This is a genomic window from Paucidesulfovibrio longus DSM 6739 (genome assembly GCF_000420485.1).
In the GTDB taxonomy this organism is placed as follows: domain Bacteria; phylum Desulfobacterota; class Desulfovibrionia; order Desulfovibrionales; family Desulfovibrionaceae; genus Paucidesulfovibrio; species Paucidesulfovibrio longus.
On sequence record NZ_ATVA01000011.1, the window covers coordinates 510307 to 566282 of the forward strand.

Below are 55976 nucleotides of genomic sequence, written 5' to 3' on the forward strand. Positions count from 1 at the left end.
CAGGAGGCGATTGAATTCGCCCGCAAGGGGAGCTACCCCCTGCGGAAGCTGCAAGGGGTCAGCGAGGCGCACGCCAAGCGCTATTTCAAGCGTACCAGCAAGACGGCGAGCGTGCATCCGCGCCTGCGCGAACGCATCGTCTTCGTACACCACAATCTTCTGCAGGATCCTCCCTTTCTGCACATGGATCTCGTCTTGTGCCGGAACTTGTTGATTTACCTGAATCCGGCCCTTCAGCAAAAAGCGCTCGCGCTCCTCGTTTCCGCCTTGAATCCCGGTGGATTTTTGTTTCTGGGGTCGGCCGAGACTCTCGACCTCGGCAGCCTGCAACTGGAGGCCATCGACAAGAAGTGGCGGCTGTTCCGCAGCCGCTCCGGCGCAGAGCGTTCCAGCCTGCGCAAGGCCATGGCGCTTCGCCGGGCGATGTCGTTTCCCTCGATTCCCGAAGTCCCGACTCTTCAGCAGCCCAAGAAGCCGTCGTCCGTCGCGGCGGAAGCGTTGTTGCGGCATTTCTCCCCCTCCGCGGTGCTGGTCAGCCCGGAGCTGCTTGTGCTGCATCTCAGCGGCGACACCCAGCCGTATCTTTCGCTGAATGCCGGAGAGCCGAGCCTGCATCTGCTCAAGCTCGTTCGCAAGGAGCTGCGGCTGCATTTGCGCTCGGCCTTCAAGTCCGTGGAAAAATCGGGCAAGCCGAACGTGGTTCACGCCGTGCGGCTGTCTGGAGAGCCATCGCGCCTCACGGATATCTTCGTAGATCCGGTCTTTTCCGAGGACGGCACGCTGACGGCCTACCTCGTGATTTTCAAGGACAGCGCCTCCGTGAGCGGCGATGTCGCCGAGAGCGAGCCGGAGTGTTTCTCCGAGAGCGGCATCGTGATGCGTTACGAGGACGAGCTTCAGCTCGCGCACGGCCAGTTGCAGAAGGCCATTGAGGAATACGAGTACCTCAACGAGGAACTGCGCGCTTCCAACGAAGAACTGATCAGCATGAACGAGGAGCTGCAATCCTCCAACGAGGAGATGGACGCCTCGCGCGAGGAGCTGCAATCCCTGAACGAGGAATTGACGGGCAAGGTGGAGGAGCTGGCCCAGGCCCATGGACTCGTGGAGAACCTCCTGCGCAGCACCAACGTGCCCACGGTGTTTCTCGACCGCGATTATCGCGTCATGCGCTCCACCCCGCAGGCCGTGGAGATATTCCACATGGCCGTGTCGGACCAGGGGCGGCCATTGGCAGAGGTCAAGGTCCGGGTGCCGGACGATCACTTGCAGGCCGATGCGGAACGCGTCCTGCTCGAAAACGTCGAGGTCGAGCGGGAATTGCTGGACGAGGAGGGGCGCAGCTTCATCAAGCGCGTTTTCCCGTATCGCGGCGTGCGCGGGAGCGTTGAGGGCGTGGTGCTGACCTACACCGACGTTACCAAGCTCAAGGCAGCGGAGGCCGTGCTGCGGCGAAGCAACGAGGAGCTGGAATCCCTCGTGGCGGAGCGGACGGAGCAGCTTGAGCTGGCACGCAAGGATTCGGAATCGCGGGCCATGGAGCTGGAAGCCATCATGGAGCAGACGCCCGCGGCCGTATGGATCACCCGCGATTCCGAAGCGCGGAGCATCACCGCCAACCAGGCAGGCTATCGTATTCTGCGCATGGAGCCGGGCAGCAACGTCAGCAAGACGGCTCCGGAGTCTTCTTATCGGGCCATGCGCGGCGAGGTAGAACTGGCGCTGGATGATTTGCCTTTGCAGCGTTCGTCCCGCGGCGAGCTGGTGGTGGGCGAGGAACTGGACCTGCATTTCGGGGACGGCGAAGTTCGCACCATACTGGGCAACTCCGCGCCCCTGCAGGACGCCAAGGGAGAGATCACCGGCGCGGTGGGCGTTTTCCTGGACATCACGGATTTGAAGTGCGCCCAGGAACAGGCCGCACGATGGCAGCAGGTCTTTGAGCGGGCGGATTTCGGGCTGGCCATTTCCCACGTCGAGGACAATGTCCTGGTTTCCGTGAACCCTTCCTTTGCGCGGCAGCGCGGCTACACCCCGGAGGAACTCGAGGGACGCCCCGTATACGACGTTTATCCCGATACCGTCCTGGAGGGCCTGCGCGAGACGATCGAGGAACTGGACAAAAGCGGGCACGGGGTTTTCGAGTCCGTGCACAAGCGCAAGGACGGCGGGACGTTCCCCGTGCTGGTCGAGATCACCGTGCTCAGAAACGATGCGGGCCGTCCCATGATGCGCGTGGCGTACTGCCTCGACATCAGCGACCGGCGCGAGGCCGAGAGGGCCATGCGCGAAAGCGAGTTCAAGTTCCGCACCGTGGCGGACTATACATTCGACTGGGAATACTGGCGCACTCCGGACGGCAAGATGGCCTGGGTCTCGCCATCCTGCGAACGCGTCACGGGCTATTCGGTCGAGGATTTCAGTCAGGATCCTGACCTGATCCAGCGCATCATCCATCCGGATGATCTGGAAGCCTACAGGCGCCACCTTGCCGAGCCTGCGAGCGGGATGCGTCCGGCAGCGAGCCTCGACTTCCGCATTCGCCGCCGCGACGGCCAGGAGGTCTGGATCAGTCATCATTGCGTGGGACTGTCGGATTCGGACGGGAATTTCATGGGCAGGCGCGTCAGCAACCGCGACATCACGGGCCGCAAGCGCGCCGAGCTGGAGGTCCGAAACTGGGCCAAGTTCCCCGAAGAAAATCCCTCTCCGGTCATGCGCATCGGCGCGGACCTGCGCATCATCCATGCGAACCCCGCCAGCAGAGACTTCATGAACGCCTATTCCACCGGCGTCGGCCAGGCGTTCCCGGAGTCGCTGGCCGGAAACGTGGCCAAGGCGAGCGAGCTGGGGCATCCTCTCCACGTGGAGGTGCCGCTGGAGGAAAAGGTTCTGGACTTGGTCTTCGCGCCCGTGCGCGGGCAGGATTACGTCAACATCTACGGCGAGGACATCACCGAGCGCAAGAGGGCGGAGCTGGACATCCTGGCGGCGAGAGACGCGGCCCAGGCCGCGAACATGGCCAAGAGCGAATTTCTTGCGAACATGAGCCATGAAATCAGGACGCCTCTGAACGGGGTGCTGGGCATGCTGCACCTGCTCAAGGAGGGCGTCACGCCCGAGGAGCAGATATCCTATTCCAACATGGCCCATGACTCAGCATGCAGGCTGCTCTCGCTGCTCAACGACATCCTGGACTTCTCGCGCATGGAGGCGGGCCGCATCACGCTGGTCGCGGCCGCATTCCGGCTCTCCGATGTCTTCGATTCCGTGGTCAACGTCTTTCAACTGGCCAGCAGATCGAAGCGGCTGGAACTCAAGTGCCGTATCGACTCCTCCATGCCCTGCATGCTCATGGGCGACGAAGCCCGCCTCAGGCAGATTCTCTTCAACCTTGTCGGCAACGCCATCAAGTTTACCACTGCCGGGTCCATCAGCGTGGACGCCTGGTCCAATCCCGTGGGCGAGGGCGGCGGCCGCGTGCATCTCTATATCCGCGTCCGCGATACGGGCATCGGAATTCCCGACGACAAGGTGGACCACGTGTTTCAGCGTTTCACCCAGACAGACGCCTCCTATACCCGGCAATTCGAGGGAGCGGGACTGGGACTGGCCATCGTCAAGCGGCTCATGGAGGTCATGAACGGCGACATCGCCGTGGAGAGCAATATGGGGCAGGGCACGTCCATCTATCTGCATCTCCCCATGGAGACCGTGCCGAAGCCCGATGCAGCGAAATCGGGGCGGACCAGGGAGGGCGAAACCGATAACGAGTCCCTGCGGATTCTCGTGGCGGAAGATGAGCGGGTCAGCCGGGTGGCCATCCGCGCGCTGTTGACGCGTCTCGGCCATGAAGTGGTCTGCGTGGAAAACGGCCAGGAAGCGGTGGAGGAGTTGCTGCGCTCGCCCTTTGATTGCGTGTTCATGGATATCCAGATGCCGGAGTTGAACGGCGTGGAAGCCACGGAACGGATCAGGGCTTTGCCCGACGCGCCGGAACGCTCCAACGTCTGGATCGTCGCCCTGACCGCATATGCCCTGACAGGGGACCGGGAGAGATTCCTGTCCGTGGGCATGGACGACTACATCAGCAAACCCGTGCAGATGGATCGTCTCGTCGAGACGCTTCGCCGGGTCAGCCGACGCAAGGCCGCGTCCCGCCGGACGACGCAGTAGGCCTGCCGGAGCGCGCGGACCTTCGCCGCATTCGGTTTGTGAAGACCCATTCCAACAACGAGACGTCCGAATTCTCGACGAACTGCATCGGGGGAGACATGAGCGGTCTGCGCAGAGGCTGGAAGGTTTTTTCGGAGCGGGGAAGATTCGCTGCATTGCTTGCGCTGCTGCTTGCGGTCTGGGGCTTTTGCCTGACTGGGACCGCGCGGGCCGAAACGTTCCGGCTGACCATTCTGCACACCAACGACATTCATGCCCATCTGGCACCCTTCGACAAGTACGGCGCGCAGTGCTCGCCGGAAAAGGATGCCGCGGGCGAGTGTGCCGGCGGGGCCGCGCGGCTGGCCGCGGCCGTGGCCGCTGTTCGGGGCGAACGGCCCAACGTGGTCCTTTTCGACGCCGGCGACCAGTTTCAGGGGACGCTTTTCTATACGAAATACAAGGGCCTCGCCTGCGCCGCGTTGATGAATCTTCTGGGATATGACGCCATGACCCTCGGCAACCACGAGTTCGACGACGGTCCGGCCTCCCTTGCCGAGTTTCTCAAGCAAATCCGTTTTCCGGCCGTGTCCTCGAATCTGAGAATGGCCTCGGCCTCCCCGCTCGTCGGGTTGATCCGTCCCTGGGTCATGCTGGACGTCAACGGGCGCAAGGTCGGCGTGGTGGGGGTTTCGCATCCGCAAACGCCTATGATGTCCAGTCCGGGGCTGTCGCAGTTCTTTTTTGAGCCGAACGCGTCCGTTACGATGGGCGTGTACGAGCTGCGGCGCGCCGGAGCGAACATCATCATCGTCCTCAGCCACCTGGGCCTGGAGGGCGACAAGAAGCTGGCCACGAGGATGGGCGGCATGGACGTGATCGTGGGCGGCCACAGCCACGTGCTGCTGGCCAACGGCGATCCGGAGGCCGTCGGCCCCTGCCCCCTGGTCCAGGAAGGACCGGACGGCGAGCCGGTGCTCCTGGTGACGGCCGGATATTGGGGGCGTTATCTCGGCGTGCTTGAGGTTGAGTTCGACGAGCAGGGGAGGATATTGTCTTCGGCGGGCAACCCGTTGCCCATGGACGCGAAGGCTCCCAAGGATCCGGCTGCGGCCGCCGAGGTGGAGCGCCTGGAAGCCTCGCTGCGCACGTTGCAGACCCGCGTGCTCGGCCAGACGCTGAAGCCCATGAGCTCCGAGGACTGCCGCGCGCGTGAGTGCCTTCCCGGCGATCTCCGGGCGGATGCGATCCTTGCCGAATCCGCGCGGCATGGCGTGGTCGCGGCGCTGGTCAACGGCGGCAGCGTGCGAAGCGGTTTCGCCGCGGGGCCGATCACGTTCGGGGACGTGCTTTCAGCCTATCCCTTCACCGACAACGTGGTCGAGCTGACCCTCTCCGGAGCCGACCTGCGTGCGGTTCTGGAACACGGACTTTCCGCCCTGGGCGGGTACGAGGGGACCGGGCGGTTTCTTCAGGTCGCGGGGATTCGTTACCGCTTCGATTCCCGTCGTCCCGCTGGAAAACGCCTGCTGGAGGCAAGCGTCGTCGGTCCGGACGGAACAACGCTCCCGCTGGCGGACGCGGCGGAATACCGTGTCGCCCTGTCGCGTTTTCTCTATCGCGGGGGAGACAGCTACTCGATCTTTGCCGAACGCGGAAAGGACGTGTTTCTCGACGGCAAGACGATGACCACGGTCATGGAGGAGTACGTGTCCGCCCATTCGCCGCTGGCCCTGGAACCGGACGGGCGCGTCCTGGACCTTGCGCACGGAGTGCCGTCCCAGGCTCCCTGACGCGCGCGGCGCAGCGCGCCGGTTCATGCGGCCGTCGGGCGGCGCAGCAGGCCATGCAGCGTGCGGCCGCCTGAGCGTCGGCTCATGCTTTCGGCAATCCCTGAAATCGGACGGGGAGGCGCGGCACAGCCCCTGAACCGCGTCAGACCCTTGTGTCCGCAGTTCAGCGCCTTTCGCGCCCATGCCCTTATCTCTCCCATTCCGCTCTCCGAGCTGCGGATTCGGTCGGTGCGTCCCGTGCCGACGAGATCTTCTGCCGCCATGCGGAAAAACTTTCGTCTCTTTGGGAAAGAAGGCTTGCATATGAAAATGAATTTCATTATCAAGCAAGGCAGGTCAAGCAGCAAAGAACGAAAGGAGACAAAATGAAAACGCGTGTCGTATATGGATCGTCCACCGGAAACACCGAGACGGTGGCGCATTGGATCGCGGGAGTTCTGCGCAAAGGCGGAGCGGATACGGAAGTCCTGGACGCGGCGAAGACCCGCCCCGAAGGATTGGCAGAGGGAGTCGACCTGCTCCTGCTCGGTTCGTCCACCTGGGGAGAAGATGAAATCGAATTGCAGGACGACTTCGTTCCCTTGTTCGAGCGGCTGGAGCTGGCCGGACTGCGTGGGGCGCGTGTCGCTGTCTTTGGTTGCGGGAGCAGTGAATACGCCTTCTTTTGCGGAGCTGTGGATGCCATTGAATCGCGGGTGGGCGAGCTGGGAGCGAGGCTGGTCCATGAATCCCTGCGCGTTGACGGCGACCCGGTCCAGGGCGAAGTCGAGGCCTGGGCCGAGGCCCTGCTGGGCGCTTTCCAGGAGGATTGCTGAGATGGGATGCGAAGGGAAGTGCCCTGGAAAGGGGACGTGCTCCGGCAAGTGCCGCGCGCTCGGACGGGTAGGGGACCTCTGCCGCAGCGGCATGGCGCTGGTGCAGGTCGGCGACTCCGGCGTTGCCGAGCGTATTCTGCGCTTCGCCCTGGAAATGACGCGCGAACACGAACTTGGTCCCGTGCTTGAGGCCAAGGCAGCCAACGGTCTTGGCCTGGCGATGCGTGCGAGCGGCAAGCTGGACGAGGCATTGGGCGAATTCACCACGGCTTTGCACCTGATCGGGGGGCGGCTCGGTGTCGAAAACCGACTCTACGGCGTGATTCGCGGAAACTATTTGCAGGTGTTGGCTGAACAGGAGCGGAGCGCCGTGCGCCGGCTCCCGCAGGAAGAAGATGGGGCGTGCAGGGGCGTGCGCGTCCAGGGAGGTGCGACATGCCGGAATTGAAGGCAATCGCGGCGTACAATCGTCGCGCCATGCAGGCGGCTGAAGAGGGCAGGCTGGAGCAGGCCTTGTTGAATCTCGCCATGGCGCTGCGGCTCGCGCGTGAAATCAAGCGGGGGCAATTGGAATCGTATTCCAAAGGGAACATGGGCCTCGTCTACCTCATGGCCGGAAAGAAACGCGAAGCCGCCGCCTGCTTTCGGCTGGCCCTGCAACGGGCCAGTTCGGAATACGGCTCCCGGCACCTGATCTGCCATGTTTTGCGAAACAACATCAGAAGGATGAGACAAGCAACGAGCCGCGCGGCCTGACATGCAGGTTGCGAAAATGCGCGATCCGCATGAGCGCGCTTGACCCTCGCGGCCCGGAGACGTAGACAGGCTAAGGCTTGGTTACATGTCGGGCCGTCGGGGAGTTCATGAAGCAGAGCATTTGGAGAGTCATTTTCGCCTGCGTGTTGCTGGCGCTGCTGGGAGCGGTCGATGCGTTCGCCTTCGGTCCGGGGGACGAGTTTTTCCTCGCGGGCGTCGAGCTGGATGCCCGTGGACGACCAGCCGAGGCGGTGGAGGCCTATACGGAAGCGATCAAACGATGCCCGGCGGACTACGAGGCATTTCTCAACCGCGGCGCGGCGTACGTGCTCCTGGAGCAGTACGAGCTCGCCATCGGGGATTTCACGGAAGTCATCAGGCTGCATCCCGCGGATACGGACGCCTGGTACAACCGGGGCGCCTGCTGGACCGAGATGGGGCGCTACGCCGAGGCCGTGAAGGACTACGACGAAGCCTTGCGGCTCGATCCCATGGACGCGGACGCCTATTACAACCGGGGGTACGCCCTTTTGCGCCTGGGCAGGCGCGAGGAAGGCGTGCACGATTTCCGCTCGGTGGTGCGCCTGGAACCCACGGCCGGGGACGCGCGCGAGCAGCTCGGACTGGCTTTCTGGGAGCAGGGCGACCTCGACCGGGCCTGCCCGGAATTGCAGGAAGCCTGCGATCTGGGCGCTTGCGAGGGGCTGGAGCTGGCCCGCGAAAAACGCCACTGCCGCTGACGTTTCCCCGCCGTTCTCTGCGGCCCGCAGCAAGGATGAGCCCCGCCTTCCCTGGGAAGACGGGGCTTCAAAATGGCGTCCGGTCCCGCACCTATCCGTTTTTGTTCACGATGGATCCCAGCCCGGCGTGTGCGCCGAGCACCTGCTCCTGGAAGGAGTAGTTGGCATCCTTGGCCCCTGTGACGGGGTCGGAATTCATGGTGTTCAGGGTCTGGCTTACGACGGCCGCGCCGAAGGTCTGCTTGTCGGTCGGCGTACTGCCGCCGATCAGGTTCCGCACGTTGAATTCCATGCCTTGGTCAACCTTGGAGGCAAGTGTCGTCATGGCTTCACTGCCTGGAAGCATTCCTCCGGGCCTGCCCATTTCCTGGAGCGAGTTCCTGATGAGTTCCTGGCCGGACCCGGCCCAGTCCATCATTCCCCCGACTCCGCTGCCTTCGATTGCGGACATGGCGCTCCCCTCCTTTGCGGGACAAAGCGACGCCTATACGCCTTATCGGCCGCAAAGCGTGAATCTTTAGGGGCGGACAGACGGTTCGCAACCGATTTGTCAGTCCCGCTCCCCGGATTTGGCCTTGTCCCAGAGCGCGTTCATGGATTCGAGGTCCATGTCCGCCAGCTCTTTGCCCTCGGCCTTGGCGCTGCGCTCCATGTGTCCGAATCGGCTCAGGAACTTGCGGTTGGCGAAATCCAGGGCCGCGTTGGCCTTGATGCCCTTGCGGCGGCCCAGCTCCACGAGGGTGAAAAGATAGTCCCCGAATTCCCGTTCCATGGCTTCGGCGTCGCCGGAAGCCTCGGCCTCGCGCCATTCCGCCCATTCCGATTCGAGCTGGCGTTCCAGGTCCGCGTCGCTTTCCCAGGTGAAGCCCGCGCGGGCGGCCTTGGAGTGGATGCGGTAGGATTTCAGCAGCGGGGGAAGTCCCTTGGGCAGCGAGTCGAAGACGCCGGGCAGCGTGCCCTGCACGTCCGTTTTTTCCGAACGCTTGATCCGCTCCCAGGCGCGGAGCAGCTCGGCCTGGTCCTTGAATTCGGTGTCGGAAAAAACGTGCGGGTGGCGGCGGATCATCTTGGCCCGGTTCTCGTCCATGGCCTCCTCGATGCGGAATTCACCCTGCCGCTCGTAGAGATGGGCGATGAAGAGCAGGAGGAAGAGCACGTCGCCCAGTTCCTCGCGGGCTTCGTCCGCATTGCCGGAACGCACGGCCTCCACCAGCTCGAAGGCCTCCTCCACGACATAGTCGCAAAGGGAGAGCGGCGTCTGCTCGCGGTCCCAGGGGCAGCCGTCCGGCCCGGTCAGGGTTTCGATGATTTCGCGCAGTCGGGAAAAGGAATCGTTGTTGCTCATGATGGCCGTTCTGTAGGTTGTGGGTTGTGGGAAAAGCGCCGCGCAGCCGCGCGAAGGCGGAACGGGCGAGGGGCGCTGCCTTTCCCCGGAAGCGGGAGCGGAGCGCCGGACGTCGAGGTAGATCAGGCCCCGCCGCGCAGAAGCTGGCGGATCCCGTCCGGCAGGGCCAGGGCGAGCATGCGCATCCCCGGCAGCAGCAGGGGAGCCAGAGCCGACTCCTGGTGCAGCGCCGCGTTCGGGGCCACGGTGCGCACGAGGTAGAGCACGGCCAGGCAGGCCAGATAGCCCTCGGCAAGGCCGAAGGCGAAGCCCAGCCCCTTGTCCACGGGACCGATGGGACTGTAGGTCAGCATGTCCGAAAGCAGCTTGGCCGCGACCCAGACCAGCCCGACCGTCCCCAGAAAGGTCACCAGGGCCGCAGCGGCCTGCACGGTTTCCGGGTTCTGGATGTGTACGGCCAGATGCGGGGCCACGTATCCGCTCAGGTGGCGGACGGCGAGCATGCCCAGGATGATCGCGCCCAGGGAGAGCGCTTCCTTGACCAGTCCGCGGAAAAGGCCCCGGAATCCGAGCAAGGCCATGAGGGACAGGAAAATGACGTCGAGTGTGTTCATTGTATCTCCGGTGGCTCGTCCTGAAGCCTGGAATAGCATCGCCTTCCGCAAAAGGGAATATGCGGCAGTATTTTCCCGGCATGGCTTGTGCAGCGCCGGGAACTGGGCTACATCCTTGGCAATCGTCGCCGTATGCAGAGCACGGAGGAGAGCGATGCGCATCAGTCGGACCGAGTTTCCAGGCGTGCTGGTCCTGGAGCCGAAGGTGTTTCAGGACAAGCGGGGATTTTTCCTGGAAAGCTACAACCGTGCGGCTTTCGAGAGCTGCGGCCTGCCTGTGGACTTCGTCCAGGACAACCACGCCTATTCCCGCGGTGTGGGAGTTCTGCGCGGTTTTCATTTCCAGGGGCCGCCCGCTGCCCAGGGCAAGCTGGTCTGGGTCACGCGCGGCGCCGTGGTGGACGTGATCGTGGACATCCGCAAAGGCTCCCCCACCTACGGCAAATGGGGCCAGCTGCGGCTCACGGCCCACAACTTCATGCGGCTGTATATCCCGGCTGGCTTCGCCCACGCCTACATGACCCTCTCCGAGCACACGGAGTTCATGTACAAGGTGGACGCGCCGTACGCGCCGGAAACCGAGGGCGGCATCCGCTGGAACGATCCGGACCTGGCCGTGAATTGGCCCGCCGTTTGGGACCGTGACGAGCCCGTGCTTTCGGACAAGGACCGCAGCCTGCCGCTGTTCGGCGAACTGGAATCCCCCTTCGATTACCATCCCGCACCGGAGCAGGGCTTATAGATATGAATACGAGCACGGACAACGCATCTGTCGGCGGCGGCGCAGGAAACAGGTATTGCATCGTGCTGGCCGGAGGGTCGGGAACCCGGCTCTGGCCTCTCTCCCGCCATCTTTTCCCAAAGCAGCTCATCTCGCTCGACGGCGACAAGCCCCTGCTCCGCCAGACCATGGAACGGGCCGCCCGTCTCTTCGATCCCCGGCGGCTTCTGGTCGTGACCAACGAGGAGCACGTCTTCGAGGTGCGCCGGCAGGTCCGCGAAGTGGATCCGGACGTGGAGCGCAATGTGCTGGCCGAGCCGCTTTCCCGCAACACCCTGCCCGCGGTGCTTCTGGCCTTGGACCGCATCGTGCGCGAAGATCCGCAGGCCCTGGTGGCGGTGATGCCGTCGGATCAGATCATCCGGGACGAGGACGGGCTGGCGCGCGGCCTGGAGCGGGCCTTCGGGCTGGCCGCCCAGGACTGCTTCGTGACCTTCGGCGTGCCTCCGCGCAAGGCCGAGACGGGGTACGGGTACGTCGAGCGGGGACGTGCGCTGGGCAACGGCGCTTACGAAGTGGACGGCTTCGTGGAGAAGCCGAACCTCGAAATGGCGGAAAGGCTGGCCGCGAGCGGGCGGCACTTCTGGAACAGCGGCATGTTCGTGTTCCGGGCTTCGTTTTTTTTGCAGGCCGTGGCCGCGCACGCGCCGGACCTAGGCTCCTGGTGGCGGACCCGCGACGACGAAGGCGGGCTCGCCTCGGGCTATCGCCGCATCCGGGCCGTGTCCGTGGACTATGGCCTGGCGGAAAAGCTGGACGACATCGTCATGGTCGAGGCGGCCTTCGACTGGGAGGACCAGGGCAGCTGGGAGGCCATGTACCGTTTGGGCGAAAAGGACGAGCGCGGAAACGTGGTCCGGGGCGATGTCATGGTCGTGGACTGCGACGGCTGCCTTCTGGTTTCCGAAGGCGGCAAGCTCGCCGCCGTGGGCCTGCGGAACATGATCATGGTCCAAACCCGCGACGCGACGCTGGCCTGTCCCCTGGTGGACGTGCAGCGCGTCAAGGAAGTGGTGGCGGCGCTTCGCAGCCAGGGCAGTTCCCTGGCCATGAGCCACCCGTTGGTGCGCCGTCCCTGGGGGAGCTACCTGGTCCTGGAGGACGGGCCGCTTTACAAGATCAAGCGCATCGAGGTCTTGCCTGGCGCCCGGCTTTCCAGCCAGATGCACCACCACAGGTCGGAGCACTGGGTCGTGGTCCAGGGCACGGCGGACGTGGAGATCGACGGCAACGCCATGATCCTTGTGGAGAACCAGTCCGTGGACATTCCCAAGACGGCCATGCATCGGCTCTCCAACCCTGGGCGGGTGCCGCTCGAAATCATTGAAATTCAATCCGGAACGTATCTCGAGGAGGACGACATCGTCCGCTTCGACGACATTTATGGCCGCGCAAAATGAGCGCTGCCAGCTGTTTGGTCTACCTATCCCCCGGAATATCAGGAGCTTTTTTCCGTGTTTGCGCGGGCGAAACCTCGTGAAATTTTTCATATTCTCTTGACACGGAAAACTTCTCTGCCGTAAAGGAACGTAATTCATTTGGCCGTTTTTTGTGTTTTTTCAAAAAACTCTAGGAGTGATGGGGCAGGTTATGGAGGAAATGAGAGCATCGAAACAGTACGGTGGAGCCCTTCCGTTCCTGCTGGGTTTCCTGGTTGTTGCGGTGGCTGGGTGGGTGCTGTTTCCCGACATTCTTTTCGTCGACAAGGAACAGCCTTTCCGCTTCAGCCACGTGACACACGTGGAAGGTCAGGGAATGGCGTGTGAGGACTGTCACTACTTCCGCGAGGACGGCTCCTACGCCGGATTCCCGACCAACGAAGAGTGCGCCTCGTGTCACGACATCGGGGAACCCCAGGACATGGTTGACGCCCTTGCGGCCGTTACCGGAAGCCCGGATTCCATCGAGGACGTGCTCAAGCAGGAAAGCGGTCCGGAAGAGCTGGACGGCGTCATCATGAGCACCGAGCCCGAGGACATCAAGGCCGAACGTGAGTTCATCGTCAAGTACCTCGCGCAGGGCAAGGAAGTTCCCTGGTACAACTACCAGTTCCAGCCGGACAACGTTTATTTCTCGCACAAGGCGCACGCCCAGCTGACCATGGCTCCGGCCGGTCAGGAGGGCGAGCACGGCGAAGCCGAGGCTGCCGAGGCTGAAACCGAAGACGGGCCCAATTGCAATCTCTGCCATCCCAAGGACATTCATCTCAGCTCCAACCCGGCTCCTTTCCAGGAGAACATTTTCACCGGGTACAGCAAGATGACCATGAAGATGTGGCAGTGCGAGCGGTGCCATGCTCAGAGGCACCAGGACAACGCCTGCTACGTGTGCCACAAGTAAGGAAAGGGGTGCTGCAATGGGTTTGAATCGCAGAGCATTCATACAATTCTCCGTGGGTGGCACGCTTGGTCTGCTGGTCACCCCCGTGATCTGGAAAACGCTGGATGACGTTTCCATCTGGACCCAGAACTGGGGCTGGATTCCGAAACTGAAAAAAGGCGCCGTGGAAAACGTTCCCGCCATCAGCAAACTCTGCCCGTCCGGCTGCGCCGTGCAGGTGGAGACCGTCGGCGGCGAGCCCTACGGGACCAAGGGCGACATCGACAACCCCCTCAGCCAGGGCGGCATCTGTCCGGTCTGCGCCGACGCCGTTCCCATGCTCTACAGCCCGACCCGCGTGGCCGGACCGCTGGTCAAGACGGGCGAGGGCAAGTACGAGTCCATCTCCTGGGACGATGCCAAGAAGCTGCTCGCCGAAAAGCTCCAGGCCGCGGGTTCTTCCGTGGCGGTGATTTCCGGCGACGACACGGGCAGCGGCAACGAGGTCTTCTCCGGCCTGATCGCCGAGCTCGGCAGCTTCGATTATTACATGATGCCCAGCCCGCAGATGGCCGCCACCAAGGCCTGGAACGGCCTGATGGGCGGCGAGGGCCAGCTCGGATACGATCTCGAGAACGCCAACTTCGTGCTGTTCGCGGGCGTGGACGGACTGGACTCCTGGGGCCCGAACGTGAGCTACATGAAAGCCTTCTCCGCCAGCCACCCGGCAGGCGAGGAGGCCACCGCCGCATACGTCTATGCCGGCCCCGCCCGGAACCACACCGCCTCGGTCTGCGACCAGTGGGTGCCTGTGCGTCCCGAAGGCCTGACCGCCTTCCTGCTGGGCTTGGCCTACAATCTGATCACCGAGGGCAAGTCCCTTGAGAGCGAGGATTTCGGCGCGCTGCGCAGCCTGCTGGCCTCCAAGTTCTCTCCTGCCCAGGTCGAGAAGATCTCCGGCGTGAGCATGGAAACCCTGGCCGCCCTGGCCGGGAAGCTGATGCAGGCTTCCGCTCCGGTCGTGGTCGCCGACTACGCCAACAGCCCCGCTGTGGCCGCTGCCGGCGCCATCGTGAACATGCTCCTCGGCCGTCTCAACGCCGAAGGCGGCATGGCCGCGCTGCCCGAGGTGGATGTCGTGATCGGCTCCGCCCTGGGCCGGGTCGCCCGCTTCGAGAAGGATCTCATGGCCGATGTCGCCGGCGGCGCCTTCGCCCCCAAGGTCTGTCTCGTGTACGACGCCAACCCGGTGTACGGTCTGCCGCAATACGGCGGCAAGGTCTTCGAGAAGGCCGAATTCACCGTGGCCTTCAGCACCTTCAAGGATGAAACCGCCGCCGTTGCCGACCTCGTGCTGCCCGCGGCCCATCCCTTCGAGCGCTTCGACGACCTGGTCAGCCCCTTCGGCGTGGCGGGAACCACCTACGTGGCCTCCGCCCCGGTGTGCAAGCCGTCCCTGAACGTCAAGGGCGCGCCGGACTTCGTGCTGGAGCTGGCCGCCGAGCTGGGACTGGATCTCGGTTTCGAGACCTTCGAAGAAGTGCTTTCCGCCAAGGCCGACGCCGCGGACGCCGCCACCGGCACCGTGGGTTCCTACTCCGTGGGCCTGGCCGTGGACACCCTGGCCGCCATGGACAAGGGCGTGGGCGATCTCTCCCTGTTCGCCTACAGCCAGCTGAACTTCGGTTCCGCCAACGTGGCCACCAGCCCGCACAACCCGACCACTATTCGCGACAGCGAGATCAAGGGCAAGCAGATGTTTGTCCGCATCAACTCGGAAACCGCCAAGGCCAACGGCCTCAAGGACGGTTCCCAGGTCAAGCTGGCTGCCAACGGTGCGGAATGCGCCGCCTTGGTGCTCGTGGATGAGGGCGTCATGCCCGGAGTTGTCGCCGCGCCGCTCGGTTTCGGCCGCACGGCCTGGGACGAGTTCTCCAAGGGCAAGGGTGATAACGTCTACAAGATCCTCACCGTGAGCGCCGAGTCTGGCGGGTCCGCCTGGGCTGGCTCTGCCGTGACTCTTGCGAAAATGTAGGGGGGACCAAAGATGCAATTAAAAGAATTCAAGATCAAATGGGGCATGGTTGTCGATATCGACAAGTGCACGGGCTGCGGCGCGTGCATGGTTTCGTGCCAGGTTGAGAACAACATCGCCCCCATGACCGCTGAGGATCCGCACAACAATCTGCAGTCGATGACCACCAAGCGCGACGACCCCTCCAACAAGCTCCGGACGCTGACCTGGCTCAACGTCTACGAGCTGAACAACGGAGAGGCGTTCCCGAATCGCGATACGGCGTACCTGCCCCGTCCCTGCATGCAGTGCGGCCATCCCGCCTGCGTGCCCGTGTGCCCGGTCGTGGCCACGGAGAAGAACGAGGAAGGCGGCATCGTCAGCCAGATCTACCCGCGCTGCATCGGCTGCCGGTACTGCATGGCGGCTTGCCCCTACCACGCCCGCTACTTCAACTGGTGGGATCCGTTGTGGCCCGACGGCATGGACAAGACCCTCTCTCCCGACACCTCTGTCCGGCCCCGCGGCGTGGTCGAGAAGTGCAACTTCTGCCACACCCGCTACCTCAAGGCCAAGGACCGCGCGCGCGAGGAAGGCATCGATCCCATGGAACTGCCGGAAGGCTACTATGTGCCCGCCTGCGTCGAGGTCTGCCCGACCGGAGCCATCACCTTCGGCGACCTGAACAACCCGGAGCACAAGGTCCACGAGTTGTCCAAGAACCCGAACAGCTTCCGTCTGCTCGAGAAGCTCGGCCTGGCTCCCCAGGTCTACTACATGAGCAAGCGCGAGTGGGTTCGCAAGCAGGGTGACAACCACGCTGCCGGCGATCACAATTCCGCCGTCAAACAAGCCTCTCAAGGCCACGAATAAGGAGGAGGGAAAATGGATAGCAAACTCTTCCCCGAAGGCACCACGCGGTGCTCTTTCGGCCAGTACCTTCTCTGGCTCGGCGCTGTGGGCGCGGTGCTCCTCTGGGGCGTCTACGCCGCTTTCCTGATTCTCTACAACGGAATCGGCGTCACGGCCATGGACAACTACTTCGGGTTCGCCCTCTGGATCACCTTCGACCTGGCGGTCATCGCCTTGGGCGCCGGTGCCTTCTTCTCGGGCTTCCTGAAGTACATCCTTAAGATCAAACAGCTGGAGAAGATCATCAACCTGACCGTCATCGTCGGGTTCATCTGCTACTCCGGCGCCATGCTCGTCCTGACCATGGACATCGGGCAGCCCGGCCGGGCCTGGTTCGGCTACTGGCACCCGAACGTCCACTCCATGCTCACGGAAGTCATCTTCTGCATCACCTGCTACTGCACGGTCCTGATCATCGAGTTCGTCCCGCTGATCCTCGAGCAGAAGCAGCTCAACCGGAACAAGTTCATCCATGCGCTCGCGCACAACATGCACGTGCACATGGCGCTGTTCGCCGGTCTGGGCACCTTCCTGTCCACCTTCCACCAGGGTTCCCTGGGCGGCATGTACGGCGTGCTCATCGGCCGCCCGTACGCCTACCGCGACGGGTTCTTCATCTGGCCGTGGACGTTCTTCCTGTTCGTCCTCTCCGCCGTGGCTTCCGGCCCGGTCTTCACCGTGCTGGTCTGCACCGCCATGGAGAAGATCACCGGCAAGAAGCTGGTGGAGTTCAAGGTCAAGGCCCTGATGGGCAAAATCGCCGGTTCCATGCTCTGCCTGTACCTGTTCTTCAAGTACCTGGACACCTGGGCCTGGGCCACGGGCGTGCTGCCCCGCATGGGCTTCACCTTCGATCAGATGTTCCACGGCGTGATCTACGGCAAGTGGCTGTTCTGGTCCGAGCTGCTGGTCTGCGGCCTGCTGCCGGCCATCATGCTCATCGTGCCCGCGATCCGCAACCGCCCCTGGCTGCTGTACACGGCTGCCATCCTGGATTGCACCGGCATCGTCATCAACCGTTACGTCTTCACCGTCCAGACCATCGCGCTTCCGGTGATGCCGTTCGACAAGTGGTACACCTACGCTCCGAACTGGGCCGAGATCGCCACCAGCGCCATGATCGTGGCCTACGGCGTCATGGTCCTGATGCTCTCCTATCGCTACCTGCCGGTCTTCCCGCAGGAGCGCGAGCTGAACTCCTAGCAGCTCGGAAATGCTCTCATTCGGGCCCGGCCTTCTGGTCGGGCCCTTTTTTTTTGCCTGCGCGGCTAGTTGCCGCACCGGTTTCGTCGGCGCAGGCACGTCGGCTCCGTGGGCATCATGGGGCCGCAGAGGAATATGACAATCTGGCGGGGCAAGCGAACATGAACGCAGGAATCCCAATCCGCACGTGCCGGTCAGGATTCCGAAGCGGGTGTCCGGCTGGGGGCACGACCAGGACGCTTTCATGGTTGCCAATCCTCGCCGGAAAAGGAAAAATGACGCCATGCAAAGGAGCGGAAACATGGAAGAGAACACTTGCCGGGCCGCCTTTACCGTTCGTGTGGACGAGTGCGGCCCGGACGGCAAGGCGGGCATCGGCACCATCGGCAACTATCTTCAGGAAATCGCCTGGAGGCATGCAACGCTGCTGGGCTATGGCCGCGAGGATCTGTTGCGCAAAAACGTGGCCTGGGTCATGACGCGCATGCGCATCCTGATGGACCGGTACCCCCTGCCCGGACAGGGAGTCGCCATACTGACCTGGCCTTCCGCCAAGGACAAGCATCTCGCCTATCGGGATTTTTTCATCTACGACGAGCGCGGGGAAATCATTGGACGGTGCACCACGGCCTGGGCGCATATGGATATTGCGGAGCGCAAAATGGTCTCGTTTCAGGAAGAGGGCGCGCCTCTGCCGTACACGGAAGATCGGAGTCTTGAGTTTGAAAAGCGCGCCGTGCCCCGCCTGAAAACCCCGGAGTTCGAAGTCGGGCTTGTCTCCAGGCGAAGCGACATGGATATGAACGGCCACGTCAACAATGTCCATTTCATCGAGTGGGCTTTGGAGAGCGTACCGCTGGAGCTTTCGGCCACCTCTTTTTTGAGGGAAATGGACATCTCCTTCCGGCAGGAATGCCAAGCCCATGAATCTTTGACGTCTTCCTGCGGCAGAAACGGTTCGGAAAAGGAATGGCTGCATTCCGTGAAGCGCGCTGAGGACGGCGCGGAACTGGCGCGGGTAAGTACGGTTTGGCAGCGGGGATAGCTCGGCACACAGAGAAATCCGCTAAAGGGGACGGCGCCTTCATGGCTCCGTCCCTTTCTTTATTTGCCGCGGAAGAGTTTCCGAAGACGTTCGCGGACGCGAGCGGAAATGGCGGCCGGGCAAACGGACATGCCTGATGCGTGCAGAGGCAACAAGCGATGATGGTTGAGTTGGCGACATGAGCCAGCGTGTTTTTCAACGAAATTGGTTCAATAAATATTGAACACAGCCGCTGCTCGAGCGTCAAAATCGAGCTGAAATAGCTTCTTGTCTTGAGATTAAAATCAGATTCCCTGGAGAGTACCCGTCACAGTTGGAGTCGAACCGAAGCTTGGGGCAACGAGCATCCCTGTCGATAGCTCGGCGAGGCCGCAAGGGAGACGTTGATTCCGCGACGGATCCGAAAGGGAGATGATGAACGTTCTCCGGTCAGGCAATGCCGGAACGGCGTTTCCTCGATTTATGAGCCGTGATTTCGTTAATGCGCATGAAATTGCGCGAGGCTGTCGAGGGAGTGCAAAGGCTGTCCGGAGTGCCGTGTCGTGCTGAAATCAAGCGCGATGCTGATGTGTCGGGGCTCGGTTGTCTGCCAAAATGATCCGATCCGAAGGCCATGGAGTCGAAATGACGCGGCGCGTGCGACGCTGTCGCGCAGTGAAAACGGGCTTGCCGGCTTTGCAATCTTGCAGAAACCTTGTAGTCTTCTTTGATGTTAATTGATCTTGGTTTGACAAAAACAAGAATTCATTCAGGCGCAGAACGTCTCAAAAATACGCTGCCAGGTTCCGGATTTCTGGACGCTTTGAGTGAGAAATTGAGGAATAAATGCGTCGGTTCCCGTCCGGAAACCGCACTCGCGAAGCTCGATTTCCGAGCAGGCAAAAGCCGGATTATTCCAAGCCTGACGCGCTCTTCAGCTCCTCTTGTGCCTTGACTTTTCAATGGTTTTCGGTAAACTTTAAGCTTCAAATCAATCAATCACGTCGCAGCCGTCCCCGCGTTCGTGTCGGGAAAAGGCCGCCATCGGGCAAGACGAGAATTTCGCAGAGTGGAGTAAATTTGTATGGCAATGATTGAAGTCAAGGATTTGCACAAGTGGTACGGGGACTTTCATGTTCTGAAAGGCATCAACGAAAGTGTCGAGCAGGGCGAAGTCCTCGTCATCTGCGGTCCCAGCGGATCCGGGAAAAGCACGTTCATCCGCTGCATCAACCGTCTTGAGGAATATCAGAAAGGAACCATCCTTTTCGACGGCAAGGACATCCACGCGGACGACGTGAACATCAACAAGCTCCGCTCGGAAATCGGCATCGTTTTTCAGCAGTTCAACCTCTATCCCCACCTTACCGTCCTGAAAAACATCACGCTCGCGCCCATCAAGGTCAAGGGCATGGACAAGAAGCAGGCCGAGGAACTGGGCCTGCAACTGCTCAACCGCGTCGGCATCCACGAGCAGGCCTACAAATATCCCGCCGAACTCTCCGGCGGCCAGCAGCAGCGCGTGGCCATCGCCCGCGGCCTGGCCATGGAGCCCAAGGTCATGCTTTTCGACGAGCCGACTTCCGCGCTCGACCCCGAAATGATCAACGAGGTTCTCAACGTCATGAAGGATCTGGCCCGCGAGGGAAAGACCATGCTCTGCGTGACCCACGAAATGGGCTTCGCGCGGGAGGTGGCCGACCGCGTCATCTTCATGGACTACGGCGAGGTCGTCGAACAGAACACTCCGCAGGAATTCTTCAAGAATCCGCAGCATGAGCGCACGAAGCAGTTCCTCAAGGAGATCTTGTAGTCAATGACGTCGCGCTGCGGCGTTTGGTAACTTAACTCGTCAGGAGGGAATTTATGAAGCGACTGAGTGTTGTCCTTGCCCTGGTTTTGGCGCTGGTTTTCTGCGTTTCCGCCGCCAACGCCGGCAAACTGGAAGAGATCAAGGAAAGAGGCAAGATCGTTTGCGGCGTCAAGGACTCCGTGAACCTGTTCGGTTTTGTCGATCCCAATACCAATGAACTCGTCGGTTTCGACATCGACATCTGCAAGTACATCGCCTCCAAGCTCGGCGTCGGCGTTGAGTTCAAGGTCGTCACCTCCAAGAACCGCATCCCCATGCTGGCGCAGGGTTCCGTGGACATGCTCGCCGCGACCATGACCCACAAGTTCTCCCGCGACGACAACATCGACTTCTCCATCACCTACTTCATGGACGGCCAGAAGCTGCTCGTGGAAAAGGGTGCCGGCATCGCCAGCACCGCTGATCTGGCCGGCAAGAAGGTCGGCACCGTCAAGGGTTCCACCTCCGAGAAGAACATCATCGCCGCCCAGCCCGCCGCCCACGTCATCTCCTATGACGAGTACCCGCAGGCTTTCCAGGCCCTGAAGCAGGGCAAGGTCGTGGCCGTCACCACCGACTCCGGCATCCTGGCCGGCCTCAAGGCTGGCGACGACCATCCCGAAAAGTGGGAAATCGTCGGCGACTTCTTCTCCTCCGAGCCGTACGGCCTGGGCGTGCCCGAGAACGATTCCGACTTCCGCGATTTCGTCAACCTGTGCCTGAACGAGATGTGGCTTGACGGTACCTACAAGGAAACCTTCAAGAAGTGGATGGGTTACGATCTCCCCGCCGGCTGGGAAATCGAACTCTGGCCCATGTAGGCATCCGAGCGATTCTATCGAGCCGGGAGCGCCTCCGCGCTCCCGGCCCTTTTGAGAAAACCATCCAAAAAACGGATCGAGAGCTTTGCAGTACCAGTTCAATTGGATAGCGTCCGTTACAGGCGAGCCCGGTCGATGGTTGTGGGAAGGCTTTGTCACCACCATCGAGATTTCCTTCATCGGCATTTTCTTCGCCATGGTTCTGGGCATCATCGTCTGCGTGTTGCGCATGACCCGTTTCAAGCCCTTTGTCTGGATTTCGGCCGCCTATACCGAATTCTTCCGCAACACGCCGCTTCTCGTGCAAATTTTCTTCTGGTATTTCGGCGCGGGGGTCATTCTTCCGGAGTCGCTGAACAACTGGATCAACCAGCTTTATTACTGGTTTCCCGGGCCGTTCAGCCTCGGAGGTTCGCAATTCGAAGGGCAGTGGATGCTCTTTTCCTCAGAGTCCGCCAGCGTGATCATCGCGCTTTCCGTCTACACCTCGGCATTCATCGCCGAGGAAATCCGGGCGGGCATTTTCTCGATTCCCAAGAATCAGCTGGAAGCTTCGCGTGCGACCGGTCTCAACTTCCTTCAGGCGTATCGCTTCGTGATTCTGCCGCAGGCAATCCGCATCGTGATTCCGCCGCTGATCTCCCAGTTTTTGAACCTGATCAAGAACTCTTCCCTGGCCATGGCCATCGGCGTGACCGAACTCGCCTACCAGGCCACCCAGATCGAGTCCTACCACGGACTCGCCTTCGAGGGGTTCACGGTGGTGACGCTCATCTACCTGGCCATCTCGCTCGTGATCTCGTTCGCCATCAACATGTACAACAAGCATTTCATGCTTCAGGTGAAATACTAGGGGGAAGGGAACGTGTCGTATTGGGATGTAGCACCTGAACATTGGGGAATGATCTGGGACAACCTGGATTATTTCCTCTGGGGAGCCGCCAAGCTCACCAACACTTTTCCGTACGTGAAAAACATCGGCGGACTCGCCGCGAGCATCGTGCTGGCGGTCATCGGCATCTTCGGCGCGTTCTGGCTTGGCCTCCTGGCCGGGCTGATGCGCATTTCGAGGAATAAAATATCAAAATATTCAGCGATGGTGTATATCGAAGTGGTTCGAGGCACGCCGCTGCTGATGCTCATCTTCTGGTTCTTTTTCCTGGCCCCGATCCTGCTGGGCCGGACCTTGCCTTCGTTCGAAAGCTCGCTGATCGCCTTCATCGTCTTCACCTCGGCCTACATCGCCGAGATCGTACGCGCGGGCGTGAACGCCCTGCCCAGCGGACAGATGGAGGCCGCGCGCGGTTCCGGGCTTTCCCATGTCCAGGCCATGCGCTTCGTGATCCTGCCGCAGGCCCTGCGCAACATGATCCCCTCGTTCGTGAACCAGTTCGTGTCCCTGACCAAGGACACCTCCCTGGCCTACATCATCGGCGTGAACGAGCTGATGCGCACCGCCGTGCAGGTGGACAACCGGGAAACGCGCATCTCTTTCGAAATCTACATCACCATCGCCATCCTCTACTTCGTGGTCTGCTACATTCTGACGTCCTACAGCCGCAGTCTGGAGAAGAAGATTTCCCGCTATCAAGCCCGCGACCGCTAGGGCGAAGGAAGAGGAATGACGAATACGCCGTCCGGCACGCCGCTGCCCGTGGCGGCCCGCATCGATCACACTCTGCTGGCGGCCCGCGCCACTCCCGCCGATGTGGAACGCCTCTGCGCCGAGGCCGTCCGCTTCGGGTTCAAGGCGGTCTGCGTCCATGCCTGGCATGTGGCGCGGGCCGCCTCGCTGCTTTCCGGCCATGTCCCGCTGCCCATCACCGTCGTGGGGTTTCCCCTCGGCGCGACCTTGAGCCGCGTGAAGGCTTTTGAGGCCGAAGCCGCCGTTCGGGACGGCGCGCGCGAGATCGACATGGTGCTCTCCCTCGGCGCTCTGGCGGCGGGGGAGCACGACCTCGTGCGCGAGGACGTGGCCGGGGTCGTCCGGGCCGTGCCCGGCGTTCCGGTCAAGGTCATCATCGAAACCGGGCTGCTCTCGGACGAGGAAAAGAGGCTGGCCTGCGCGATCTGCGCCGAGGCCGGAGCCGCGTTCGTCAAAACCTGCACGGGGTTCGCTCCCGGCGGAGCCACCGCCGCCGACGTCCGCTTGATGCGCTCCGTGGTCGGTCCGGGGATGGGCGTCAAGGCCAGCGGCGGCATCCGCGATCTCGCCACGGCCAGGGCCATGCTCGCGGCGGGAGCGGACCGCGTCGGCACGTCTTCCTCCGTGGCCATTGCGCAGGCGGAACAAAACGAAGCAGAGGAGGGCGCATGAGCGAGAGCAATATTCGGCTGGATCCGGCCCGCATGCCGCAGGAGATCGAAAACCGATCCCTGGGCATCATCGATTCGGAAGTGCCGGAACCGCGCCCCTTTGCGGGCGTGGAGTGGGAAGTGGTCCGGCGCATGATCCATACCACCGCGGACTTCGAGCTGCTGGAGCTTGTCCGGTTCCACGCCGACGCCGTGCGCGCCGGAGTGGCGGCGCTCAAGGCAGGAGCACGCATCGTCACGGATACGGAGATGGCCCGGGCTGGAATCCCGCTCCGCAGGATGGAGCCGCTGGGCTGTTCCGTGACCTGCCTCATGAACGATCCGCGCGTGGCGGAACTGGCCCGGGAGAACGGAACCACGCGGGCGCTGGCAGCCGTGGATGTGGCCGTTGGCGCAGCGGGCGGGGCGCCTTTGCCGGACGCCCCGGACATCTGGGTCGTGGGCAACGCGCCCACTGCGTTGATCCGACTTCTGGAGCACGTCCGGGCCGGGCGGACTGCGCCCGCGCTGGTGGTGGGCATGCCCGTGGGCTTTGTGAACGCTGCCGAATCAAAAGAACTTCTTCTTTCCCAGGATGTTGCGCCTTTCGTGACCATTCGCGGGCGCAAAGGCGGCTCCGCCCTGGCCGCCAGCGTGATCAACGCGCTGGCCGACGTGGTTCTGCGCGGCTGATTCCTCTCGATCCGGTCGGAAAGTGATTTTCTGCAAACGGCGTTTCAGGTTTTTTCCGGAGCGGCCCGGCGCTTTTTTTCCTTTTGATACCCGCACTCTTACCCTGGATTTCCACGCCCGCTCTTTTCCGCTTCCTGAATAATCTATTTCCCGAAAGCGTTTGCAATGCCCCATCAATGGTGGTAGTGGCCGATTCGTGTAACGATCCGACGACGGGTCACAATTCAACCATTTCAGGTGGGGTCATGGCCAAGGAGAAGGGAAACAGCAAGGTCACCATCTATCCGGACTGGTGCAAGGGCTGCGGCATTTGCGTTGCATTCTGCCCGGCCAAGGTCATCGAGCTCGACGGTCAGGGCAAGGCCCGGGCGGTGCGCGAGGAGGACTGCATTCATTGCGGCTTCTGCGAATTGCACTGTCCGGATTTCGCCATCGTCGTTTCGGAAATTGAACGGTGTCCCAAGTGAGGCGGTGAGACATGGCGGTCGGTAGAAAGAAGAAACACAAGGAACTTTTCGCTCAGGGGAACGAGGCCGTTGTCGAAGGCGCCCTGCTCGCGGGGTGCAATTTTTACGGCGGCTATCCGATCACCCCCTCCAGCGAGGTCATGGAAATCATGGCCCAGCGTCTGCCCAAGACGCCGGACGGGGTTTTCCTTCAGATGGAGGACGAAATTGCCAGCCTCGGCGCGGTGATCGGCGCATCTCTCGCCGGCTGCAAGGCCATGACGGCCACGTCCGGTCCGGGCTTTTCGCTCATGCAGGAGCACCTCGGCTACGCATGCATGGTCGAGGCGCCGCTGGTCCTGGTCAACGTCATGCGCGGCGGCCCTTCCACGGGCCTGCCCACGAGCCCGGCCCAGGGCGACGTGCAGCAGGCGCGCTGGGGCACCCACGGCGACCATTCCGTGATCGTGCTTTCCGCGTCCAACGTGCAGGAATGCCTTGAGATGACCATCACGGCCTTCAACATGGCCGAAAAATTCAGAACCCCGGTGATTCTGCTTCTGGACGAGATCACCGCGCATACCCGCGAAAAAATCATCATTCCCAGGGAAGACGAGTACGAGGTCTTCAACCGCGTGGTGCCGACCATGCCGCCGGAGTGGTACAAACCCTTCGAGGAGACGGTGCGCGGCGTGCCGCCCATGCCCCCCATCGGTTCGGGCTACCGCTTCCACGTCACGGGCCTGACGCACGACGCCAACGGCTTCCCGACCTCGCGGCCCGAAGAGGTCGTCGATCTCATCGGGCGCATGTTCCGCAAGATCGACCAGTTCCTGCCGCAGGTTTCCCTGACCGAGGAATACCTCTGCGAGGACGCCGAGGTCTGCGTCGTGGCCTACGGTTCGGTGGCCCGCTCCGCGGCCTACGCCGTGGACCAGGCCAGGGAGCGCGGTGTCCGGGCGGGCCTGCTCAAGCTGAAGACCCTCTTCCCCTATCCCCGCGCGGCCACGGAAAAAGTCATGGGCCACGCCCGGGCGATCATCGTGCCTGAAATGAACATGGGCCAGATGTCGCGCGAGGTGAAGCGGGTGAACAACGGCAAGACCATGGTGCGGGCGCTGAACCGCGTGGACGGCCAGATCATCACCCCCTCGGAAATCCTCAAGGCGATCATGCAGGTGTAGCCATGTCAGAAGTTATCGGGAACCATATCATTCACAAGTATCTGCGGCACAACAAGAAATTCCCGCACGTGCTTTGCCCCGGCTGCGGCCACGGCATCGCTCTGGGCGCGCTCATCCGCGGGGTCCACTGCCTCGGCCTGGAAAAGGACGACGTGGTCATCGTGGCGGGAATCGGTTGTTCCGGACGCCTGGCGGTCTACGTGGACTTCAATACGGTCCACACCACCCACGGCCGTGCGCTGACCTTCGCCACGGGCATCAAGATGGCCAAGCCGAATCTGAACGTGATCTGCATCATGGGCGACGGCGATGCGCTCTCCATCGGCGGCAACCATCTGATCCACGCAGCGCGCCGCAACATCGGCATCACCGCGCTGGTGCTGAACAACAACATCTACGGCATGACCGGCGGCCAGTGCTCGCCGACCACGCCCCACGGCTCCTTTTCCATGACCTCGCCCTACGGCCAGCTGGAAAAAGGCTTCGACGTGGTGGATCTGGTCCGGGCGGCCGGGGCCAACTTCGTGGCCCGGGGCACCTCGTTCCACGCCCAGCAGCTCGACAAGCTGATCATCCAGGCGCTCCAGCATCCGGGCTTCAGCATGGTGGAGGTCGTTTCCCCCTGCCATACCCAGTTCGGGCGCAAGAACAAGTACAAGGGACCGGTGGACATGTACAAATGGCTCAAGAAGAGCGCCACCCCCCTGGAGCGGTACGAGGAGCTGGAACCGGACAAGCGCGAGGGACGTTTCCCCACGGGCGTGTTCGTGGACAACGACTTGCCCGGCCTGGAGGAGCAGTATCAGGCGCTGAAGCAGAAAATGCGGGGGCAGGCGAAATGAATCAGGATGTGACGCTGGAACGTTTTGAGGTTCGGCTTTCCGGCCTGGGCGGCCAAGGCATCATCACCCTGGGGCGCGTGCTCGGCACGGGCCTGGCCCTCGGCCACGGCTACCAGGTCACCCAGACCCAGAGCTACGGCCCGGAAGCGCGCGGCGGCTCCAGCCGCTGCGACCTCGTGGTCAGCTCCGGTCCGATCAGCTATCCGAAGGCGGAAAGCCTCGACCTGCTGGTGGCCCTTTCCCAGGAAGCCTGCAACTCGTACTACCGCTTTCTCAAGCCGGGCGGCATCCTGGTGCTGGAGACGGATCTGGTCAAGCAGCCGCCGACCAACATCTACCTCGGCCTGCCGTTTACGGAAATGGCCTCCAAGAAGGTCGGCATCGTCCAGGCCATGAACACCATCGTGCTGGGAGCGATCAGCTACCTGCTGCCGTTCGTGGACCAGAAGACCATGCGCAAGTCCCTTCAGGACGCGCTTCCCGCCAAGATCCGCGACGTGAACACCAAAGCCTTCAACCTCGGCTATCGCGAAGCCAAGAGGGAATTCGGCGATCAGCCCGAAATGTGGAAGGGCAAGCCCGAGGAACGGAAGGAATACGACATCTGACCTTTCCCGGCAGCACATTGCGTACAAAAAACCGCCCCCGTTGGGGCGGTTTTTTCGTGCGGGCCGTCCCGGCGCGGCTAAAACTGCCGCTGCACCGTGGGCGTCAGCCCGCCTTGCTGGTTGCGCAGCTGCGGCAGGAGCGTCATGGTGTTCTGGTTCACGGGCAGGGTCCATTGCCAGCCCGAAAAGACCTCGCCCGTAACGCTGTCCGCCACCTGTGCGGAAAGATAGATGACGTCCGCGCCGATAAGGTAGCTGCCCGTCATGTCCGCCTCGGTGGTGGGGTATGCGGACTTGGTCAGCAGGGCGAGCCCGCCCGGTTCCGTGGCGTTGGCGTCGGCGGGCAGGGGCGGAGCCGGAGCGGCCTTGCGCGTCTGCGCCTCGGCCATGACCACGTTCAGGTCGCGCTGAGCGAGCCTCGAGGCCACCTGCTCGGCGACGACGCGGCCGAAAGGCGACGGGTCCGCCTGCCTGGAAACGTTCACGAACGGGTGGACCCGGATCGGGGACTGCTTGTCGATGTCGTTGCCGAGGTCCGAGGCCAGTTCGTCGGCGGCTTCGTAATTCAGGTCGATGATCGGCGTCTCGTCTTCCGCGTTCAAGGGCGCGGCCGTGGGGCCGATGTCGAAGACGAAGTCGGCGGTCTTGTCGTAATTGCGCTTGACCTTGCTCCAGGAGCAGCCCGGCAGGCTTGCCAGGGCCAGGACCAGCAGCAGGTATGCACAGTTCCTCATGGTTGGATCTCGTGGTTGCGGGTTGCGGCGTTGACGTCTTATCGGCCGTTTCGCCTGTTGGTTTAGCGGCGAGGGGTCATCTCGCGGCGGAGCCGGATTCATTCGCGCGCAGCAGCTCCGCAAGCAGCCGGGCCAGTCGGCCGGCGGCCTTGCCCGCCACTTCGATGACCTCTTCGTGGCTGGTGCCGGCCATGCAGTCCGGGAGATTCTTGTTCGTCAGGCAGGAGATCGCCAGAACGCGCATGCCCATGTGCCTCGCGCAGACCGCTTCCAGCGCCGTGGACATGCCCACCGCGTCCGCGCCGAGAATGCGCAGCATGCGCGTTTCCGCCGGGGTTTCCAGCTGGGGACCGGGAACCTGGGCGTAGACTCCGCGTTCCAGGCGGATTCCCAGCCTTCGGGCCGTTTCCAGGGCGCGGGCCCGCCACTGCGCATCGTAGACCCGGCTCATGTCCGGAAAGCGCAGCCCCCAGGGATCGTGGTTCGGCCCGGTGAGCGGGCTGCGGCCCGTCAGATTGATATGGTCGCTGACGAGCATCAGCTCGCCCGTGTCGAATTGGGGATTGAGCGCCCCGGCGGCGTTGGTCAGGATCAGATCGCGCACGCCCAGTTCGCCGAGGGTGCGCACGCCGAAGCAGGTTTCCGTGGGGTCGAAGCCCTCATAGAGGTGGAAGCGGCCGGAGAGGGCCAGCACCTGGCGGGAGCCGCAGCGCCCCTTGAAGAGCCGGGAGGCGTGGCCTGCCACGCTGGAGCGCGGGAAGCCCGGAATTTCGGCATAATCCAGCTCCTCGGCGTCTTCCAGCAGGTCTTTGGCCTCGCCCAGCCCGGAGCCGAGAACCAGGGCCGCTGTTCCGGGTTGTGCAGTTCCCCATTTTTCCTGTATAAACTGTGCAGCGTGTTTTACTCTTTCAAAAAATAGCATATGGATACCTTGAGGTTGCTTGAAAAATGGCCGATATCCAATGTGCGGCCCCGTCGCAACCTTTCATAGCATGGCAACGGAAACAAGGATAGGCTTCGGTTTATGGACATCGCGACACTCCTCGGCCTGATCGTCGGCCTCTCCCTCGTGGTGGGCGCCATTTTCATCGGCGGCGCAGTCGATGTGTTCATCAACCTGCCGGGCATGATGATCGTCATCGGAGGAACGCTGGCCTCCATCACCGTGGCGTTTCCGCTTGAGGAGATCGTGCAGGCCTTCTATGCGGGCTTCAAGGTCTTCGGCGTGCGCAAGGTCAAGGCCAGGGACGTGATCAACATCATGGTCAAGGTCGCCGAGATCAGCCGCCGCGAGGGGCTCATGGCTCTTGAGAACGTCCAGACCGAGAACGTGGTGCTCAAGAAATCCTGCCAGCTCATCGCGGACAACGCGGACCCGCAACTGATCCACGACACGCTGCGCATCGAGATCAACGCCATGCGCCGCCGCCACCAGGTGGCCCAGGACGTGTTCAAGCGCCTGGGCGGGCTGGCGCCGTCCTTCGGCATGATGGGAACCCTCATCGGCCTCATCCAGATGCTCTCGCGGCTGGACGATCCCACTTCCATCGGCCCGGCCATGGCCGTGGCCATCCTCACGACCTTCTACGGCTCGCTCCTGGCGACCATGCTCTTCATCCCCATCCAGGCCAAGCTCAAGGCGCGCACGCTTCAGGAGCAGCTCAACCTGGAAATCATCTTCGAGGGCGCCAAGTCGATCCTGGAAAACAACAACCCCATGCTCGTCTACGAGAAGCTTTCGTCCTTCCTCGGTCCGAAGGAGCGGGGAGGTTGATGTGAACAAGAAGCCGCAGCGTCCGAGCTTCACCGACGATCTCGTCATCTTGGAAACCGACGACAACGAGGGCAACGAATGGTTGACCACGTTCGCGGACCTTTCCATGCTGCTCCTCGTCTTCTTCATTCTGCTGTATTCCATGTCCACGCTGGACACGGAGAAGTTTTCGGAAACCTTCACCTCCGTGACCAAGGCGCTCCAGGGGCAGATGGATCAGATCGCCACCAGCCGCATCACCAACGAGGAGGCCGGAGTCTTGCTCGATCAGGTGCTCATGCAGCGGCAGATCATCGAATCGCAGCGCAAGGTCTTTTCCGAGGTCAAGGCGCTCCAGACCGAAAAAGGCATCGAGGGAGTGGTTTCGGCCACCTTTGAGGACGGCGTGATTACCCTGCGGGCACCCGGCGACGTGTTTTTCGCGCCGGGACAGGTTTCGCTGACGCCGCTCGGCGAAAAGATCATCCTCACGCTCAAGGATTTTTTCACCCAGCATCCGGACCAGGTCATCAACATCCGGGGCTACACGGACGATTCCCTTCCTTCCGGCAGCCGCTACCAGGACAACTGGGAGATTTCCGCGCTGCGTGCCGTGAATGTGCTGCGCTTTCTGCTCAACCAGGGCATAGAACCGAATCGGCTGACAGCCACGGGGCTGGCTTCGCTGAATCCTCTTGTGCCCAACACCACGACCGAGAACCGGGCCAAGAATCGCAGGGTGGAGTTCATTCTTGAAAAACGGGTCACAGGCCAGTAGATTCCAGGCCGGGGGTAATATGGCATTCGACATTTCTTTTGGCGACAGCGAAGAGCGCGCCCGGCAGGCCTTCCGAACACGGGTTCCCGGACTGGAGGTCCGCTTCCACGATTCCGAGCGCGTCTACGAGATCAGGGATATCAGCGCTTCCGGCTTCGCCATCGAGGACAAGAGCGGCGGCTTCAAGTCCGGAGGGCGCTACGACGTTTCCCTGTATCTGAACCGCAAGCTGTTTCTGGGCCATGCCGGGGTCAGCGTTGTCCGCGCCCTGGAGAACGGCATCGTGGGGCTGGCTTTCGACGAGCTCAAGCGACAGCAGGCCCTGAAGCTGGACAAGCTCGTGCTCGAAGTCCAGAAGCGGCTCATTCAACTCCGCAAAGCCCGCCCCGAAGGCTAGCCCGCCGCCTGTTCGCTGTGCCGCCTTTTCCGCGGTCTTGACCCGGACGAGGCGAGCCACTATGAAACCTGCACCGCATGCAGGCAAGTGATCACTCCCAACAAGGAAGAGCAGTACGTTGCTGAACATCAAGGAACTCCTCGAAGGGATCAAGGCATCCCCGTACAAGACCATCGAGATAAAGGCCCCGCATACCGGCGTGGTCGCCTTTGCCGGCCTGAAGGCGGGCGACAAGGTTCTGGCCCCGCGTGGAACGTGGATGGAAAAGCCCGGAACCCTGCTGCTCGAGCTGAGCCGCGAACGGAACAAGAAGCCCTTGCATTCGCCGGAGAACGGCGAAGTCATGGAAGTCCGCGCCGAGCTGGAAGGCCGGTTCGTGGAGGCGGGCACCACGCTGATGACCCTTCGCCATTTCTTGTCGCGCAAGGAAGTCATCGACCTGATCCTGCAAAAATCCCTGTATCTCTTTACGGCCCCGGAACGCGCGAAATATTATTTCGTGCCCGAGCTGGACCAGAAACTCAAGGTTTCGGGAAAGCGTTCGGTCAAGGTGCGCGACGGAATGGAAATGTTCATTGTTTCGCGCATGAAACGGGAAACTCCGCTGGCCTACTCCGGTCCCGAAGGCTTGATCTACGCGGTCTACTTCCATCGCGGCGACAATGTGGACGCGGGGGAACCCCTGCTCGGCGTCTGCCGCGAGGACCAGTTGACCATGATCCAGGAAGTCGTGGCCCGCGTGCAGAGCGAGTGGGAGGAGGAAGTCTAGATGGGACGGCTGCTGCAAATCCGTGTTTCCGCGAACACCTATGACGAGGCCGAGGTCGCCCGCACCTGGCCGCGCCTGAGCAAGCTGGCCTGGAGCGAGGACCGGGTTTCCGACGCCTCGTACGGGGTGCTTGAGCTGTGCCGCACGCTTGCGGAAAAGCAGCGCCTGGGGATGCTCCCGAAGGAGGCGGACGAGGCTCTGGGCGAGGGGGCGAAACGCCTGGACGCGCTCGTGGAGCGCCTCGAGTCCGCCCTCGGCGACTGGAAGGCCACCGAAGCCAATCGCCTCAGCGACGATTTGGAAGACGCACTTTCGGAGCTGGAAAAAGAAGCCGAAAAGTTGTAAGCGTCTCCGATCAACGACAACAAATCTCAAGGAGACGATACATGGCCGGCAGCATGAACAAAGTCCTTCTCATCGGCCGACTGGGCCAGGATCCCAAGCTTTCCTACACCCAGGGCGGACAGGCCGTGGCCAACTTCACCATGGCCACGGACGAAGGCTACCGCGACCGCACTTCGGGCCAGAAGGTGGAGCGCACCGAGTGGCATCGCATCGTGGCCTGGAGGCAGACGGCCGAATTTTGCGGCAACTATCTGTCCAAGGGGCGGCTGGTGCTCGTGGAAGGCAAGCTCCAGACCCGCAAGTGGCAGGACCAGAACGGCCAGGATCGCTACACCACGGAAATCGTGGCCAGCAACGTCCAGGGGCTGGACAGCCGTCAGGACGGCGCTCCGGCCCAGGGCGCTCCGCAGGGCCAGGGACGCCCCCAGCAGCGCCAGCAGGGCGGCTACCAGCAGCCCCCCCAGGGGCAGCAGAACGGTCCCAGCTACGAGGACGAGGATCTCGGTCCCGCTTTCCCGTCCGAGGCCAGCGGCATGGACGACGTCCCGTTCTGATGCGCGGCGAACGATTCCGCGATTTGAAAAGACGGCCTTCGGGCCGTCTTTTTTTTGTGTGGGAGAACACGCGTTCCGAAATTCTTCGCATGTTGACGCAGGCTCCCCATGGCGCTAGCCTTTTCGATATATAAATCGAATGGCCGGATTTTTCCGGTCGTATCCAGGCAAAAGGAGCGCGGATGCGGGGACCGACAACGGATTGGAACGGCATATGGCGCACGGCCCAGGCGGCGCATCGCGAAGCCGAAGACCCCAAGACATGGGACAAGCGCGCCGGAGACTTCAAGCGGGTCGCGGAGAGCAGCGACTACTCGGATCAATTTCTGGAAATCATGCGTCCGGAAGCGGACTGGAGCGTCCTGGACATGGGCTGCGCCGTGGGAACGCTCGCTCTGCCCCTGGCGCGGGTGGTCCGCCGCGTGACCGCGGCCGATCCGTCGGTACGGATGCGGGAGCTGTTGCAGGAGCGCTGCGCCGACGAGGGCGTGAGCAACGTCCGCGTGGTGGACGGCGACTGGCTTTCCTCCTGGGATACCCCGGAACTCGGCCCGCACGACGTGGTCGTGGGCTCCCGCTCGCTGATCGTCGAGGATTTGCGCTCGGCTCTGCTGAAGGCGCACCGCTATGCCCGAAAGAAAGTCTTCGTTTCCACCATGGTGGGGGACGGTCCTCATGACCGCGCCTTGATCGAGGCCGCGGGCCGAAAGCTCAACCCCAGGGCGGATTATGTCGTTGTCGTCAACCTCCTGCGCGAGCTGGGGATTTATGCCAGCGTGCGCTTCATTCTCCTGGAACGCAAGAGCCGCTACCCGGACCTGGACGCCGCCGTGAAGGACGTGCGCTGGATGCTGCGCGACATGACTCCGGACGAGGAGGCCCGGCTGCGCGCCTATTTCGCCGATACGCTGGTGCCCTGCGACGGGGGCCTTTGCCGTCCGGTCCCGCCGCCCGTGCGCTGGGCCGTGATCTATTGGGACACGCGCACCGACTGCGACGCAGCCCTCAAGCGTTGATCATCCGCAGCGACGTCTCCTTCCTCGGCAAAGGCCGCAAGCCCTGCCGCGCCCATCCGGAAATCCGAAGCACCGTTCCGGATTTCCGATTTGACCGCTGCTCCGGGAGGAGCGTATTCCAGCCTTGAAAGGTCGGAATGCATCGGCGGGAGGTAGCATGAATCCAGAATACGATGCGGCGAAGGAACGCTCGGACTCGGTCGAGCAAGGCTGCGGCTGCATGACCGATATCGCCGGGACGCCGCAGGGCCTTTGCGGCCGCGATGTTCCCGCTGCCGATAATTCAGGTCGAAGCGAAGCCTGTTGAGGGCCGAAGACGGAGTCCGGGTTCGGACTCCACTCGCTGCCCGGATACGCCGTGCTTCCGTTCGTGCGGGAATTCGTCGAGACGCCTGCCGGTCCCGTGCCGCGCGTGCGCACCCGTCCCGACTGGCGCGACAGGTTCGGCACCCTGCGGGCGCGGCTCGGTTTTCGGAACGACTACAAGATCGTTCCGGGCCTGTATTGCGTGGGCCGTCCCGGTCCAGACTCCCCCGTGCTGGTGACGTGCAACTACAAGCTGACCTTTGACGCGCTGCGCCGCGAGCTGGGCGATACCGATGCCTGGCTGCTGGCCCTGGACACCCACGGCGTCAACGTCTGGTGCGCCGCGGCCAAGGGCGTTCTGTCCACGGAGGAGGTCGCGCGCCGGGTCCGGGCCGCGAACCTGGCCGCGATCGTGTCGCACCGCGTCCTGACCCTGCCGCAGTTGGCGGCTCCGGGCGTCTCGGCGCACAAGCTCAAGGGGCTGTGCGGATTCTCCGTCCGTTTCGGGCCGATCCGTGCGGGCGATCTGCGCGCGTATCTGGAGCGGGGCGAGGCGGACGAGGCCATGCGCCGGGTGGAGTTCCCTTTGGCGGAGCGTCTGGTGCTCGCCCCGGTGGAGCTGACGCAGCGTCTGCATTGGCTGGTCCTGTTGTGCCTGCTCTGCTTCGCGCTCTCCGGCCTGGGGCCGGAAGGCTATTCCTTGTCTCTTGCGTTGCGGCGGGGCCTGCTGGCCTGCGCGGCCACGCTGACGGGGCTGCTCGCGGGCGTGCTCCTGGTGCCCGCGCTGCTGCCGCTGCTGCCGGGCCGTGCTTTTTCAGCCAAGGGAGCCGTGGCCGGCGGAGCGGCTTTCCTGCCGCTGGCCCTGGCTGCCGCGGGCTTTGCCGATGTCTGGGAACTGGCGGCCCTGGGCTGCTGGACAGTGGGATTGGGTTCCTACCTGGGCATGAACTTCACCGGTTCCACCCCGTTCACTTCGCCGACAGGCGTGGAAAAGGAAATGCGCCGGGCCATGCCGCTTCAGGCCGCATGCCTTTTGGCGTCCTTGATCCTTTGGGTGGGAGCGCCGTTCTGGGGGAATGCGCTGTGAAGACGTTTCGTTATCTTGAGGGCGTGGTCACCTTGGCCCTGGATCCGGAGCGCTGCATCGGCTGCGGCGCGTGCGGGACGGTCTGCCCGCACGGCGTGTTGCGGCTGGAAGGCGAGCCGCGCCGGGCGCACATCGCGGATCGGGACGGCTGCATCGAATGCGGGGCCTGCGCCGTGAATTGCCCCACCTCCGCAGTGAGCGTCACGCCGGGCGTGGGCTGCGCCGCCCTCATTCTCGCTTCCTGGCTGGGGCGGCGCGCCAAGGGCTGCTGCTAGCCTTTGCCGTCCTCTTCCTGCGGCACGGGACGGCGATCAAGCGACCCGCGCAGCGAGAGCAGCACGCCTATGCCGCTGAAAACGGCGAATCCCGTGAGCAGGACGTGCATCACCTTGAGATATTGGCCGAAATTCTGTGCGCTTACCGCCTCATGCCCCATGAAATGCGCCAGGGCCAGGGACACGAGCACCATGCTCGTGGTCATGCCCGTGGTGCGCATTCCCGCGGTCATGGCCGAGGCCACGCCGAAGTTGCGGCTCTCCACGCTGCCCATGATCACCGTGGCGTTGGGCGAGGCGAAAAGCGCGATGCCCAGGCCCAAAATGGCGAGCATGGCGTAGAAGGCCGTATTGCTCGTTTCCGCGTCGAATCCGGCGGCCATGATCAGCGCGACGGTGACGACGGCCATGCCTGCGGTGGCGATGAGGTGGGGCGGGTGTTTGTCCGCCAGGCGGCCGCAGAGGGGCGAGAGCGCGGCCTGGACCAGCGGCTGGACCACGAGCACCGCCCCGGCTTCGTAGGGGCTGATGCCCCTGCCGCATTGCAGGTAGAGGCTCATCAGAAAGGTGACGCTGAACGAGGCCGCGTAGTTGATGTATTGCACGATGCAGCCCAGGGCGAAGGGGCGGTTGCGGCGCAGCAGGCGCATGTCCAGCAGGGGCGCGGGATGCCGCAGCTCCCAGAATACGAATGCCGCCAGGAAGACGATTCCCGCGGCCAGGGCGGCCTTGCCCGCCGCATGGGCGAATCCTGCGCTGCCCGCAACGATCAGTCCGATGCCCAGCGCGCTGAGCAGCGCGCCCACCCGGTCGAAAGGCTCGTCCACGACGTTGCGGCCCAGCCGCTTCAGGCGCAGCACGAAGAGGAGCGCCAGCAGGAGCAGGGGCAGGCTGGCGTAGAAGACCGAACGCCACCCCAGCGCCGAGGTCAGCATTCCTCCCAGGTACGGTCCTGCGGAAAGTCCCAGATAGACGCCCGCGGTGGCGATGCCCAGGGCGCGGCCCCGTTCCTCGCGCGGGTAGGCGTTCATGAGCATGGCCAGGCCCGTGGAGAGCGTCATGGCGCCGCCGATTCCCTGGACGAAGCGCAGAAGGATGAACACTGGCATGTTCGGAGCCAGGGCGAGCAGCAGGGTGGTGACGCAGAAGATGCAGAGTCCCTTGATGAACAGGGGGGCGTGACCGCGCAGGTCGGCGTAGCGGCCCATGGGCAGCAGAAACATGGCCGTGGTGGCGATGAAGGTCGATTCCACAAGGCTCAGGGCCACTGCTCCGGATTGGAACTCCGCCCCGATGGCGGGCAGGGCCACGGCCACGCCCGAGAGCATGAAGGGCAGGGCGAACTGGGTCGAGGTGATGGCGTAGAGGATCAGATGCCTGCGTTCGCGGTCGGTCATAGGGCCTCCTCCTCCAGCGCCAGCTCCACATTGCGGATGATCCGTTCGAGCAGCAGCAGGGCCGCGTCGCGCTCCTGCGCGGAAAACCCGGCGAGCAGCATCTCGTTGTGCCGGTTCAAAGCGTCCAGCAGGCGCGGAAGCAGGGCCTCGCCGGCCGCCGTGGGATGCACGCACTTGTCCCGGCGGCAATCCGGGTTCTCTTCCCGGCGGATCAGCCCCTTGTCTTCCAGAATGTGCAGCGCGCGGGCAATGGCCGCCGCATCGACGTGCAATTCCCGCGCGAGATCCTTCTGGCTTCTGCCGGGATCATGCAGAACTTCCATGATCACCGGAAGCTGACCGCGCGTAACGCCTGTGGGCTGGAAGAGGCGGTCGCCGAGCTTGGCGTTGGCCCGGAACAATCTTCCGATCCGGTATCCTGCTGATTGGGAACGATGTTTTGTGAGAAACTGCATGAAGCCCTCGTTTGGTGACTCGTCAATTGTTGACGCGTCAACTAACGCCGCGCAAGAAAAAGTTCAAGAGGCGGATGCCTCCTCAGGGTTGGTTGCGTTTGGGCGCGTAGAAGGAGTTGTAGATCAGCGTCAGGAGCAGGGCGTAGATCGCGGCGCAGACTCCGAGCACGGCATTGTAGTAGACGGGGGCCGTCAGCGCCAGCCGGATGAAGAGCGTGGCCAGGGCGAATCCGGAGTTGCGGAAAACGGCCCGGAAGTGGGGCAGGAAGCGCTGGGCGATGAGCACGAGCAGGATGTCGGAAAAGACGAGCACCGTATAGAAGGCCGGGAAGAACTCTGGGGTGGGCAGGCCCTGGAAGTACAGCACGATGTGGTGGAGGGCGAGTCCGACGAAGATGACGAGCAGGCCCAGGGCCACGAGTTTTTTGGAAGAGACGAAGTGGAAGATGGCTTCGCCCTTTTTGAACTCCTCGTCCGGGCGCTGGAGCGTACGGTAGATGCCGAGCAGGGTGAAGATCGCCAGTGCGCCCGCGCCGTCCGCGGCGATGCGCAGCACGAGATCCTCGTTGCCCACCACCTGGATGGGTTCGGGAAAGGAGGCCAGGAGCTTGAAGGCTCCCCGGAGCAGGATCAGGGCCAGGATTTCAAACTGTTTGCCCACGGCCTTGGAGATGGAGCAGGGCAGGGTGAAGATCAGGCTGATGACCTCGATGACCAGCACGAGTCCGAAGGCGATGTGCACCGCCTCGAAGTGGCTGGTGTAGGGAAACCAGCCCAGCCAGGTCGGGGCCAAGCCCATTCGGTTGAGTTCGATCAACAGCAGGCAGGACACGAAAACGGCCACGAGTCCGGCGGCGACGCGCTTCTGCGTGCGCTCCCTGTCCCAGAAGTGGTGCAGGGGGTCGAAGAGAAAAGTGGTCAGCGTGAAGATCCGATCCATGATGTATTCCTCGTGCCCGGTTCGTCGTTCTTTGCCGCGCAGGGCCGGAGGCGGGCGTCAGATTTCGAAGAGCATTTCCAAGTCGTCCCGTGTCAGGGACTTGAGCGCGGACTGGCCGGGAATGATGGCCTCGGCCACATCCTTCTTCTGCTCCTGGAGCTTGAGGATCTTTTCTTCCACGGTGTTCTGGCAGATCATCTTGTAGGCGAAGACCTGCCGCTTCTGTCCGATGCGGTGCGTGCGGTCCGTGGCCTGGTTTTCCACGGCGGGGTTCCACCACGGGTCGTAATGGATCACGTAGTCCGCGGAGGTCAGGTTCAGACCCGTGCCGCCCGCCTTGAGCGAGATCAGGAAGATCGGGATGTTCGGATCGTCGTTGAAGCGGTCCACCTGCTCGAAGCGGTCTTTGCTCGCGCCGTCGAGGTAGGTGAACGGAATCTCCTGGATTTGGAGCCAGGAGCGGATCACGTGGAGCATCTTCACGAACTGGGAGAAGACGAGCACCTTGTGTCCGCCGGCGATGATGTCCGTGACGAGATCCTTGAAGGCGTCGAACTTGCCGGAAGGCAGGTTCGTGGAGACGCCGGGCATGTCCAGCCGGAGCAGGCGCGGGTGGCAGCAGATCTGGCGCAGCTTGAGCAGGGCGTCCAGGATGGACATCTGGCTTTTGGCCATGCCCTTCTCGTCCACGTCGCGCAGCACCTGGTCCTTGAGCTTGCGCGCCAGGGCGTTGTAGAGTTCGCGCTGCTCGTCCACGAGTTCGCAGTAATGCGTGGTCTCGATCTTGGGCGGCAGATCCTTGGCCACCTCGCTCTTGGTCCGGCGCAGGATGAAGGGCTTGACCCGCGTGCGCAGGTAGTCGAGCGTCTCCTCGTCGCCGTCCTTGATGGGCTTGACGATGCCGCGCTGGAAGGAATGCTGCGAGCCGAGGAAGCCGGGCATGAGGAATTCGAACAGGCTCCAGAGCTCGAAGAGGTTGTTTTCGATGGGCGTTCCCGAAAGGCAAAGCTTCATGTCCGAATCCAGCTTGCGCACGCTGCGCGCGGTGATGGTGTTCGGGTTCTTGATGTTCTGGGCCTCGTCGAGAATCACGCAGGAATAGCGGTACTTGAGCAGCTCGTCCAGGTCGCGCCGGAGCAGCGCGTAGGTCGTGATGATCAGGTGCGCGTCCTTGATCTGGCCGAAGAGGTCGTCGCGCTTGGCGCCGTAGATGGTCAGCCGCGTCAGTTCCGGCACGAATTTCTGCGCTTCGCGTTCCCAGTTGGGCAGCACGGACGTGGGCACGATGATCAGGTTCGGGCCGTTGGCGCCCGTGTTGACCAGATGCTGGATGAACGAAAGGGTCTGGATGGTTTTTCCGAGGCCCATCTCGTCCGCGAGGATGCCGCCGAAGCCGTATTCGCGCAGGAAGTTCAGGTAGGAAAGGCCCTGCACCTGATACGGGCGCAGGGTGGCCGTCAGGCCGCGCGGCTGGTCGATGGCGCGGATTTCTTGAAAGTTGTTGATCTTTTCACGCAGCTTGACGAAGTGCTCGTCGGTCTGCACGCGTGGCAGGTCTTCCAGCAGCTTTTCGAGCACCGGGGCTTCGAACTGCTGAAAGGTCGTCTGGATGGGCTTGTCCGGGTCGAAGCCGAGCACCTTGAGGCGGTGGCCCAGCTTCTTGAGCCAGGATTCGGGCAGACTGGTGTAGGAACCGTCCTTGAGCTGCACGTAGCGCTTGCCCTCGGTCCAGGCCTTCCAGATCACGTCGATGGGTACCTTCTGGTCGCCGTATTCCACGGTCAGGTCCAGGTTGAACCACTTGTTCTCTTCGTCCGTCTCGATTTCGGCGGTGATTTCGGGCTTGGAGAGCCGGACCTTGTAGCGTGTCAGGTTCTTCTCGCCGAAGACGCGATAGGCCTGGACGAGCACGGGGTAGTGGTCGAGCAGGAACTTGATGGCCTCTTCCTGCTCCATGAACCAGGTGTGGTTGTTGCGCGCCTGGAAGCCCATGTCCGTAAGCTCGGCGATGAGCTGGGCCTCTTCGTTCTGTGCGCGGCGGATGAGGTAGGACTTGCCGTCCATGTGGTAGGAGCCGGTTTGCAGGTCCGGGTTCGGACCGGGCAGGGCCACCTCGCCGTCGTTGGTGTCGTAGATGTTCGTGACCTTGAGGGTCAGCAGGCTGCCTTCCTCGTCGAGGAAGAGCTTGGGGTTGTATTCGGCATCGGCGAAGATCGGCCCCATGCGTTCCAGGAAGTCTTCGTGCCCGTAGAGGTCGGAAACGGGGATGCGCGTCCAGACTCTGTCCAGGAATTCGGAAATGTCCGCGTGGGGAATGACCGGATCCTGCTCGACCATCTCCTGGACGAGTTCCGGGTCCAGTCCGGTCTGCACGGGATAGAAGGCATTCTTGCGGAAGAGCCAGAGCGGCATGCGTCCGTAGAAGAAGACCTCTTCCTCGTCCATGATCGAGAAGGGAACCTTGCCTTCGCGGGCCAGGAGGATGTCGAAGGAGAGCCCCGATTCCGACAGCTGCGGCGAGAGCTTCAGCTGCATGGTCTTGTTCTCGATGCGCACGGGCTGGTCCGTCTCGCGCAGATAGAGATAGTATTCGTTCTTGATGGCCCTGAAGAACCAGGAATGCAGTCCGGCGGGCAGTTCGACCCGGTGGCCCATGTAGTCGAGGTAATGGCCGATCAGCTCCGCCACCACGGGCAGGGAGGGCGACATTTCGCTCCAGTCCGGATTGTCCACGATCTGCTGGAGGTCGATGGGATTCTGGACCTGGGAGATGCCGGACTTGTTCTGGCGGGCGCGGAAAAAGGCCACCTGGAGGCGGCCCGGCTCCGGATAGAGCCGAAAAATGAGGTAATGCTTGCCCGCTTCGGGTTCCAGCTCCGTGGCGAAGAAGGAGCGGAAGCTCTGATGCCAGTCCGCCTTGGGCCGGGGAATGTCCTCCTCGGCTTCGGAATCGAAGGAGCGGATCAGCTTGAGGGCCACGGCGCCGATGTGGCGGCAATAGCCCGCGAAGGAGTCCGGGCAGTTGCAGAAGGCGTTGGCCGTACGGTCGTGCAGATTGATTCCGAGCTGCGGGCCGTAGTTCTGCAAGTCCTCGCCCTGGACCTGTCCCTCGCACTCCCAGTATTGGTCGCGACGATGCAGGTCGAGTTTGTTCACCCCACCCGTATCCACGATTTCCTGGGAACCTTCCAGGATGTATTCGGGGATGGTGTTGCGAACGAAACTCTGAAGGATTTCCTTGACTACTGCTTCGTCACCGGACATGAGAAGCGCATACTCCCTGGCTGCATTGCCTGTTCCATTCGGATTGGTTTCATTTGTCGCCTCGGCTCTTTTCCCGAAGGGGAAAAGGCAGTCGTCACCAATAGCTGATTCTTCCAGGCCGGGCAAGCTCGGCTGTGGCTTTTTCAAACCATTTGGTCCATAATGGAGGGCCGGTTCCGGCCGCATCCAGAATTATATGATGTATTACCCAGGGCTTTGCAAGGAAAAGATGCGCACTCTGTCAAGGCTTACCCGCCGGGCGACTCCGCTCGTCCTCCTGCTGGCGTTTTTGCTGGCCGCCTGTTCGGGTCAGGGAGGCGAACAGCCCCGGAACGACGGAGAACCGCCCGTGGTGGTCCGCCCCGATCCCGGCAAGCCCGTGCCCGGTGGCCGCATCGTTCAGGCCCTGCTCGGCGACGCCAGCAACCTGATTCCGATGCTCGCATCGGACACGGCTTCCAGCGAGATCACGGGCCAGATTTTCGTGGCTCCCCTGCGCTACAATAAAAATCTGGAGCTGGTGCCCTGGGCCGCCGAGTCCTATGAGATTCTCGACGGGGGCCGGCTCCTGCGCTTCAAGCTGCGCGAGGACATCCGCTGGACCGACGGCGTGCCGCTGACCGCCGAGGACGTCGAGTTCACCTACAAGCTGATGATCGATCCCAAGACGCCCACGCCGTATTCCGGCGACTACGACCGGGTCAAGGAATTCAAGGTCACGGGGCCGTACAGCTTCGAGGTCCGCTACGACGAGCCCTTTGCCCGCGCCCTGGTCACCTGGGCCCACGACATTCTCCCGAAGCACGCGCTCAAGGGCGAAGACCTGCTGAACACCAGGTACAGCCGCGAACCTCTCGGTGCCGGGCCGTACAGGCTCAAGGAGTGGATTCCCGGCCGCCGCATCGTGCTCACGGCCAACGAGGACTACTTTCTCGGCAGGCCCTACATCGACGAGATCGTCTACCGCATCATCCCGGACCAGGCCACCCAGTTTCTGGAACTCAAGGCGGGCAATCTGGACTTCATGGGGCTTTCGCCCATGGACTACGTCTATCAGACCAGCGGGCCGGACTGGACCGAGCGCTTCAACAAATATCGATACCTGAGCGCCGGGTACACCTACATGGCCTACAACCTGGAACATCCGATCTTTTCGGACCGCCGCGTGCGGCGCGCCCTGGCCCATGCCATCGACAAGCGGGAAATCGTCAAGGGCGTGCTCCTGGGGCTTGGGCAGCCCGCCGTGGGACCGTTTCAGCCCGGAACCTGGGCCTACCGCGACGACATCGAGCCGTTCCGCTACGATCCGGAACTGGCGCGCAGGATGCTGGCCGAGGCGGGCTGGGAGGACCACGACGGGGACGGCGTTCTGGACAAGGACGGCCGCGCCTTTTCCTTCACCCTGCTGACCAACCAGGGCAACGCGCAGCGCCAGCGCGCCGCCACCATCATCCAGTACCGGCTGGCGCAGATCGGCATCAAGGTGGACATCCGCGCGGTGGAGTGGGCCACCTTTCTGCATGAATTCGTGGACAAGGGCCGTTTCGACGCGCTCATTCTGGCCTGGACCACTCCTGCCGAGCCCGATCCCTACTCCGTCTGGCATTCGGACAACGCCAAGGACGGAGGGCTGAATTTCGTCCGCTACCGCAATCCCGAGCTGGACCGGCTCGTGGACGCGGCCCGGAGAACCCTTGACCGGGAGGCCCGTCGTAAGATGTACTGGCGCGTGCAGGAAATCCTGCATGAGGACCAGCCCTACTGTTTCCTGTACGTGCCCATGTCCCTGCCCATCGTGGCCGCGCGCGTGCAGGGCATCGCCCCCGCGCCGGCGGGCATCGGCTACAATTCCGACCGCTGGTGGATACCCGAACCCCTGCAGGGCTCGCAGCCCCGCTTGATCCAATAGAAGACGAGCCCGCATGATCCGCATCAACGAGATTACCGACAAGGTCGCTTCCTACATCGACAAGCCCGATCTGGCCTTGATCCAGAAGGCGTACGTCTTTTCCGCCCAGGCCCACGAGGGCGTGGTGCGCCGTTCGGGCGAACCCTACATTTCCCACCCCCTGTCCGTCGCCTACATCCTGGCCGAAATGCAGATGGACGAGCCTACCGTGGCGGCCGGACTGCTTCACGACACCGTGGAGGACACCGAGACTTCGCTGGACGAGATCGACGAGCTTTTCGGCGAGGAAGTGGCCGACATCGTCAACGGCGTGACCAAAATTTCAAAGATGGAATTCGAGTCCAAGGCCATGGCCCAGGGCGAGAACATCCGCAAGATGATCCTGGCCATGGCCGAGGACATCCGCGTGCTCATGGTCAAGCTGGCGGACCGGCTGCACAACATGCGCACGCTGCAATACATGAAGTCCATGAAGCAGCGGCTCATCGCCCAGGAAACCAAGGAAATCTACGCTCCCCTGGCCAACAGGCTCGGCCTGCACCGGCTCAAGATCGAGCTGGAGGATCTCTGCCTCCAGTATCTGCACCCCGACATCTTCGAGCAGCTCAGCGAAGGGGTGCGCCAGCACCACACCTCCGGCCAGGAGTACATCGAGAAGGTCATCGACCTGGTCAGCGAGATGCTCCGCAAGAACAAGATCCGGGGCCGGGTCTTCGGCAGGACCAAGCATCTCAACTCGACCTACAACAAGATGCTCCAGCAGAAGCTGACCCTGGACGAAGTCTACGACCTCATCGCCTTTCGCGTGGTCGTGGATTCCATCAAGGACTGCTACGCCGTGCTCGGCCTGGTCCACTCCATCTGGAAACCCGTGCCGGGGCGCTTCAAGGACTATATCTCCACGCCCAAGGCGAACATGTACCAGTCCCTGCACACCACCGTGGTGGGGCCGGACGGCGAGCGCATCGAGATCCAGATCCGTACGGAAGAGATGCACCGCGTGGCCGAATACGGCGTGGCCGCGCACTGGCAATACAAGGAAGGCGTCAAGGGGCAGCGCAAGCGCGGCCCGTCCGAGCGCGACGCCGAGCGCTTCACCTGGCTGCGGCAGATCATGGACTGGCAGCGCGAGCTGTCCGACCCGCGCGAGTTCATGGCCTCGCTGCGTTTCGACCTCTTTCAGGACGAGGTCTACGTGTTCACTCCGGCGGGCGACATCAAGGAGCTTCCCGAAGGGGCCACTCCCGTGGACTTCGCCTACGCCATCCATACCGAGGTCGGCGACCATTGCACCGGCGGCAAGGTCAACGGCAGAATCGTGCCGCTCTCCACCCCCCTGAAGAACGGCGACCAGGTCGAGGTGCTCACGGACAAGAAGCGCATGCCCAGCCGGGACTGGCTCAAGTTCGTCAAGACCGCCAAGGCCCGCACGCGCATCAAGCACTACATCCGTACGGAGGAGCGCGCCCGGAGCATTGCCCTGGCCAAGGAACTGCTGGAAAAGGAAGGCCGCAAGCACGGCATCAACGTGGTCAAGGCCATGAAGGACGGCTGGTTCGCCAAGCTGGCCGACGCCATGTCCGTGCCGTCCACGGACGAACTGCTTTCCCAGATCGGCTACGCGCACATCACGCCGAACAAGGCGCTCAAGCGGCTCTACGCGCTCATGGAAGGCAAGCCGGAGGCCAAGGAGCTGCCGGAAGCCCCGGAAGAGGCGGGCGGCCGCAAGCCCAAGTCCAAGAGCGAGGGCATCAAGATCAGCGGCGTGGACAACGTGCTGGTGCGCTTCGCCTCCTGCTGCAACCCGCTGCCCGGCGAGCCCATCATCGGCTACATCACGCGCGGCCGCGGCGTCACCGTGCATCGCAACGACTGTCCGCATCTGAAGAACTTCGAGCCGGAACGCCTGCTCACGGTGACCTGGGAGGGCCAGGAGGATCATCCCTATCCCGCGCGCATCCGCATCCGCTGCACCAACCAGAAGGGCATGCTCGCGCGGATCACCAAGATCTTCTTCGACGAGGACATCAATATCGATTCCGGAACGTTCGAGTCCAACGTGGACGGCAACTCCGTACTGGAGATGACCGTGGAGGTCCGCAGCCTGGACCAGCTCTACGGAGCGCTGTCCAAGGTCAAGTCGGCAGGATCGGTCAAGGAGGCGCTGCGCATTTCCTGATGCGCGCCGCGCCGAAAGGGCATGAGGGGCGAAGCCCCCAAATTCATGGTCAGGCGGAAGAGCAGGCCGGAGGTCGCAGCTGGGCGGCTTTCCGGCCTGTTTTCGTGGGTGGCGCGGGCAGGGTCAGCGGGCGTCGGGAGCTTCGGGCGCGACCTCGATGAGCAGCACGTGTCCGTCCGTGCCCGGCCACTTGGCCTGCTGGGCGAGGAAGCGCGCTATGCCTCCGGGCGCGGCAAGGTCCATGCGCTGCACGCCGCCCTTGCGGAGCGCCTGTTCGAACCAGGCGCGGCCTTCGGCGTCCGCCAGCAGCAGGCCGACGTGGTGGTGCAGGAGCCTGCCCTTGCGCAGGCGGCTGAAGCTGAGCAGGCAGGGGCGGTCCGGCCGCAGCTGGGCCAGGATTTTTACCCAGGCGGCCGCGTCGTCCAGGGGGAACCCGCGCAGATTCCTGCCGTTGGCGTCTTCCGGCAGGTCCATGCGCCCTTCGGGCAGAAGCACCTTCCGTTCAAGCCCTTCGCTGACGTTGAGCACGAGATCGAACCCGAAATCCCAGTCCTCGCCTCCGGGCGCCCCCGGGCCGCTGTCGTGGTTGCGGTCGCGCAGCATGGCGGCCAGAGGCAGAGGCCGTTGCAGCGCCTTGCGCGCCGCCGCGACAACGAGTCCGCTGCAATTCAGGCCCGGCGAGTCCAGGACGATTTTTGGCCGGGCGAAATACGTCCAGCGCCCCTGTTCGTCCAGCGCGCCGTCGGTTCGGTAGGGCAGGCCGAGAAACGCGGCGGCCGCATCCGCGGGGGAGACTTCGTCCGCGGTGCCATTCCGGGCGGCTTGCGCCTGGGCCTGAACCGGGGACGCGGGCAGAACGGAAAGAGCCGCAGCGCAGATGCAGACCGCGCACAGCAAAAGGCTGGGGGGCGCATGTCTCATGGGTGGATGTTCAGCTTGATGGTGGTGATGGGTTGCGGATTGGTCTGGCGGTAAAAGCCCCAGACCTCGACGGTGCAGGGACCGGGCCGCAGCGCCCGGAACACGGCGGTCCGTCCCCTTGCGTCCTCCGGCTCGAAACGTCCGGCGTCCCTCGGCGTCACCAGCCAATATTCGTCGTGGATGCCGTCCAGCTCCTCCGGAACCTTCAGGGAAAGCCGCACGGTCTGCCCCGCAGCCAGGAAAGGGCCGTGGGCGGGGACGATCTCGCCGCGCAGGACCGTATGGTCGCAGGATCCGGCGAAGGTTGCCAGAAACAGGGCGATCGCGCCGAGGAAGGGGCGGTAGCTTCGCAGCATGCATTGTCTCCTGGGTCTTGATGCTACCACGAACCCAGGCGGGCCGCCATCCCGAGGGGGGCGTAATTTGAGTTTGAATTTTTGCGGCAGTGGGGTATATTGAAAACGATGATCCCTGAAAGCAACGCGCCAAGGCGTATCGCAAGCAAGGAGGAATGAATGGCCATCATCATTGATGAGAACGAATGCATCGGTTGCGAAACTTGCGTTGAATTGTGCCCGGATGTTTTTGAAATGAATGAAGAAACAGAAAAAGCAGTCGTCAAGGTTCCCAACTCCGACCTGGACTGCGTGGACGAGGCCATTGACAGCTGCCCCAGCGAGGCTATCTCTAGAGAGTAGACCGGCGGAAGCCCGGAGCGACGTTCGGCTGGTGCCGCCGGAAAGGAGGAATCATGAGAGAAAGACGATCGGGACTGGAGAGGCGTTCCCGCAGCGGGAGACGGTCCGGAAAGGATCGCCGCACCTGCATGAGGACCAATCCGGACCGCCGGGAGCGGGAAGACCGCCGGGCCGGCGAGGATCGCCGCATGACCTATTGACGGCGACAAAAGCGCGAACACAATCGAGGCGTACGCAAGTGCGCCTTTTTTCTTGCTGCCGCCAAGCTGAGCCCAAGACGCAAGGAGACCGTTCATGATTCGTAACGTCGCGGCCCTTCTGATTCTTCTTTTGCTGCTTCCCGCTGCGGGGTGGGCTCTCTCCCCTCGCAGCGACGGCGTCGCGGACCTGGAGGGGACTCGGCTGGCCTACCGGATTTACGGCCAGGGCAAGCCCCTGCTGTTGATCACCGGCTACGGGGCGAGCATGGAAACCTGGCCGGAACTCTTGCTGAAGGCGCTGGCCAGGGAGCGGCGGGTCGTTCTCTTCGACAATCGGGGCATCGCCCGTTCCACGGCGGACGATTCGCCCCTCAGCATCGCGCTTATGGCCGAGGACGCCGCCAGCCTGCTGCGCGCTCTGGACGTGGAGTCCGCCGAAGTCCTGGGCTGGTCCATGGGCGGCAGCATCGCCCAGGAACTGGCCCTGGCCCATCCGCAGATGGTCGAAAAACTGGTGCTCTATGCCACGGATTTCGAGAATGCCGGCGTCCTGGCCGCTCTGGCGCGCATCGAGGCCCGGAGAAAGGCTCCGGGAGCCCGGCCCGCCGACCATCTTTTCCCTGCGGCCTGGATGGACGCCCATCCGGACTATCTTTCGGTTTTCCCCGCCGTGACCGTCCCCCCGGATCCGGCGGCGGTGGCCCGCCAGAAGCAGGCCCTGGTCCGATGGCCGGGAACCCTGGCGCGGCTTGGGGAGATTCGCTCGCCCGTGCTTTTCGTGGTGGGGGAAGAGGATGAAGTGACGCCTGCGGACCGCAGCCGCATGGCTGTATCGCGCATGGGCGGCCCCGCGTGGCTGGCGGTGTTCGAAAACGCGGGGCATGGCCTGATGTTTCAGGCCCCGGAAGATTTCGCCCGGCTGGTGCTGGATTTTCTCGACCTGCGGCAAAGGGTGGAGTGAGCCTCCTTGCGGAGGCTTGGGAACGATACCCTTGCCATGCCTTGCAAGGAAGCTTTCTTCTTCCTTCGCCGGGGCAATGAAAAAGGGCTTGCGAATCGCTTCGCAAGCCCTTTGACATTCTGGTCGGGATGGCGCGATTTGAACGCGCGATCTCTGCGTCCCGAACGCAGCGCTCTACCAGGCTGAGCCACATCCCGTGTGAAGAACAGCCTTCTAGCCAAACCGTGGGGAAAAGGCAAGCGCGAATCGCGGAAAATATGGAATTGTCCGGGACGGATTCGCTATTGTCCCGAAATAAGCAGGAAAAAAACATTTCGCCGGAGCGGTCGGAAAAGATGACGAGGAAGCATTTTGATTTCTTGCCGAAATCAAATAAGGTGGGGTATCATGCGACCATGCAGGGGATTCGGCATTTTGGCCGCATGAACGCAACGCAATGATTACGAACTGAGGAGCGAGAGTTGATCAAGGTTCTCGTGGTTGACGACTCCGCCTTTATGCGCAAGGCCATCAGCACCATGCTGGAAAAAGACTCGGAAATCCGGGTTGTTGGCACAGCGCGCGATGGCGAGGAGGGGCTTGAGCAGGTTCGCAGGCTCGAACCCGACGTGATTACCATGGACATTGAGATGCCGCGCATGGACGGGCTCACCGCCCTGCGGCACATCATGATGGAGATGCCGCGTCCGGTGCTGATGGTCAGCTCGCTGACCACCGAGGGGGCGCAGGACACCCTCAAGGCCATGGAACTCGGTGCGGTGGACTATATTCCGAAGCAGCTTTCCAAGGTCTCCCTGGACATCATCAAGATCGAGGACGATCTGATCGCCAAGGTCAAGAGCGTGGCGCGGCGCAAGGTCTTCCGGCCCGCGGCGAGGCCCAGGACCGCTCCGGCCCCGCGCCCGGCGGCCGCGCCCCTGGCTGCGGGCTCGCGTCTTGCGGTCCGGCGCGACGTGGTCGCCATCGGGGTCTCCACGGGCGGACCTCCGGCCGTTCAATCCATCCTCACCGCGCTTCCAGCGGACTTTCCTGCGGGGATTCTCATCGCGCAGCACATGCCCAAGGCGTTTACGGGCCCCTTTGCCCAGCGTCTGGACGGCGTTTGCAAGATCCGCGTGAAGGAAGCCGAGGACGGAGAAGTGTTCAGCCCCGGAACCGCCTACGTGGCGCCCGGCGGCAGACACATGATCCTGGAGCAGCGCATCTCGCGCATCGACGTGCGCATCGTGGACGAGCCAGCCGACGCGCTCTACAAGCCGTCGGCCAACGTGCTCATGAACTCCGTTGCCAAGGCGGTCGGACGTCGCGGACTGGGCATCATCCTCACGGGCATGGGCAACGACGGCAAGGAGGGAATTGCCGAGCTCAAGACCAAGGGGGGCCGGGCTCTGGCCCAGAGCGACGAGACCTGCGTGGTCTACGGAATGCCCAAGGCCATCGTGGACGCGGGGCTATCGGACGAGATCATCGACCTCGACGACATGCCGCGGGCAATCATGGAGAATATTTACAGATAGGCGCGGAGGCGGCGCTCGACGAGGGGGGCGACGATTGATGAGCGAATGCGGCAGTCTTCTTGAACAATTGAAAAGCTCGGACACGGTGGACGTGCGCGAGGCGGCCTTTCTCGCCGGAGAGGGGCGCTGCGTCGAAGCCGTGGCGGCTCTGGCCGCGCTGCTCGAGGACGAGAACATAGGCGTGCAGGAGGCCGCGGACGTGGCCCTGCGCAAGATCGGCGGTCCGGCCACGGTGGAGGCCCTCGTGCCCCTGCTGCGCTCGGAGCGGGCCCCCGTGCGCAACCTGGCCATGGACATCCTCCGTCAGATCGGGGTCCAGCATCTCGGCGTGCTCGTGGAGCTCGTGCCCGACGCGGATGCCGATGTGCGCATCTTCGCGGCGGACATTCTCGGCGCCACGGGAAGCGTCCGGGCGGTGGAGCCGCTGGTGCGGGCTCTGCTCCACGATCCCGAAGTGAATGTCCGCTACCAGGCTGCGGTCAGTCTCGGCGAGCTCGGCAGCGTGGACGCGGCCGCGGCCCTTGGCCGGGCCATGAAGGACGAGGAGTGGGTGCAGTACGCCGCGGTGGAGGCCCTGGCCAAGATCGGGCACAGCCCGGCGGTGGACGCGTTGCTGGCGGCCATGAATGATTGTTCGGATCTGGTGCTTTCCATGGTCGTGGACGCCCTCGGCAGCATCGGCACCCCCAAGGCGGCCTCGCTGCTCCTGAAGCGCCTGCCCGTATTTCCGGCCGTGCTGGCGCATAAGGCGGCCAAAGCCATCGTCGGCATTCTCGGCGCGCGATCCTTGAGCCTGCTTTCCGCCCAGGAGCGCGAAACGCTCCGAAGCAGCCTGCTCGGCGCCTTGGACGACGAAGACCCGGACGTGCAGGACGCGGCCATGCTCGGACTGACCTCGCTGGGCGGCGAGGAGGCCTCCTGGGCCGTTCTGAACATCGCCGCGGGGCTCGACCCGGACGTGCACTCCGAACGACTGGCCACGGCCATTCGCGCCCTGGCCGGGATCGGCCTCACGGAGGCGCTCCGCAAGGGGCTGGAAAGCAACGACCTGAACGTGGCCACCACCGCCGTCGCCGCCCTGGCCAAGTGCCGGGGCGAGGGCGTTTCCACGCCGCTCATGGAGCAGTTCTGGGACAAGCCCCTGAATCTTCAGCGGACAATGATCGCCGCCCTGCTCGAAGTGGGAGGGCCGGAGGCCCGTCAGTTTTGTCTGGATATCCTCTCCCGGCATTACGACGGCAAGGTTTTTCGCGGCGCGCTGCGCTTTCTGGGCGAGAAGCTGCATGACCGCGACGCGGGCGATGTGCTCTTCTCCTTCCTGGAACACAAATACAACGACGTGAAGGAAGCGGCGCTGGACGCCTGCATCGCCGTGGGCGGCGAGCGCATGACCCGGCGTTTTCTGGAGCTTGTGGAAAGCCCGGACGACCTGCACCGGCTCATGGGCGTCTACGCCCTGGGACGGATGGATGGCGGCGGCCATATCGACGTGCTCGAAAGAGCGCTTTCCGACCCTTCGCCCGACGTGCGCAAGGTCGCCTTGGAAGCGGTGGCCGAACAATGCGACGACGTGAACCACGCGCTGCCCCTGGTGGCGGAGCGTCTCAGGGACGAAAACGCCGAGGTTCGGCTGACCGCGGTCAAGCTCATGGGGCTGTGCGGCCATCCCGAAGTGGTGCCCCATTTGCTCGACGCGCTGCACGACCCGGACGACTGGGTCTGCATCCGGGCCATGGAGTCGCTTGGTTCCATGCGCGTGGCCGAGGCGGTTCCTGCGCTTCAGGAACTTGTGACCTCCCCCAACCGCCTGCTGGGCATCAAGGCTGTCGAAGCCATGGGCGCTGTGGGCGACGGAGCGGCGTTCCAGGCTCTGCTGGTCATTGCGGGCGGAGACGACCCCGAACTGGCCGACGCGGCCCAGGACGTGATCGAGGCCATGCAGAACGCCGACGGAGGGGCATAGATGTCCTCGATTTTTTCCAAGACCATTTCCGGGGACAAGGATCTCAAGATCACGGAGCAGGAATTTCGGCAACTCAGGGATTTCGTCTACGGGCAATGCGGCATCTTTATTCCTGATAATCGTCAGTATTTAATGGAAAACAGGCTTTCCAACCGGATCAAGGCGCTGAACCTGAAGAGTTTCGGCGAGTATTTCTATTTTTTGCAGTACGACTCCGACCGGCGTCAGGAAATGGGCAAGCTCTTTGAGGTCATCACCACCAACGAGACCAGCTTTTTCCGCAATCCTCCGCAAATCCAGGTTTTCCAGGACACGATTTTGCCGGGATTGCTCGCGGAGCTGCGCAAGAAGGGCCGCAGGCGGCTGCGCATCTGGTCGGCGGGCTGTTCCACCGGGGAGGAACCCTACACCCTGGCCATCTGCATCCATCGGGCGCTCGGCAACGAGCTGCCGCTTTGGGACGTGCGCATCACGGCCAACGACCTTTCCGCGCGCGTCGTGGACGCGGCGAAGAACGGCGTCTATTCGAGCTACGCCCTGCGCACCACGCCCAAGGACGTCATCGACCAGTATTTCATCCAGGAGGAACGGCTGTTCCGCATCCGGCCGGACGTTCAGCGCCTCGTCTCCTTCGGGCAGATCAATCTCAACGAACGGGCCCAGCTCAAGCTCGTGGAACGTTCCGAGGTCGTCTTCTGCCGAAATGTGATCATCTACTTCGACGAGGACATGAAGCGGCGGGTGATCAACGCCTTCTACGACAACCTCGTGCCGGACGGCTATCTTTTCATCGGCCACTCCGAATCCCTGCATAACATCACCCGCGCCTTCAAGCCCGAGCACCATCCCGGCGCGATCATCTATAAAAAGCTCGGTTGAACAGGGAAAAGGACATGGCGCATTGCAAGGACGGCGAACGAAGGACAGCGGAGGGCGGCGCGGCGCGGGCTTTTGCCGCCTGCTACGGGCTCGACCCCGGCGCTCCGGCCGCAGGCGGGCTGGACGCGGCGGACGACCGGGCGCTGCTGGATCGGCTGATTGCGGAAAACGACGTGGAACTGATCACCTTCCGCCTGGGCGGCAAAATGTTCGCCCTGCCCATCGTGGTCGTGCAGGAGGTCGTGCGCAGCGAGGAACTGACTCGGCTGCCCTCCGCGCCGTTCTACGTGCCCGGCGTGCTCAACCTGCGCGGGCGGGTGACGCCCGTGATCCGGTTGCGTTCGCTGCTGGGGCTGACCGCGACGCCCCAGGAACCGGACCGCTTCATCGTGGTCTGCCGTCACCAGGGGCTTCAGGTCGGCCTGTTGATCAACGCTGTCGCGGCCATGCGCCGCGTGCCCGGCAAAGATTTCGATCTCAACGTGACGGCCCAGCTCGGGGACAATGCGAAATATCTCTTGGCCCTGGTTCGGGCGGAAGGCGGGCTGGTCAGCCTGCTGTCCATCGACAGGTTGACAAGGGGCGTGCTGAAGAAGGAAGGAGAGGCGGATGTCTAAACATATTCTGATCGTGGACGATTCAAAGACCGTGCGCAATCTGGTCGCCTTCATCATGAAGAAGGAGGGCTTCCGGGTGACCACGGCCGAGGACGGGCTGGACGGGCTGGAAAAGCTCTACGGCGCGGGCCAGGTGGATCTCGTCGTGTCGGACATCAACATGCCGCGCATGGACGGACTCACGTTCATCAAGGCGCTCCGGGAGCAGGACGCCTACCGCGATCTGCCCATCGTCGTGCTTTCCACCGAGGGCGAGGAGCACGACATCGATTCGGCCATCACCATCGGGGCGAACATCTACATGGTCAAGCCTGCCCAGCCGGAAAAGCTGATGCGAAACGTCAAAATGCTTTTGGGATAGCCCCTCGGCGTATGGAGAGAATGTCTTGACTTGCACTGAAAAGCCCGGAAACATGAACGTTCAACGCCACGCCACAGGGAGCGGTTCATGAGCCAGGAATACATGGATCCGGAACTTCTTTCCGATTTCTTCAATGAGGCCAAGGAGCATCTCGAAACCATCGAGCCCAACCTCTTGCAGCTTGAGGCCAATCCCGAGGATCTCGGGCTGCTCAACGACATCTTTCGGCCCATGCATTCGCTCAAGGGCGCTTCCGGCTTTCTGGGGCTGAACAAGATCAACCGGCTGGCGCACAAGGCGGAGAACATTCTCGACGACCTGCGCCAGGGACTGCGACCGGTCACCTCCGCAGTCATGGATGTCATTCTCTCCGCCACGGACGCCCTGCGGACCATGGTGGATAATCTCGAAGCCTCGGGCGCGGAGGGCGATGTCGAAGTGCAGGAGATCATCAGTCGCATCGAAGTGTTGCAGCACAGCAAGCCCGAAGCGGACACCGCTGCCGCCGCTCCGGCCCCGCAGGGGAATCCGGCGAAAGAGCCCGCGCCTGCCCAGCCCGCACCCGCCCAGCCCGCGCCTGCCCCCAAGGCTAACGGCGTGCGTATCCAGATCGCAACGGACCCCGACTTCGACGACACCCCCTATGCCCTGACCACGGTGGGCGAGGGACACCTCACCGACTTCCTTGAGGAAGCCCAGGACATCATCGAAGACCTCAATCGCTCTCTGGTGACGCTGGAGGGCGGCGCGGATGATTCCGGCGGGCTCATCAACGACATTTTCCGCTATTTCCACAATCTCAAGGGCAACAGCGGCATTATCGGGTTCAAGGAGCTCAACGCCCTGACGCACGAGGCCGAAACCTTGCTCAATCGCGTGCGCAAGGGGGAAATGCAGCCCTCGCAGCCGCTTTTCGACCTGCTGCTCGCGGTCGTCGACCTCATCGAAGCCATGATCGCCCATGTGGAGCCTTCCACCGGCGAGGTCACGCCCATGGACAGCTCCGGCATGGTCGAGCTGCTCCAGCGCTCCTATGAAGAAGGGGTGATCCCGGAAATCGCCATGCACGGCGACGTCCAGGAAGAGCAGCCCGCGCCGCAGGCTGCCGAACCGGAACCGCCGCAGCCTCCCATGGCTCCCGCGCCGCAGGAAATGACTACGGGCGCGGACGACGAGGTGCTGGAGGCGGGCGGGTTCGATCCTGAGGACGTGGCCATTTTCGAGAACGCCGTGGGGCAGCAGATCGACAATCTCAATCTCGCCCTCGGCGAGCTGGCGCGCGACGCAAGCCAGGAAAAATACGTCGACGGCATCTACCGGGCCTTGCTGACCATCCAGAATTCCTGCGGTTACATGGGCCTGGACGAGATCCGCGACTACGCCGCCCAGACCGCGGGCCTGGTGGACCAGGGCCGCAAGAGCGGCGATTTCGGCGTCCTGCTCGACATCCTCGGCCAGGAGGTCGGCATCATCAGCGACCGTCTGCTGGGCGCGGTGGACAAGCTCAAGAGCGGCATGGACGCTCCCGAGGAGATTCTTCCGGTCGAGACGCCCGCGTCCCGGCCTGCCAAGCCTGCCCCGGCTCCGGCCGCTCCGGCTGCCAAGGCGGCTCCCCCGGCGGCTGCCTCTCCGGTTTCCCGCCCCTCGGCCCCTGCGCCGGCTCCCCCGGCTTCCCCCGCTCCGGCGGCTCCGGTTCCGGCCATGAGCGCGAAGTCCGCGAACGCTTCGGCAAAGCAGAAGACCGCCAGCACCATTCGTGTGGACCACCAGAAGCTGGACCATCTGATGAACCTCATCGGCGAGCTGATCATCAACCGCAACCGCTACGCGCTGCTTGCACGCGCCCTGGAGGAGGGGCAGGAGGAAGTGCATGTGGTGGCGCAGCAGCTCACCGAGACCACCTATGCCATGGCGCGCATTTCCGACGATCTTCAGGACACGATCATGAACGTGCGCATGGTGCCCGTGCAGACCGTGTTTTCGCGCTTCCCGCGCCTTGTGCGCGACCTCTCCCGCAAGAGCGGAAAGCAGATCGAGCTGATTACCGAAGGCGAGGAGACGGAGCTGGACAAGAGCGTGGTCGAGGAGATCGGCGATCCCCTGGTCCACCTCGTGCGCAACGCCGTGGACCACGGCCTGGAAAGCGAAGAGGACCGGGTGGCCGCAGGGAAAAGTCCCACGGGCCACGTCTGGCTGCGGGCCTACCACAAGGGCAATTCCGTGGCCATCGAGGTCGAGGACGACGGGCGCGGAATCGATCCCGAGAAGATGCGCAACGTGGCCGTGAAAAAGGGCGTGCTTACCGTGGAGGAGGCCGCCAATCTCGACGACCGCGAGGCCATTGACCTGATCTTCCACCCCGGATTTTCCTCCGCCGAGAAGGTCACGGACATTTCCGGGCGCGGCGTGGGCATGGACGTGGTCAAGACCAACATCAAGAATCTCAAGGGCAGCGTGCACACGCAGTCCGAGGTTGGCAAGGGCACCAA

General features: G+C 63.0%; 54 protein-coding genes and 1 tRNA gene (2 of these 55 only partly in view). 43 read left to right on the forward strand and 12 right to left on the reverse strand.

Translation table 11 applies throughout. From position 1 onward, the window contains the following. The 6 genes from G452_RS20405 to G452_RS0104180 form a co-directional block, all read left to right on the forward strand. On the forward strand, window positions 1–4176 hold the 3' portion of the coding sequence (locus tag G452_RS20405) for a CheR family methyltransferase (RefSeq protein ID WP_162141269.1). It extends 1020 nt beyond the left edge of the window; the window shows 4176 of its 5196 coding nt (coding positions 1021–5196); its start codon lies beyond the left edge, outside the window; the stop codon is at window positions 4174–4176. A gap of 98 nt (window positions 4177–4274) precedes the next feature. Beyond that, entirely contained in the window at window positions 4275–5948 is a 1674-nt protein-coding gene (locus G452_RS17955; RefSeq protein WP_081650485.1) for a bifunctional metallophosphatase/5'-nucleotidase, read from the forward strand. A 365-nt stretch (window positions 5949–6313) separates the two neighbouring features. After that, window positions 6314–6763 (forward strand): flavodoxin, encoded by a 450-nt coding sequence (locus G452_RS0104165; protein ID WP_022661001.1) that lies wholly within the window; start codon window positions 6314–6316, stop codon window positions 6761–6763. A gap of 91 nt (window positions 6764–6854) precedes the next feature. Next, window positions 6855–7211 (forward strand): hypothetical protein, encoded by a 357-nt coding sequence (locus tag G452_RS20410; RefSeq protein WP_155887525.1) that lies wholly within the window; start codon window positions 6855–6857, stop codon window positions 7209–7211. Continuing rightward, window positions 7199–7519 (forward strand): hypothetical protein, encoded by a 321-nt coding sequence (locus tag G452_RS0104175; RefSeq protein ID WP_022661004.1) that lies wholly within the window; start codon window positions 7199–7201, stop codon window positions 7517–7519. The genes G452_RS20410 and G452_RS0104175 overlap by 13 nt, the downstream gene beginning before the upstream one ends. Before the next feature lie 107 nt (window positions 7520–7626). Next, a complete protein-coding gene (locus tag G452_RS0104180; RefSeq protein WP_022661005.1) occupies window positions 7627–8259 on the forward strand; it encodes a tetratricopeptide repeat protein in 633 nt (210 codons plus the stop codon). 91 nt (window positions 8260–8350) lie between these two features. Here G452_RS0104180 and G452_RS21805 read toward each other — a convergent pair whose 3' ends face one another. The 3 genes from G452_RS21805 to G452_RS17970 form a co-directional block, all read right to left on the reverse strand. Further along, entirely contained in the window at window positions 8351–8710 is a 360-nt protein-coding gene (locus tag G452_RS21805; RefSeq protein WP_022661006.1) for a hypothetical protein, read from the reverse strand. A 99-nt stretch (window positions 8711–8809) separates the two neighbouring features. Next, a complete protein-coding gene (gene mazG / locus G452_RS0104190) occupies window positions 8810–9604 on the reverse strand; it encodes a nucleoside triphosphate pyrophosphohydrolase (RefSeq protein WP_022661007.1) in 795 nt (264 codons plus the stop codon). 122 nt (window positions 9605–9726) lie between these two features. Further along, on the reverse strand, window positions 9727–10218 hold the full coding sequence (locus G452_RS17970) for a CvpA family protein (protein ID WP_022661008.1): 492 nt from the start codon (window positions 10216–10218) through the stop codon (window positions 9727–9729). Between the two features lie 154 nt (window positions 10219–10372). Between G452_RS17970 and rfbC the strand changes: the two genes are divergently transcribed. The 17 genes from rfbC to G452_RS0104280 all read left to right on the forward strand — a co-directional run bounded on the left by rfbC (window position 10373) and on the right by G452_RS0104280 (window position 27212). Next, window positions 10373–10960 carry a dTDP-4-dehydrorhamnose 3,5-epimerase gene (gene rfbC, locus G452_RS0104200; protein WP_022661009.1) on the forward strand — a complete coding sequence of 196 codons (588 nt, stop codon included), beginning with the start codon at window positions 10373–10375 and terminating at the stop codon, window positions 10958–10960. A 2-nt stretch (window positions 10961–10962) separates the two neighbouring features. After that, on the forward strand, window positions 10963–12399 hold the full coding sequence (locus G452_RS0104205) for a mannose-1-phosphate guanylyltransferase/mannose-6-phosphate isomerase (RefSeq protein ID WP_022661010.1): 1437 nt from the start codon (window positions 10963–10965) through the stop codon (window positions 12397–12399). Window positions 12400–12754: 355 nt separating this feature from the next. After that, on the forward strand, window positions 12755–13339 hold the full coding sequence (locus tag G452_RS0104210) for a cytochrome C (protein WP_235619585.1): 585 nt from the start codon (window positions 12755–12757) through the stop codon (window positions 13337–13339). 16 nt (window positions 13340–13355) lie between these two features. Beyond that, entirely contained in the window at window positions 13356–15353 is a 1998-nt protein-coding gene (qrcB, locus tag G452_RS0104215) for a menaquinone reductase molybdopterin-binding-like subunit QrcB (protein WP_022661012.1), read from the forward strand. Between the two features lie 12 nt (window positions 15354–15365). Further along, window positions 15366–16205, forward strand: coding sequence for a menaquinone reductase iron-sulfur cluster-binding subunit QrcC (gene qrcC, locus G452_RS0104220; RefSeq protein WP_022661013.1), 840 nt, complete (start codon window positions 15366–15368; stop codon window positions 16203–16205). Between the two features lie 12 nt (window positions 16206–16217). Continuing rightward, on the forward strand, window positions 16218–17447 hold the full coding sequence (gene qrcD / locus G452_RS0104225) for a menaquinone reductase integral membrane subunit QrcD (RefSeq protein ID WP_022661014.1): 1230 nt from the start codon (window positions 16218–16220) through the stop codon (window positions 17445–17447). Between the two features lie 301 nt (window positions 17448–17748). Continuing rightward, complete coding sequence (locus tag G452_RS0104230; protein WP_022661015.1) at window positions 17749–18492, forward strand: acyl-[acyl-carrier-protein] thioesterase; 744 nt, start codon at window positions 17749–17751, stop codon at window positions 18490–18492. A gap of 1063 nt (window positions 18493–19555) precedes the next feature. Continuing rightward, the gene (locus tag G452_RS0104235; RefSeq protein WP_022661016.1) at window positions 19556–20284 is read left to right on the forward strand and encodes an amino acid ABC transporter ATP-binding protein; all 729 of its coding nucleotides are present in this window, start codon (window positions 19556–19558) and stop codon (window positions 20282–20284) included. A 53-nt stretch (window positions 20285–20337) separates the two neighbouring features. After that, the gene (locus G452_RS0104240) at window positions 20338–21144 is read left to right on the forward strand and encodes an ABC transporter substrate-binding protein (protein ID WP_022661017.1); all 807 of its coding nucleotides are present in this window, start codon (window positions 20338–20340) and stop codon (window positions 21142–21144) included. An 85-nt stretch (window positions 21145–21229) separates the two neighbouring features. Further along, window positions 21230–21997 (forward strand): amino acid ABC transporter permease, encoded by a 768-nt coding sequence (locus tag G452_RS0104245; protein ID WP_022661018.1) that lies wholly within the window; start codon window positions 21230–21232, stop codon window positions 21995–21997. 48 nt (window positions 21998–22045) lie between these two features. Continuing rightward, window positions 22046–22750 carry an amino acid ABC transporter permease gene (locus tag G452_RS0104250; protein ID WP_040368083.1) on the forward strand — a complete coding sequence of 235 codons (705 nt, stop codon included), beginning with the start codon at window positions 22046–22048 and terminating at the stop codon, window positions 22748–22750. A gap of 15 nt (window positions 22751–22765) precedes the next feature. After that, window positions 22766–23461: a deoxyribose-phosphate aldolase gene (deoC, locus tag G452_RS17975; RefSeq protein ID WP_022661020.1), complete on the forward strand. Its 696-nt coding sequence runs from the start codon at window positions 22766–22768 to the stop codon at window positions 23459–23461. Next, entirely contained in the window at window positions 23458–24132 is a 675-nt protein-coding gene (locus G452_RS0104260; protein ID WP_022661021.1) for a precorrin-8X methylmutase, read from the forward strand. Before deoC ends, G452_RS0104260 begins: the two co-directional genes overlap by 4 nt. Window positions 24133–24377: 245 nt before the next feature. Further along, window positions 24378–24599, forward strand: coding sequence for a 4Fe-4S dicluster domain-containing protein (locus G452_RS17980; RefSeq protein ID WP_022661022.1), 222 nt, complete (start codon window positions 24378–24380; stop codon window positions 24597–24599). 11 nt (window positions 24600–24610) lie between these two features. Next, window positions 24611–25762, forward strand: coding sequence for a 2-oxoacid:acceptor oxidoreductase subunit alpha (locus G452_RS0104270; protein WP_022661023.1), 1152 nt, complete (start codon window positions 24611–24613; stop codon window positions 25760–25762). A gap of 2 nt (window positions 25763–25764) precedes the next feature. Continuing rightward, the gene (locus G452_RS0104275; protein WP_022661024.1) at window positions 25765–26604 is read left to right on the forward strand and encodes a 2-oxoacid:ferredoxin oxidoreductase subunit beta; all 840 of its coding nucleotides are present in this window, start codon (window positions 25765–25767) and stop codon (window positions 26602–26604) included. Then, window positions 26601–27212: a 2-oxoacid:acceptor oxidoreductase family protein gene (locus G452_RS0104280; RefSeq protein WP_022661025.1), complete on the forward strand. Its 612-nt coding sequence runs from the start codon at window positions 26601–26603 to the stop codon at window positions 27210–27212. Before G452_RS0104275 ends, G452_RS0104280 begins: the two co-directional genes overlap by 4 nt. A 77-nt stretch (window positions 27213–27289) precedes the next feature. Here G452_RS0104280 and G452_RS0104285 read toward each other — a convergent pair whose 3' ends face one another. Next, window positions 27290–27946 (reverse strand): FlgO family outer membrane protein, encoded by a 657-nt coding sequence (locus G452_RS0104285; RefSeq protein WP_022661026.1) that lies wholly within the window; start codon window positions 27944–27946, stop codon window positions 27290–27292. Window positions 27947–28022: 76 nt separating this feature from the next. Further along, window positions 28023–28868 (reverse strand): purine-nucleoside phosphorylase, encoded by an 846-nt coding sequence (locus G452_RS0104290; protein ID WP_022661027.1) that lies wholly within the window; start codon window positions 28866–28868, stop codon window positions 28023–28025. A 102-nt stretch (window positions 28869–28970) separates the two neighbouring features. Between G452_RS0104290 and G452_RS0104295 the strand changes: the two genes are divergently transcribed. From G452_RS0104295 to hgcB, 9 genes are all read left to right on the forward strand, one after another. After that, window positions 28971–29720 (forward strand): motility protein A, encoded by a 750-nt coding sequence (locus G452_RS0104295; RefSeq protein ID WP_022661028.1) that lies wholly within the window; start codon window positions 28971–28973, stop codon window positions 29718–29720. Between the two features lies 1 nt (window position 29721). Beyond that, the gene (locus tag G452_RS0104300; protein WP_022661029.1) at window positions 29722–30477 is read left to right on the forward strand and encodes an OmpA/MotB family protein; all 756 of its coding nucleotides are present in this window, start codon (window positions 29722–29724) and stop codon (window positions 30475–30477) included. Window positions 30478–30496: 19 nt separating this feature from the next. Continuing rightward, complete coding sequence (locus G452_RS0104305) at window positions 30497–30874, forward strand: PilZ domain-containing protein (RefSeq protein WP_022661030.1); 378 nt, start codon at window positions 30497–30499, stop codon at window positions 30872–30874. A gap of 118 nt (window positions 30875–30992) precedes the next feature. After that, entirely contained in the window at window positions 30993–31643 is a 651-nt protein-coding gene (locus G452_RS0104310) for a hypothetical protein (protein WP_022661031.1), read from the forward strand. Then, window positions 31644–31988 carry a hypothetical protein gene (locus G452_RS0104315; RefSeq protein WP_022661032.1) on the forward strand — a complete coding sequence of 115 codons (345 nt, stop codon included), beginning with the start codon at window positions 31644–31646 and terminating at the stop codon, window positions 31986–31988. It abuts the gene before it with no gap. Between the two features lie 41 nt (window positions 31989–32029). Then, window positions 32030–32542, forward strand: a complete 513-nt coding sequence (locus G452_RS0104320; RefSeq protein WP_022661033.1) for a single-stranded DNA-binding protein — start codon at window positions 32030–32032, stop codon at window positions 32540–32542. A 182-nt stretch (window positions 32543–32724) separates the two neighbouring features. Beyond that, window positions 32725–33558, forward strand: coding sequence for a class I SAM-dependent methyltransferase (locus tag G452_RS17985; RefSeq protein WP_022661034.1), 834 nt, complete (start codon window positions 32725–32727; stop codon window positions 33556–33558). Between the two features lie 220 nt (window positions 33559–33778). Then, a complete protein-coding gene (gene hgcA / locus G452_RS0104335; RefSeq protein WP_252989042.1) occupies window positions 33779–34951 on the forward strand; it encodes a mercury methylation corrinoid protein HgcA in 1173 nt (390 codons plus the stop codon). Beyond that, window positions 34948–35226, forward strand: coding sequence for a mercury methylation ferredoxin HgcB (gene hgcB, locus G452_RS0104340; protein WP_022661037.1), 279 nt, complete (start codon window positions 34948–34950; stop codon window positions 35224–35226). Before hgcA ends, hgcB begins: the two co-directional genes overlap by 4 nt. Here hgcB and G452_RS0104345 read toward each other — a convergent pair. The 4 genes from G452_RS0104345 to G452_RS0104360 form a co-directional block, all read right to left on the reverse strand. Beyond that, window positions 35223–36623, reverse strand: coding sequence for an MFS transporter (locus G452_RS0104345; protein WP_022661038.1), 1401 nt, complete (start codon window positions 36621–36623; stop codon window positions 35223–35225). The two genes, hgcB and G452_RS0104345, sit on opposite strands and share 4 nt — an antisense overlap. Next, on the reverse strand, window positions 36620–37078 hold the full coding sequence (locus G452_RS17990) for a MarR family winged helix-turn-helix transcriptional regulator (RefSeq protein ID WP_022661039.1): 459 nt from the start codon (window positions 37076–37078) through the stop codon (window positions 36620–36622). The genes G452_RS0104345 and G452_RS17990 overlap by 4 nt, the downstream gene beginning before the upstream one ends. 82 nt (window positions 37079–37160) lie before the next feature. Continuing rightward, window positions 37161–38018 (reverse strand): single stranded DNA-binding domain-containing protein, encoded by an 858-nt coding sequence (locus G452_RS0104355; RefSeq protein ID WP_022661040.1) that lies wholly within the window; start codon window positions 38016–38018, stop codon window positions 37161–37163. A 57-nt stretch (window positions 38019–38075) separates the two neighbouring features. Next, on the reverse strand, window positions 38076–41282 hold the full coding sequence (locus G452_RS0104360) for a DEAD/DEAH box helicase (RefSeq protein ID WP_022661041.1): 3207 nt from the start codon (window positions 41280–41282) through the stop codon (window positions 38076–38078). 229 nt (window positions 41283–41511) lie between these two features. Between G452_RS0104360 and G452_RS17995 the strand changes: the two genes are divergently transcribed. Both G452_RS17995 and G452_RS0104370 read left to right on the forward strand, forming a co-directional pair. Beyond that, on the forward strand, window positions 41512–43191 hold the full coding sequence (locus tag G452_RS17995) for a peptide-binding protein (protein WP_040368237.1): 1680 nt from the start codon (window positions 41512–41514) through the stop codon (window positions 43189–43191). 13 nt (window positions 43192–43204) lie between these two features. Continuing rightward, window positions 43205–45370 (forward strand): RelA/SpoT family protein, encoded by a 2166-nt coding sequence (locus G452_RS0104370; RefSeq protein ID WP_022661043.1) that lies wholly within the window; start codon window positions 43205–43207, stop codon window positions 45368–45370. A 123-nt stretch (window positions 45371–45493) separates the two neighbouring features. On the opposite strand, the gene G452_RS18000 is transcribed toward G452_RS0104370, so the two are convergent. Both G452_RS18000 and G452_RS0104380 read right to left on the reverse strand, forming a co-directional pair. After that, window positions 45494–46291, reverse strand: a complete 798-nt coding sequence (locus G452_RS18000) for a hypothetical protein (protein ID WP_155887532.1) — start codon at window positions 46289–46291, stop codon at window positions 45494–45496. Further along, window positions 46288–46647, reverse strand: a complete 360-nt coding sequence (locus tag G452_RS0104380) for a hypothetical protein (protein ID WP_022661045.1) — start codon at window positions 46645–46647, stop codon at window positions 46288–46290. Before G452_RS0104380 ends, G452_RS18000 begins: the two co-directional genes overlap by 4 nt. Window positions 46648–46806: 159 nt before the next feature. Here G452_RS0104380 and G452_RS0104385 point away from each other — a divergent pair, with 159 nt between their 5' ends. The 3 genes from G452_RS0104385 to G452_RS18005 all read left to right on the forward strand — a co-directional run bounded on the left by G452_RS0104385 (window position 46807) and on the right by G452_RS18005 (window position 48150). Then, window positions 46807–46989, forward strand: coding sequence for a ferredoxin (locus G452_RS0104385; protein WP_022661046.1), 183 nt, complete (start codon window positions 46807–46809; stop codon window positions 46987–46989). Window positions 46990–47042: 53 nt separating this feature from the next. Continuing rightward, the gene (locus tag G452_RS21370) at window positions 47043–47189 is read left to right on the forward strand and encodes a hypothetical protein (RefSeq protein ID WP_022661047.1); all 147 of its coding nucleotides are present in this window, start codon (window positions 47043–47045) and stop codon (window positions 47187–47189) included. Window positions 47190–47283: 94 nt separating this feature from the next. Next, window positions 47284–48150: an alpha/beta fold hydrolase gene (locus G452_RS18005; RefSeq protein ID WP_022661048.1), complete on the forward strand. Its 867-nt coding sequence runs from the start codon at window positions 47284–47286 to the stop codon at window positions 48148–48150. Between the two features lie 120 nt (window positions 48151–48270). Here G452_RS18005 and G452_RS0104400 read toward each other — a convergent pair. Continuing rightward, window positions 48271–48347 (reverse strand) — tRNA-Pro (locus G452_RS0104400). A 264-nt stretch (window positions 48348–48611) separates the two neighbouring features. Between G452_RS0104400 and G452_RS0104405 the strand changes: the two genes are divergently transcribed. The 6 genes from G452_RS0104405 to G452_RS0104430 all read left to right on the forward strand — a co-directional run. Beyond that, on the forward strand, window positions 48612–49667 hold the full coding sequence (locus G452_RS0104405) for a protein-glutamate methylesterase/protein-glutamine glutaminase (RefSeq protein WP_022661049.1): 1056 nt from the start codon (window positions 48612–48614) through the stop codon (window positions 49665–49667). A gap of 37 nt (window positions 49668–49704) precedes the next feature. Next, the gene (locus tag G452_RS0104410) at window positions 49705–51630 is read left to right on the forward strand and encodes a HEAT repeat domain-containing protein (RefSeq protein ID WP_022661050.1); all 1926 of its coding nucleotides are present in this window, start codon (window positions 49705–49707) and stop codon (window positions 51628–51630) included. Beyond that, window positions 51631–52509, forward strand: a complete 879-nt coding sequence (locus tag G452_RS0104415; protein WP_022661051.1) for a CheR family methyltransferase — start codon at window positions 51631–51633, stop codon at window positions 52507–52509. A 14-nt stretch (window positions 52510–52523) separates the two neighbouring features. Further along, window positions 52524–53126, forward strand: coding sequence for a chemotaxis protein CheW (locus G452_RS18010; protein WP_022661052.1), 603 nt, complete (start codon window positions 52524–52526; stop codon window positions 53124–53126). Beyond that, window positions 53119–53487, forward strand: a complete 369-nt coding sequence (locus G452_RS0104425) for a response regulator (protein ID WP_022661053.1) — start codon at window positions 53119–53121, stop codon at window positions 53485–53487. The genes G452_RS18010 and G452_RS0104425 overlap by 8 nt, the downstream gene beginning before the upstream one ends. 87 nt (window positions 53488–53574) lie before the next feature. Continuing rightward, window positions 53575–55976, forward strand: partial view of a chemotaxis protein CheA gene (locus G452_RS0104430; RefSeq protein WP_022661054.1) — the 5' portion only. The gene runs 541 nt beyond the window's last position; the window shows 2402 of its 2943 coding nt (coding positions 1–2402); it begins with the start codon at window positions 53575–53577; the stop codon falls past the right edge of the window.

What these genes read in the sequence shown, in the direction of transcription:
- G452_RS17955 (WP_081650485.1), top strand. Translation starts at nt 4,275, where the DNA reads ATGAGCGGTCTGCGCAGAGGCTGGAAGGTTTTTTCGGAGCGGGGAAGA.
- G452_RS0104165 (WP_022661001.1), top strand. Translation starts at nt 6,314, where the DNA reads ATGAAAACGCGTGTCGTATATGGATCGTCCACCGGAAACACCGAGACG.
- G452_RS20410 (WP_155887525.1), top strand. Translation starts at nt 6,855, where the DNA reads ATGGCGCTGGTGCAGGTCGGCGACTCCGGCGTTGCCGAGCGTATTCTG.
- G452_RS0104175 (WP_022661004.1), top strand. Translation starts at nt 7,199, where the DNA reads ATGCCGGAATTGAAGGCAATCGCGGCGTACAATCGTCGCGCCATGCAG.
- G452_RS0104180 (WP_022661005.1), top strand. Translation starts at nt 7,627, where the DNA reads ATGAAGCAGAGCATTTGGAGAGTCATTTTCGCCTGCGTGTTGCTGGCG.
- G452_RS21805 (WP_022661006.1), bottom strand. Translation starts at nt 8,710, where the DNA reads ATGTCCGCAATCGAAGGCAGCGGAGTCGGGGGAATGATGGACTGGGCC.
- mazG (WP_022661007.1), bottom strand. Translation starts at nt 9,604, where the DNA reads ATGAGCAACAACGATTCCTTTTCCCGACTGCGCGAAATCATCGAAACC.
- G452_RS17970 (WP_022661008.1), bottom strand. Translation starts at nt 10,218, where the DNA reads ATGAACACACTCGACGTCATTTTCCTGTCCCTCATGGCCTTGCTCGGA.
- rfbC (WP_022661009.1), top strand. Translation starts at nt 10,373, where the DNA reads ATGCGCATCAGTCGGACCGAGTTTCCAGGCGTGCTGGTCCTGGAGCCG.
- G452_RS0104205 (WP_022661010.1), top strand. Translation starts at nt 10,963, where the DNA reads ATGAATACGAGCACGGACAACGCATCTGTCGGCGGCGGCGCAGGAAAC.
- G452_RS0104210 (WP_235619585.1), top strand. Translation starts at nt 12,755, where the DNA reads ATGGCGTGTGAGGACTGTCACTACTTCCGCGAGGACGGCTCCTACGCC.
- qrcB (WP_022661012.1), top strand. Translation starts at nt 13,356, where the DNA reads ATGGGTTTGAATCGCAGAGCATTCATACAATTCTCCGTGGGTGGCACG.
- qrcC (WP_022661013.1), top strand. Translation starts at nt 15,366, where the DNA reads ATGCAATTAAAAGAATTCAAGATCAAATGGGGCATGGTTGTCGATATC.
- qrcD (WP_022661014.1), top strand. Translation starts at nt 16,218, where the DNA reads ATGGATAGCAAACTCTTCCCCGAAGGCACCACGCGGTGCTCTTTCGGC.
- G452_RS0104230 (WP_022661015.1), top strand. Translation starts at nt 17,749, where the DNA reads ATGGAAGAGAACACTTGCCGGGCCGCCTTTACCGTTCGTGTGGACGAG.
- G452_RS0104235 (WP_022661016.1), top strand. Translation starts at nt 19,556, where the DNA reads ATGGCAATGATTGAAGTCAAGGATTTGCACAAGTGGTACGGGGACTTT.
- G452_RS0104240 (WP_022661017.1), top strand. Translation starts at nt 20,338, where the DNA reads ATGAAGCGACTGAGTGTTGTCCTTGCCCTGGTTTTGGCGCTGGTTTTC.
- G452_RS0104250 (WP_040368083.1), top strand. Translation starts at nt 22,046, where the DNA reads ATGATCTGGGACAACCTGGATTATTTCCTCTGGGGAGCCGCCAAGCTC.
- deoC (WP_022661020.1), top strand. Translation starts at nt 22,766, where the DNA reads ATGACGAATACGCCGTCCGGCACGCCGCTGCCCGTGGCGGCCCGCATC.
- G452_RS0104260 (WP_022661021.1), top strand. Translation starts at nt 23,458, where the DNA reads ATGAGCGAGAGCAATATTCGGCTGGATCCGGCCCGCATGCCGCAGGAG.
- G452_RS17980 (WP_022661022.1), top strand. Translation starts at nt 24,378, where the DNA reads ATGGCCAAGGAGAAGGGAAACAGCAAGGTCACCATCTATCCGGACTGG.
- G452_RS0104270 (WP_022661023.1), top strand. Translation starts at nt 24,611, where the DNA reads ATGGCGGTCGGTAGAAAGAAGAAACACAAGGAACTTTTCGCTCAGGGG.
- G452_RS0104275 (WP_022661024.1), top strand. Translation starts at nt 25,765, where the DNA reads ATGTCAGAAGTTATCGGGAACCATATCATTCACAAGTATCTGCGGCAC.
- G452_RS0104280 (WP_022661025.1), top strand. Translation starts at nt 26,601, where the DNA reads ATGAATCAGGATGTGACGCTGGAACGTTTTGAGGTTCGGCTTTCCGGC.
- G452_RS0104285 (WP_022661026.1), bottom strand. Translation starts at nt 27,946, where the DNA reads ATGAGGAACTGTGCATACCTGCTGCTGGTCCTGGCCCTGGCAAGCCTG.
- G452_RS0104290 (WP_022661027.1), bottom strand. Translation starts at nt 28,868, where the DNA reads ATGCTATTTTTTGAAAGAGTAAAACACGCTGCACAGTTTATACAGGAA.
- G452_RS0104295 (WP_022661028.1), top strand. Translation starts at nt 28,971, where the DNA reads ATGGACATCGCGACACTCCTCGGCCTGATCGTCGGCCTCTCCCTCGTG.
- G452_RS0104305 (WP_022661030.1), top strand. Translation starts at nt 30,497, where the DNA reads ATGGCATTCGACATTTCTTTTGGCGACAGCGAAGAGCGCGCCCGGCAG.
- G452_RS0104315 (WP_022661032.1), top strand. Translation starts at nt 31,644, where the DNA reads ATGGGACGGCTGCTGCAAATCCGTGTTTCCGCGAACACCTATGACGAG.
- G452_RS0104320 (WP_022661033.1), top strand. Translation starts at nt 32,030, where the DNA reads ATGGCCGGCAGCATGAACAAAGTCCTTCTCATCGGCCGACTGGGCCAG.
- G452_RS17985 (WP_022661034.1), top strand. Translation starts at nt 32,725, where the DNA reads ATGCGGGGACCGACAACGGATTGGAACGGCATATGGCGCACGGCCCAG.
- G452_RS0104345 (WP_022661038.1), bottom strand. Translation starts at nt 36,623, where the DNA reads ATGACCGACCGCGAACGCAGGCATCTGATCCTCTACGCCATCACCTCG.
- G452_RS17990 (WP_022661039.1), bottom strand. Translation starts at nt 37,078, where the DNA reads ATGCAGTTTCTCACAAAACATCGTTCCCAATCAGCAGGATACCGGATC.
- G452_RS0104355 (WP_022661040.1), bottom strand. Translation starts at nt 38,018, where the DNA reads ATGGATCGGATCTTCACGCTGACCACTTTTCTCTTCGACCCCCTGCAC.
- G452_RS0104360 (WP_022661041.1), bottom strand. Translation starts at nt 41,282, where the DNA reads ATGTCCGGTGACGAAGCAGTAGTCAAGGAAATCCTTCAGAGTTTCGTT.
- G452_RS17995 (WP_040368237.1), top strand. Translation starts at nt 41,512, where the DNA reads ATGCGCACTCTGTCAAGGCTTACCCGCCGGGCGACTCCGCTCGTCCTC.
- G452_RS0104370 (WP_022661043.1), top strand. Translation starts at nt 43,205, where the DNA reads ATGATCCGCATCAACGAGATTACCGACAAGGTCGCTTCCTACATCGAC.
- G452_RS18000 (WP_155887532.1), bottom strand. Translation starts at nt 46,291, where the DNA reads ATGAGACATGCGCCCCCCAGCCTTTTGCTGTGCGCGGTCTGCATCTGC.
- G452_RS0104380 (WP_022661045.1), bottom strand. Translation starts at nt 46,647, where the DNA reads ATGCTGCGAAGCTACCGCCCCTTCCTCGGCGCGATCGCCCTGTTTCTG.
- G452_RS0104385 (WP_022661046.1), top strand. Translation starts at nt 46,807, where the DNA reads ATGGCCATCATCATTGATGAGAACGAATGCATCGGTTGCGAAACTTGC.
- G452_RS21370 (WP_022661047.1), top strand. Translation starts at nt 47,043, where the DNA reads ATGAGAGAAAGACGATCGGGACTGGAGAGGCGTTCCCGCAGCGGGAGA.
- G452_RS18005 (WP_022661048.1), top strand. Translation starts at nt 47,284, where the DNA reads ATGATTCGTAACGTCGCGGCCCTTCTGATTCTTCTTTTGCTGCTTCCC.
- G452_RS0104410 (WP_022661050.1), top strand. Translation starts at nt 49,705, where the DNA reads ATGAGCGAATGCGGCAGTCTTCTTGAACAATTGAAAAGCTCGGACACG.
- G452_RS0104415 (WP_022661051.1), top strand. Translation starts at nt 51,631, where the DNA reads ATGTCCTCGATTTTTTCCAAGACCATTTCCGGGGACAAGGATCTCAAG.
- G452_RS18010 (WP_022661052.1), top strand. Translation starts at nt 52,524, where the DNA reads ATGGCGCATTGCAAGGACGGCGAACGAAGGACAGCGGAGGGCGGCGCG.
- G452_RS0104425 (WP_022661053.1), top strand. Translation starts at nt 53,119, where the DNA reads ATGTCTAAACATATTCTGATCGTGGACGATTCAAAGACCGTGCGCAAT.